The 57,671-nt window shown below is 70.4% G+C and carries 49 protein-coding genes and 2 pseudogenes (1 of these 51 running past the window's edge); 22 read left to right on the top strand and 29 right to left on the bottom strand.

Annotated features, from left to right (window positions below; all coding sequences use genetic code 11):
- From ABFX45_RS27290 to ABFX45_RS27280, 3 genes are all read right to left on the bottom strand, one after another.
- On the bottom strand, positions 1-78 hold the start of the coding sequence (locus ABFX45_RS27290; protein ID WP_346132818.1) for a zinc-binding dehydrogenase. The gene continues 888 nt to the left of window position 1, outside the view; 78 of the gene's 966 nt are visible here — the first part of the coding sequence; the start codon lies at positions 76-78; its stop codon lies off the left edge, out of view.
- Between the two features lie 79 nt (positions 79-157).
- Entirely contained in the window at positions 158-934 is a 777-nt protein-coding gene (trpC, locus tag ABFX45_RS27285) for an indole-3-glycerol phosphate synthase TrpC (RefSeq protein WP_346132997.1), read from the bottom strand.
- A gap of 31 nt (positions 935-965) precedes the next feature.
- The gene (locus tag ABFX45_RS27280; protein WP_109638170.1) at positions 966-1,973 is read right to left on the bottom strand and encodes a class I SAM-dependent methyltransferase; all 1,008 of its coding nucleotides are present in this window, start codon (positions 1,971-1,973) and stop codon (positions 966-968) included.
- Positions 1,974-2,151: 178 nt separating this feature from the next.
- On the opposite strand from ABFX45_RS27280, the gene ABFX45_RS27275 reads away from it, so the two are divergent.
- Positions 2,152-2,736 carry a superoxide dismutase family protein gene (locus ABFX45_RS27275; RefSeq protein ID WP_146231623.1) on the top strand — a complete coding sequence of 195 codons (585 nt, stop codon included), beginning with the start codon at positions 2,152-2,154 and terminating at the stop codon, positions 2,734-2,736.
- Positions 2,737-2,834: 98 nt separating this feature from the next.
- Here ABFX45_RS27275 and ABFX45_RS27270 read toward each other — a convergent pair whose 3' ends face one another.
- From ABFX45_RS27270 to ABFX45_RS27230, 9 genes are all read right to left on the bottom strand, one after another.
- On the bottom strand, positions 2,835-3,524 hold the full coding sequence (locus ABFX45_RS27270) for a glycoside hydrolase family 12 protein (RefSeq protein ID WP_346132815.1): 690 nt from the start codon (positions 3,522-3,524) through the stop codon (positions 2,835-2,837).
- A 101-nt stretch (positions 3,525-3,625) separates the two neighbouring features.
- Complete coding sequence (locus ABFX45_RS27265; RefSeq protein ID WP_109638167.1) at positions 3,626-4,648, bottom strand: LacI family DNA-binding transcriptional regulator; 1,023 nt, start codon at positions 4,646-4,648, stop codon at positions 3,626-3,628.
- 222 nt (positions 4,649-4,870) lie between these two features.
- Positions 4,871-5,821, bottom strand: coding sequence for a PucR family transcriptional regulator (locus ABFX45_RS27260; RefSeq protein WP_109638166.1), 951 nt, complete (start codon positions 5,819-5,821; stop codon positions 4,871-4,873).
- Positions 5,822-6,187: 366 nt separating this feature from the next.
- The gene (locus ABFX45_RS27255; RefSeq protein WP_346132812.1) at positions 6,188-8,983 is read right to left on the bottom strand and encodes an ATP-binding protein; all 2,796 of its coding nucleotides are present in this window, start codon (positions 8,981-8,983) and stop codon (positions 6,188-6,190) included.
- Complete coding sequence (locus tag ABFX45_RS27250; protein ID WP_346132810.1) at positions 8,980-10,947, bottom strand: ATP-binding protein; 1,968 nt, start codon at positions 10,945-10,947, stop codon at positions 8,980-8,982. Before ABFX45_RS27250 ends, ABFX45_RS27255 begins: the two co-directional genes overlap by 4 nt.
- Positions 10,881-12,596 carry a hypothetical protein gene (locus ABFX45_RS27245; protein WP_346132808.1) on the bottom strand — a complete coding sequence of 572 codons (1,716 nt, stop codon included), beginning with the start codon at positions 12,594-12,596 and terminating at the stop codon, positions 10,881-10,883. Before ABFX45_RS27245 ends, ABFX45_RS27250 begins: the two co-directional genes overlap by 67 nt.
- Positions 12,597-12,809: 213 nt before the next feature.
- Positions 12,810-14,681: a right-handed parallel beta-helix repeat-containing protein gene (locus tag ABFX45_RS27240; protein ID WP_346132806.1), complete on the bottom strand. Its 1,872-nt coding sequence runs from the start codon at positions 14,679-14,681 to the stop codon at positions 12,810-12,812.
- Positions 14,678-15,052: an ATP-binding cassette domain-containing protein gene (locus ABFX45_RS27235; RefSeq protein ID WP_346132804.1), complete on the bottom strand. Its 375-nt coding sequence runs from the start codon at positions 15,050-15,052 to the stop codon at positions 14,678-14,680. The genes ABFX45_RS27240 and ABFX45_RS27235 overlap by 4 nt, the downstream gene beginning before the upstream one ends.
- Positions 15,052-15,999, bottom strand: a complete 948-nt coding sequence (locus tag ABFX45_RS27230; RefSeq protein WP_346132802.1) for an SMP-30/gluconolactonase/LRE family protein — start codon at positions 15,997-15,999, stop codon at positions 15,052-15,054. The genes ABFX45_RS27235 and ABFX45_RS27230 overlap by 1 nt, the downstream gene beginning before the upstream one ends.
- Before the next feature lie 194 nt (positions 16,000-16,193).
- On the opposite strand from ABFX45_RS27230, the gene ABFX45_RS27225 reads away from it, so the two are divergent.
- From ABFX45_RS27225 to ABFX45_RS27200, 6 genes are all read left to right on the top strand, one after another.
- The gene (locus tag ABFX45_RS27225; RefSeq protein ID WP_346132800.1) at positions 16,194-17,120 is read left to right on the top strand and encodes a hypothetical protein; all 927 of its coding nucleotides are present in this window, start codon (positions 16,194-16,196) and stop codon (positions 17,118-17,120) included.
- A gap of 157 nt (positions 17,121-17,277) precedes the next feature.
- The gene (locus ABFX45_RS27220) at positions 17,278-17,598 is read left to right on the top strand and encodes a hypothetical protein (RefSeq protein ID WP_146231618.1); all 321 of its coding nucleotides are present in this window, start codon (positions 17,278-17,280) and stop codon (positions 17,596-17,598) included.
- A gap of 309 nt (positions 17,599-17,907) precedes the next feature.
- Entirely contained in the window at positions 17,908-18,522 is a 615-nt protein-coding gene (locus ABFX45_RS27215; RefSeq protein WP_109638133.1) for a pyridoxal 5'-phosphate synthase, read from the top strand.
- A 102-nt stretch (positions 18,523-18,624) separates the two neighbouring features.
- On the top strand, positions 18,625-18,936 hold the full coding sequence (locus ABFX45_RS27210; RefSeq protein ID WP_146231617.1) for a hypothetical protein: 312 nt from the start codon (positions 18,625-18,627) through the stop codon (positions 18,934-18,936).
- Between the two features lie 62 nt (positions 18,937-18,998).
- Positions 18,999-20,015 (top strand): LacI family DNA-binding transcriptional regulator, encoded by a 1,017-nt coding sequence (locus tag ABFX45_RS27205; protein WP_267900074.1) that lies wholly within the window; start codon positions 18,999-19,001, stop codon positions 20,013-20,015.
- Between the two features lie 183 nt (positions 20,016-20,198).
- On the top strand, positions 20,199-21,083 hold the full coding sequence (locus tag ABFX45_RS27200; protein ID WP_346132797.1) for a cellulose binding domain-containing protein: 885 nt from the start codon (positions 20,199-20,201) through the stop codon (positions 21,081-21,083).
- A 13-nt stretch (positions 21,084-21,096) separates the two neighbouring features.
- Here ABFX45_RS27200 and ABFX45_RS27195 read toward each other — a convergent pair whose 3' ends face one another.
- Positions 21,097-23,304, bottom strand: a complete 2,208-nt coding sequence (locus ABFX45_RS27195) for a glycoside hydrolase family 95 protein (RefSeq protein WP_346132795.1) — start codon at positions 23,302-23,304, stop codon at positions 21,097-21,099.
- Positions 23,294-24,295, bottom strand: coding sequence for a LacI family DNA-binding transcriptional regulator (locus ABFX45_RS27190; protein WP_346132793.1), 1,002 nt, complete (start codon positions 24,293-24,295; stop codon positions 23,294-23,296). Before ABFX45_RS27190 ends, ABFX45_RS27195 begins: the two co-directional genes overlap by 11 nt.
- 237 nt (positions 24,296-24,532) lie before the next feature.
- Between ABFX45_RS27190 and mrf the strand changes: the two genes are divergently transcribed.
- From mrf to ABFX45_RS27170, 4 genes are read left to right on the top strand one after another with little or no spacing between them, the layout of a single operon-like run.
- Positions 24,533-25,615 carry a ribosome hibernation factor-recruiting GTPase MRF gene (gene mrf, locus ABFX45_RS27185; RefSeq protein ID WP_112227686.1) on the top strand — a complete coding sequence of 361 codons (1,083 nt, stop codon included), beginning with the start codon at positions 24,533-24,535 and terminating at the stop codon, positions 25,613-25,615.
- The gene (locus ABFX45_RS27180) at positions 25,615-26,742 is read left to right on the top strand and encodes a GTP-binding protein (RefSeq protein ID WP_346132790.1); all 1,128 of its coding nucleotides are present in this window, start codon (positions 25,615-25,617) and stop codon (positions 26,740-26,742) included. Before mrf ends, ABFX45_RS27180 begins: the two co-directional genes overlap by 1 nt.
- The gene (locus ABFX45_RS27175) at positions 26,742-27,557 is read left to right on the top strand and encodes a class I SAM-dependent methyltransferase (RefSeq protein ID WP_346132788.1); all 816 of its coding nucleotides are present in this window, start codon (positions 26,742-26,744) and stop codon (positions 27,555-27,557) included. Before ABFX45_RS27180 ends, ABFX45_RS27175 begins: the two co-directional genes overlap by 1 nt.
- Positions 27,550-28,353 (top strand): class I SAM-dependent methyltransferase, encoded by an 804-nt coding sequence (locus tag ABFX45_RS27170; RefSeq protein WP_109638126.1) that lies wholly within the window; start codon positions 27,550-27,552, stop codon positions 28,351-28,353. The genes ABFX45_RS27175 and ABFX45_RS27170 overlap by 8 nt, the downstream gene beginning before the upstream one ends.
- Here the strand turns inward: ABFX45_RS27170 and ABFX45_RS27165 are convergent.
- Positions 28,350-28,703 (bottom strand): ArsR/SmtB family transcription factor, encoded by a 354-nt coding sequence (locus tag ABFX45_RS27165; protein ID WP_109638125.1) that lies wholly within the window; start codon positions 28,701-28,703, stop codon positions 28,350-28,352. The two genes, ABFX45_RS27170 and ABFX45_RS27165, sit on opposite strands and share 4 nt — an antisense overlap.
- A gap of 62 nt (positions 28,704-28,765) precedes the next feature.
- On the opposite strand from ABFX45_RS27165, the gene ABFX45_RS27160 reads away from it, so the two are divergent.
- Positions 28,766-30,607 carry a heavy metal translocating P-type ATPase gene (locus ABFX45_RS27160; RefSeq protein ID WP_325051059.1) on the top strand — a complete coding sequence of 614 codons (1,842 nt, stop codon included), beginning with the start codon at positions 28,766-28,768 and terminating at the stop codon, positions 30,605-30,607.
- On the opposite strand, the gene ABFX45_RS27155 is transcribed toward ABFX45_RS27160, so the two are convergent.
- A complete protein-coding gene (locus ABFX45_RS27155; protein WP_109638123.1) occupies positions 30,582-31,829 on the bottom strand; it encodes an MFS transporter in 1,248 nt (415 codons plus the stop codon). The two genes, ABFX45_RS27160 and ABFX45_RS27155, sit on opposite strands and share 26 nt — an antisense overlap.
- 72 nt (positions 31,830-31,901) lie before the next feature.
- On the opposite strand from ABFX45_RS27155, the pseudogene ABFX45_RS27150 reads away from it, so the two are divergent.
- Positions 31,902-32,200 (top strand): annotated as a pseudogene (locus ABFX45_RS27150) (rhodanese-like domain-containing protein); the annotation flags it as partial.
- Positions 32,201-32,600: 400 nt separating this feature from the next.
- Here the strand turns inward: ABFX45_RS27150 and ABFX45_RS27145 are convergent.
- The 5 genes from ABFX45_RS27145 to ABFX45_RS27125 all read right to left on the bottom strand — a co-directional run bounded on the left by ABFX45_RS27145 (position 32,601) and on the right by ABFX45_RS27125 (position 36,789).
- Positions 32,601-33,224: a class I SAM-dependent methyltransferase gene (locus ABFX45_RS27145; RefSeq protein WP_109638122.1), complete on the bottom strand. Its 624-nt coding sequence runs from the start codon at positions 33,222-33,224 to the stop codon at positions 32,601-32,603.
- Complete coding sequence (locus ABFX45_RS27140; protein WP_346132784.1) at positions 33,221-34,390, bottom strand: glycosyltransferase; 1,170 nt, start codon at positions 34,388-34,390, stop codon at positions 33,221-33,223. Before ABFX45_RS27140 ends, ABFX45_RS27145 begins: the two co-directional genes overlap by 4 nt.
- 19 nt (positions 34,391-34,409) lie before the next feature.
- Positions 34,410-34,832: a GNAT family N-acetyltransferase gene (locus ABFX45_RS27135; RefSeq protein WP_233439688.1), complete on the bottom strand. Its 423-nt coding sequence runs from the start codon at positions 34,830-34,832 to the stop codon at positions 34,410-34,412.
- 85 nt (positions 34,833-34,917) lie between these two features.
- On the bottom strand, positions 34,918-35,784 hold the full coding sequence (locus ABFX45_RS27130) for a DUF4394 domain-containing protein (RefSeq protein WP_346132782.1): 867 nt from the start codon (positions 35,782-35,784) through the stop codon (positions 34,918-34,920).
- A 138-nt stretch (positions 35,785-35,922) separates the two neighbouring features.
- On the bottom strand, positions 35,923-36,789 hold the full coding sequence (locus ABFX45_RS27125; protein WP_346132780.1) for a DUF4394 domain-containing protein: 867 nt from the start codon (positions 36,787-36,789) through the stop codon (positions 35,923-35,925).
- A 141-nt stretch (positions 36,790-36,930) separates the two neighbouring features.
- Between ABFX45_RS27125 and ABFX45_RS27120 the strand changes: the two genes are divergently transcribed.
- Positions 36,931-37,365 (top strand): hypothetical protein, encoded by a 435-nt coding sequence (locus tag ABFX45_RS27120; protein WP_109638119.1) that lies wholly within the window; start codon positions 36,931-36,933, stop codon positions 37,363-37,365.
- Here the strand turns inward: ABFX45_RS27120 and ABFX45_RS27115 are convergent, their stop codons facing one another.
- On the bottom strand, positions 37,366-40,488 hold the full coding sequence (locus ABFX45_RS27115; protein ID WP_233439685.1) for an AfsR/SARP family transcriptional regulator: 3,123 nt from the start codon (positions 40,486-40,488) through the stop codon (positions 37,366-37,368).
- A 420-nt stretch (positions 40,489-40,908) separates the two neighbouring features.
- Between ABFX45_RS27115 and ABFX45_RS27110 the strand changes: the two genes are divergently transcribed.
- The gene (locus ABFX45_RS27110; RefSeq protein WP_346132778.1) at positions 40,909-42,696 is read left to right on the top strand and encodes an AfsR/SARP family transcriptional regulator; all 1,788 of its coding nucleotides are present in this window, start codon (positions 40,909-40,911) and stop codon (positions 42,694-42,696) included.
- Between the two features lie 7 nt (positions 42,697-42,703).
- Here ABFX45_RS27110 and ABFX45_RS27105 read toward each other — a convergent pair whose 3' ends face one another.
- From ABFX45_RS27105 to ABFX45_RS27095, 3 genes are all read right to left on the bottom strand, one after another.
- Positions 42,704-43,060 carry a peptidase inhibitor family I36 protein gene (locus tag ABFX45_RS27105; RefSeq protein ID WP_346132776.1) on the bottom strand — a complete coding sequence of 119 codons (357 nt, stop codon included), beginning with the start codon at positions 43,058-43,060 and terminating at the stop codon, positions 42,704-42,706.
- 14 nt (positions 43,061-43,074) lie between these two features.
- Entirely contained in the window at positions 43,075-43,476 is a 402-nt protein-coding gene (locus tag ABFX45_RS27100) for a peptidase inhibitor family I36 protein (RefSeq protein ID WP_146231615.1), read from the bottom strand.
- A 70-nt stretch (positions 43,477-43,546) separates the two neighbouring features.
- Positions 43,547-44,518: a helix-turn-helix transcriptional regulator gene (locus ABFX45_RS27095; RefSeq protein ID WP_346132773.1), complete on the bottom strand. Its 972-nt coding sequence runs from the start codon at positions 44,516-44,518 to the stop codon at positions 43,547-43,549.
- A gap of 76 nt (positions 44,519-44,594) precedes the next feature.
- On the opposite strand from ABFX45_RS27095, the gene ABFX45_RS27090 reads away from it, so the two are divergent.
- Positions 44,595-44,933 carry a YybH family protein gene (locus ABFX45_RS27090; RefSeq protein ID WP_109638113.1) on the top strand — a complete coding sequence of 113 codons (339 nt, stop codon included), beginning with the start codon at positions 44,595-44,597 and terminating at the stop codon, positions 44,931-44,933.
- A gap of 61 nt (positions 44,934-44,994) precedes the next feature.
- Complete coding sequence (locus tag ABFX45_RS27085; protein ID WP_346132771.1) at positions 44,995-45,498, top strand: DUF488 family protein, N3 subclade; 504 nt, start codon at positions 44,995-44,997, stop codon at positions 45,496-45,498.
- Here ABFX45_RS27085 and ABFX45_RS27080 read toward each other — a convergent pair.
- Both ABFX45_RS27080 and ABFX45_RS27075 read right to left on the bottom strand, forming a co-directional pair.
- Positions 45,489-46,553, bottom strand: a complete 1,065-nt coding sequence (locus ABFX45_RS27080) for a family 2 encapsulin nanocompartment cargo protein terpene cyclase (RefSeq protein WP_346132769.1) — start codon at positions 46,551-46,553, stop codon at positions 45,489-45,491. The two genes, ABFX45_RS27085 and ABFX45_RS27080, sit on opposite strands and share 10 nt — an antisense overlap.
- Positions 46,553-47,405: pseudogene (locus ABFX45_RS27075) on the bottom strand (geranyl diphosphate 2-C-methyltransferase). Before ABFX45_RS27075 ends, ABFX45_RS27080 begins: the two are co-directional and overlap by 1 nt.
- Before the next feature lie 643 nt (positions 47,406-48,048).
- Between ABFX45_RS27075 and ABFX45_RS27070 the strand changes: the two are divergent.
- Positions 48,049-50,736: a right-handed parallel beta-helix repeat-containing protein gene (locus ABFX45_RS27070; protein WP_346132767.1), complete on the top strand. Its 2,688-nt coding sequence runs from the start codon at positions 48,049-48,051 to the stop codon at positions 50,734-50,736.
- Positions 50,737-50,797: 61 nt separating this feature from the next.
- Here the strand turns inward: ABFX45_RS27070 and ABFX45_RS27065 are convergent, their stop codons facing one another.
- Together ABFX45_RS27065 and zapE are read right to left on the bottom strand one after the other, a co-directional pair.
- Positions 50,798-51,571: an ion transporter gene (locus ABFX45_RS27065; RefSeq protein ID WP_346132995.1), complete on the bottom strand. Its 774-nt coding sequence runs from the start codon at positions 51,569-51,571 to the stop codon at positions 50,798-50,800.
- 64 nt (positions 51,572-51,635) lie between these two features.
- On the bottom strand, positions 51,636-52,589 hold the full coding sequence (zapE, locus tag ABFX45_RS27060; RefSeq protein WP_211337425.1) for a cell division protein ZapE: 954 nt from the start codon (positions 52,587-52,589) through the stop codon (positions 51,636-51,638).
- A gap of 175 nt (positions 52,590-52,764) precedes the next feature.
- Between zapE and ABFX45_RS27055 the strand changes: the two genes are divergently transcribed.
- From ABFX45_RS27055 to ABFX45_RS27040, 4 genes are all read left to right on the top strand, one after another.
- The gene (locus ABFX45_RS27055) at positions 52,765-54,273 is read left to right on the top strand and encodes an ABC transporter substrate-binding protein (protein ID WP_346132765.1); all 1,509 of its coding nucleotides are present in this window, start codon (positions 52,765-52,767) and stop codon (positions 54,271-54,273) included.
- Positions 54,273-56,009, top strand: coding sequence for an ABC transporter permease subunit (locus ABFX45_RS27050; protein ID WP_346132763.1), 1,737 nt, complete (start codon positions 54,273-54,275; stop codon positions 56,007-56,009). The genes ABFX45_RS27055 and ABFX45_RS27050 overlap by 1 nt, the downstream gene beginning before the upstream one ends.
- A complete protein-coding gene (locus ABFX45_RS27045) occupies positions 56,006-56,947 on the top strand; it encodes a pirin family protein (protein ID WP_346132761.1) in 942 nt (313 codons plus the stop codon). The genes ABFX45_RS27050 and ABFX45_RS27045 overlap by 4 nt, the downstream gene beginning before the upstream one ends.
- A 99-nt stretch (positions 56,948-57,046) precedes the next feature.
- Positions 57,047-57,448: an SsgA family sporulation/cell division regulator gene (locus ABFX45_RS27040; protein ID WP_109638107.1), complete on the top strand. Its 402-nt coding sequence runs from the start codon at positions 57,047-57,049 to the stop codon at positions 57,446-57,448.
- Positions 57,449-57,671: the final 223 nt, after the last annotated feature.

Here is a 57,671-nt window from a genome sequence, read left to right as displayed (position 1 = left end):
ACCGGCGACCGGGTCCGGAACCTCCTCCGCTACCAGCACCTCGGGTCCACCGAACTCGTGCACACGGACAGCACGCACCACAACCACATCCCCGTCTCGATCACCTTGACGGGGACCACGCTAAGAGCTCCACCAAAGTGGAGATCAAGACCTGGTTCTACGAGCCGATGAACTCGCGGATCGACGACCGCGGATCACCCGAGCGCACCAGCGCCTCTCCCACCAGCACGACGTCCGCGCCCCAGCGGCGGTACTCGGCGACGTCCTCAGGGCCTGCCACCCCGGACTCCGCGATGCGCACGGAGCTCTCCGGCAGGTGCGGCGCCAGCTTCTGGAAGACCGCCCGGTCGACCTCCAGCGTGGTCAGGTCGCGGGCGTTGATCCCGATGACCTCGGCACCCAGCTCGGCCGCACGAGCGATCTCGTCCTCGGTGTGCGTCTCGACGAGCGGCGTCAGCCCGAGCTCGAGCGCGAGCCCGTGCAGCTCGTCCAGCAACCCGCCCGGCAGCGAGACGACCATCAACAACGCCAGGTCCGCGCCCCACGCCCGCGCCTCCCACAGCTGGTACGGCGTGACGATGAAGTCCTTGCGCAGCACCGGAACGTCCACTTCCGCGCGGACCGCGGCCAGGTCCTGCAGCGAACCGCCGAACCGGCGCTGCTCGGTGAGGACGCTGATCGCCGCCGCACCGCCCGCCGCGTAGGCCGCGGCCAGCGCCGCCGGGTCCGGGATCGCGGCGAGCTCGCCCTTGCTCGGGCTCTTCCGCTTGACTTCGGCGATGATCGACACGCCCGGCGCGCGGAAGCCCGGCAGCGGGTCCAGCGGGGGCGGCGCGTCCGACACGCGTGCCTTCAGTTCGGCGAGCGAAACCTCGCTCTGCCGTTGTGCCAGGTCCTCCCGGACTCCCGCCAGGATCCCGTCCAGCACCGTCACTGTCATTCCCCTTCGTCGTGAGCATTCGCGCTCACATTGCCTCACGGGCCGCGTGGAAGAGGTGAAGCCGCGCCCAGGACGAGACGCCGACCGACATCTCCTCCAGCGGCGTGAATCCTGCGGCCCGCAACGCGGTGCGCCACATGTGCGCGCCCGGGAAGATCGTCCCACCGCGCACGACCTCGCCGCCAGGCGCCGGCGAGTGCAGGAAGTGCGTGGACGTGAGCGCCATCGGGTCGTCTTCGACCGGTGTGATGAGCACGAGCTCGCCGTCGGGCACCAGGAGATCGCGGATCCGGCACAACGCCCTGCCGATGTTGACGGCGTGGTGCAGCGTGTGCCCGGCGACGACCATGTCGGCGGTGCCGTCCGCGAAGCCCTGCGCGGCGAAGTCCTCGTTGATGTCGAGGCCCTCCGCGCGCAGGGGTTGCGCACCGATGTCGGTGAACCGGTAGTGGTCGATGAGGCCGGGTGACTCCCTCAGCACCGCGGCCGTCAGGCGTCCCGCCCCGCACCCGAGCTCCACCACCCGGACCAGGTCCTGCCTGGCACGCGCGGCCCGTCGCACGTACTCGGCGCAGGCCTCGTCGAGCTCACCGCTGAGCGAGGAAAGCCCTTCCCCGGCCAGCGCGCCGAGCACCGTGCTGTCCGGTGCGAGCAGGTGGGCCGCAGTGAGCTCGTCGGAGAGCAGCTCCGGCAGGTACACCAGTGCGCGGCGGTGCAGGCGCGCGACCTCGGCCGGAATCCGGAGTCGTGCGTGCAGGAGGACCAGCTCGTCCGGATCGGCGGCGGGCGCCTCACCGAGCACGCGGTAGACGTCGCCGTCCAGCTCGACCACGGCGTGTGCGGACAACGCCCGCAGCCACCGCCGGACGAGCCACTCGTGCCGCCCGGCGACGCGCAGCGCCCGCACCGTGTCGCCGATAGATCTCACCGCGCCGGGCTCCAGCTCCAGCGCCGCGGCCATCGCGGCGAGGCTGATGGAGCCGAGCCGGTCGGAAGTGGCCGGGCTCCGCCCGGAAACTCGCGGGTACGCCATCGGACGGTCCTCTCCGCGGACGCCGTTGATGTGCGGATGGTTCCACGCGAGTTACGCACCGGTGGCGGATTCCGGAATCGGCGGAACTTCTTCCGCCGAGACGGTTTGTCCTTTTCGGACGTCCGGCCGGAAACGATATCGTCCACTGCGGACACTCGACCAAGGAGAGAAAATGCGCATGACCGCGACGGTTCTGGCCGGAGCCGTCCTCTTCGCGGGCGGTCTCACCGCCTGCTCCTCCGGCGATGCGGCCAAGCCGTCCCCCACGTCGACGCCGGTCACCTCGGTCGCGGGCACCGCCGTCGCCGAACCGGCCGCCGGCGGCGAGCAGCCGAAGGCCATCACGTACGACGCGAAGCGGGTTCCGGTCGGCGCGCAGCTCGCCACGTCGGCGAAGATCGAGAACGGCAAGACCGCGGTCACCCTGACCGTGTCGGGTCTGCTGCCGAACACCCAGTACGGCTCACACGTGCACACCAAGCCGTGCGGCGCGAAGCCCGCCGACTCCGGCCCGCACTACCAGAACGAGAAGGACCCGGTGTCGCCGAGCGTCGACTCGAAGTACGCCAACCGGGACAACGAGATCTGGCTGGACTTCACCACCGACGACAAGGGCGCGGCGACGTCCTCGGCGACGGTTGCCTGGGAGTTCCGCAAGGGCGAGGCGAACGCGGTCGTCGTGCACGCCACGGCCACCCACACCGAGCACGGCAAGGCCGGCACCGCCGGTGACCGCCTGGCCTGCCTGACCAACGCCTACTGAAATGGTCTGCCCGAGCTGATCCTCCCGCTCAGATCGAGCAGACGTGGCGCCGCCCGCCGGAGATCCGGCGGGCGGCGCTTTTGTCGACGGGACTCCGATCAGCCCCCGGAGACGGAGAAGCTGTTGGTGGTGAAGTTCAGACCACCGCTGGACGACGTGATCTCGTAGCCGAACTGCACGGCACCGACCGTGACGTCACCGAACCAGCCGCGGTTGCGGATCCAGTTCATCACCGCCTTGATGTCCACCGTGCCGGATCCGGTGTTGGACGTGCGGACGAACGAGAACACCTCGTTGTGACCGTTGGAACCCCGGTAGACGTTCCAGCTGTGGCCGCCGACCGACACCGACGCCTGCCAGGAACCGAGCGGGCCGACCGCACCGACCTTGTTCATCCACAGCATGATTTCGTAGGCGTTGTTGTTGGCCCAGATGTCGTAGGCCGTGGTGTAGGCACCGGAGTTCGGGTACGACACGTTGAAGCTGCTCGACAGGCTCCCGATCGAGCTGAGCCTGCGGTTCACCATCTTCTCCGAGTGCGGGTAGGACTTGATGCCACCCGTGTTGGGGTGGTTCGCCCAGACACCCCAGTTGCTGTAGGAGTTCGCCCAGACGGTCTGCGGACCGTAGCCGCTGCCCCAGATGTTGTTGCGCACCGTGTATCCGCCGTTCGACCAGGTTCCCCACCTGTCGGAGGAACTCCAGGTCGCCGCCTGCGCGGCGGGAGCCCCCAGGGAAACCGTCAGGACGGCCGCCATCGCCACCACGAACGCACGCATGATCTTCATTCGATTCCTTTCCGCACGCCATTGAACGGAATTGATGCCCGTGGCCGGGCATTTCCTGCGGTCGAACCTGACATCGAACGCGTCGGACACGACCGCACGGATTATGGGATTAATTTTCCGGGAATGCCCGAAGGAAAAGCACGACCGGTGCGACTCGACAACTCCGGCGGCAACAACGTGAGCGCAGGCGTTTGCTGCCCGTTCAGCTTGGCCACGAGCAGCTCGACCGCACACCGGCCGAGCACGTCGGCCGGCAACCGCACACACGTGAGCCGCATGCGCTCGGCGAGCTCGTCCGGGCAGATCGCCATCAGCGTCACGTCGTCGGGCACCCGCCGCCCTTCGGCGCGCAGGCACTCGACCACCCAGCCCAGCACTGCCTCGTTGTGCACGACCAGTGCCGACATCTGCGGGAGCTCGCGCAGCAACGTTCGGACGACGGCGTGCACCGAGGCGTACCGCGGCTCGGCCGGCAGCGCGGTCGACACGACGCCGCGGCGCATGGCCGCCGTGCTGAACCCGGCCAGCGTCCGTTGCGCGTATCCGGTGTTCCGCGCGTAGACCACGCCCGGCGCACCGAGAAAGCCGATGCTGCGATGCCCGAGCCCGGCGAGGTGCTCCACGCACCGCGCTCCCGCCGCCTCGAAGTCCAGGTCGACGCAGGTGAGCCCGGCGGCAGCCGCGGGATGACCGATGAGGACGGCCGGGCGGTCGAGCTCACGCACCACCTGCACGCGCTCGTCGTCCAGACCCACGTCCATCAGCAGGAAGCCGTCGGCCCCGGCTCCGCCGGCCACGCGACGCAGGCCGTCCGCACCTTGGGCCGCGGTCATCAGCAGCACATCCATGTCCTGCTCACGCGCCGTGGACACCACGGACGTGACGAACCGCATCACCACCGGCAGCTGCACACCCTCGCGCAGCGGCAGAACCAGTGCCAGCACGTTCGTCCGGCTGCTCGCCAGCGCTCTCGCTCCGGCGTGCGGGTGGTAGCCCAGCGATTGGATGCTTTCCCGCACCCGCACACTCGTCTGGGCCGAAATGGGACGTTTGCCGGTCAGCACGTACGAAACCGTGCTGGGTGCGACACCCGCATGTTTTGCCACGTCCACGATGGTGACCACGCCGACACCTCCGAAGGGGAATCGAAGCGCTTCGAATATGAACGCGAATGTGACACGAACACAACACGACCGTCAAGAGAATCCATCGCGTTCGACGGTTTCGTCGAAATTCTCGTCGATGTTCGACCTTCGTTCGACGATGCGCCGATGACGGAAGTCGTTTCGTGTCACCAAACGTGATCGAGGCCAGGGGGAGGTGCCGGCGCCTCCGGGACGTCCCGGTCAGCGCACCGCGTCGGCGATCAGGGCGGCGGTCAGGAGCTGCACGCCGCGTCCGCTCGTCGGGTCGCACCCGGTGACGCTGGCGATCCGCTGCAGCCGGTAGTCGAGCGTGCTGCGGTGGATGAAGAGGTTCTTCGCCGCCTTGTTGCGGTTGTAGTCGGCGTCGATCAGCGCCGTGAGCGTCTCCCACAGCACCGCATGGGCGCGCAGCGGCTTGATCACCGCGACGAGGTTGTCCGCAACCCCCTGGTGACGGATCACCGCGTACTCGACGAGGACGTCGCTGATGCTGTACATCCCGCTCTGACGCCTGCCCGCCGCGACGAGGCGCAGGACGTCGCCCGCCTCGCGGAAGCCGTCCGAGAGCTGCGCCCGGCCCCGCTTCGCGACCGCGAGCCAGCCGTTGCCGTTCAGCCACTGGGTGAGATGCCCCGTGATGCGGGTGGTACGACCGGCGTCGATGTCCGGGATCAGCAGGACGAGGTCACCTTCGTGGCGGGTGGTGAGCACGCCGGGGCCCGCGATCTCGGCCGGCACCGCCTTGCCGCGCCCGTTGGCGCAGCTGCGGGCGACGACGACGAGGTAGCGCGCGGCCAGGCTGTCCAGCACGGCCTGCGGCACCGAGCGGCCGGCGATCAGCTCCGCGGCCAGGTCCCGCGGCACGCTCCCACCCGCACCGGTGCCCGCGTTGCGCCGGAAACCTTCGAGGAACTGCTCGAGGATCGACCCGCTGCTGCGCACGAGGTTCGCGAGCTCGGGGTTGTCACCGGCCGCCTGCAACAGGACGTCCACGAGCTCGCCGTGGCGGTCGCCGTCCCACTTCTCGCCGACAGCCCGCACTCTGGCCAGGAAGTCCGCCGGTTCCGGCGAGGAGTCGCTCACCGGCCGCAGGCCCGAAAACGGGGCTCTGACATCCACCGAGGGTTCCCACTCGACCACGGTTTCCGTCATTGTCGATCCACCTTCCCGAAGGACACGGTCGTGTCGACGAAACACGATTCCTGGACTACCCGATCGCGTGACCGCGATCACTCGACCGAGTCGAGATCGCGCTTTCTCCGAACTTTCTGCGGAATGGTTCCGAGTTCGTTGAACTTCCACGGATCTACGAAAATGTTAGGGAGGTGCAGGAGTCCGGGTCAACGTCGCGTACCAAATACTGTGGTGCCGTTCCACCTATGGTTCGGTACGGGGTCTACAGAGGGTGACGGTACGGTCAGACGTATGACGTGTACCGGGTCGGAGATACGCTGTTCAGGTGATTGCATTAGCCGTAATGCATGGATTGCACTACCCCGAACCGGTGACAGTTGGTCATCAGGCCGGTGATGCCGAACCTACGCTCCGGAGTGCCTCGGCCAGCTCCGAGCGCCGCCGCACCCCGAGCTTGCGATAGGTGTTCGTGAGGTGCTTCTCGACCGCCCTCGAAGTGACGTCGAGCATCTCCGCGATTTCCTGGTTCGATCGGCCGCTCACCGCCAGCATCGCGACTTTCTGCTCCGACCGAGTCAGTTTCCCGCCGGTGTTCACAGGCGCGGTGAAACCGAGTGCGACGCGAGCGCGGTGCGCAATCCGCTGCGCGCCGATTTCCTCGGCGAGTTCGAGACAGGAACGCCACGAGTCGGGGAGTTCCGTGAGTTCGGCGCGCTGCCTCAACGCGTGGAGGAGCTCGAGCCGGTGCGCCGAGGTCCGGAGCACGTCGATCGCCCGGCCGGTGAGGTCCAGACCGCGGTCACCTCCGACGATCCGCCCGAGCACCCGCAGGGTCCGCCCGATGCCCGACGCCGCGCCCCACTCCTCCGCGATCAGCCGCTCCTCCTCGGCGAGCGCGATCGCGTCGCACGTGGCACCGAGCTTGAGCTTGACCAGCGCGAGCGCCGACCGCCAGGGAAACAGCACGGGATTGCGCCAGCCCAACCGGTCCAGGTGCGCGCCGCAGTCGGCCAGCGTCAGCGCCGCCACGGCGTGCTCTCCCCGCGCGACGGCCGCGTGTCCGCGCAGCAGCCCGGTCATCGTGGCCAGGCACGGGTTCGCCGGCTCCGCCTCGACCGAGGTGAGCAGCCGGCCGATGAGGACCGGATCACCGAGCTGCAGTGCGACGGCGCCCGACACGACAGCGGCGGACGTGCCGACCGAACCCCAGTTCCACGCACCGAGGTCGAGCGCATCGGTCGCGGCGAGCGTCGCGTCGCCGACCCGTCCGGTGAGCAGGTGGATCAGCGACTGCTCGGTGCGGATCATCGCCTGTTCGACGACGTCACCCCGCTGCTGTGCGGCAACGAGCGCCCGTTCGAGCCAGCCGGCCACCACCCCCGGCGAGTCCGCCGCGCCCAGTGCCGTCACCAGCAGTGGCGCCGCGCTGGCCGAGTGGGCCGATGACGCGGGCTCGCGCGCCAGCAGCTGCTCGGCCAGCACCGCCACCCGGCGCGCGGGCACCCCCACGGTCAAGGCGGCCGAGTTGACCAGCACCGACACCAGCTCACGGGCCGCTCCGCTGTCGGTCCACTCGCCTTCCTGCAGCTCGTCCAGCCTCGTGCAGGTGCCGGCGAGTCCCCACGACTCCGTCCGGCAGATGAAACGCAGCCTGGCCTCGAGCCGCAGGGCGAGATCCCGATCGACACCGCTGAGCTGCTCCGGCCGCCCGAACTCCTCGAAGACCCCGCGCAGGATGGACACCACAGCGTCCGGCGCGTCCCCCATGACCGCGGGCGTGAGCCTGATCAACGCGGCCGCCCGCTGACGGGGACCGGGCAGCAGCGCGACCGCGTACGAGAGCGTGCGCACCGCCGCGTTCACGTCCAGCAGGCGTTCCGCGCTCGCCAGGTCGACGAGGACGGTCGCCCGGTCCGGACCGTCGACGGACGTGTCCAGCAGAGCGCGCCGCAGGTAGGCGACCGCGGTCTGGGGTGCGCCACGCCGCAGTGCGACGTGCGCGGCGTCCCGCAGCGCCTCCACCGCCCACAGCCCCTGAGGCGTCGAGGTGGCGAGCAGCTGCCCGGCGACCGTCTCCACGGGTTTGCCCAGGTCGTACAGCAGCCGCACGGCCCGGAGGTGGAACTGTTCCCGTTCACCGGCGGACATCAGGTCGTCGACCGCCTCCCGCGCGCCCGGATGGGCGAAGCCTGCACCGCGGAACAGCCCGAGCCTGCCCAGAGCGCGCACGATCTCCGCGGTCGACGGCTCGTCGAGACCGGCGAGCACGCTCACCACGTCCAGCTCGGCGGACTCCCCCAGCACCGCCGCCGCCTTCAGCAACCGCCGCACCGGCTCCGGTTGCGCCCGCATGCAGGCGACCAGCCGCTCCCTGGCCTGCGCCGGGCGCACCGCACGCACCAACTCGGCGTTCGCCTCCGTCGGCGGCTCACCTCCCACCGCCCACGCCAGCGCGAGCCCGGTGAGCAGCAGCGGGTTGCCGCCGGTCGTCTCGTGGCAGGCCAGCCCGAACGCCTCGTCGCACTCGCGCCCAAGTTTGGCGCGAACGAGCTTGGCGGCCCCGGCCGGACTCAGCGGCCGCGGCCGCAGCCGCCGGGTGGCCGCCGCGAGCACCGACGCCGCCGCGGGGCGCTCGGCGAGCGGGTCTCCCTCGCGCACCGTCACCACCAGCACCACCCGCAGGTGCCGGATGCGGCCGGCCAGCAGCTCGAGCGTGGCGAGCGACGGCTCGTCGACCCACTGCAGGTCGTCCACGAGCACGAAGAGCGGCTTGATCGCGCTGAGGTTGCGGCCGAGGCTGAGCAGACCGAGCTGGACGGGCTGCGCGGCGTCGTCGAGGCGGCCGGTGCCGTCCCGGTCGAACACCGGACCGGCGAGTGCCGCGGGCCCGGACCACACCTGCGCCGGCGCACCCGCCAGCACCGGCTCGAGCAGTTGCCGGACCACCCCGAAGGCGTGATCGCGTTCCATCAGGGTCGCGGAGGCGTGCAGCACGGAGAAGGACGCGGCGCCGGGATGCCGGGACAGCGCCCGGAGCAACGCGGTCTTGCCGTTGCCCAGCGGGCCTGCCAGCACCACGACACTGCCGATGCCGTCCAGGGCCTGCTCGAGAGCCCGCGCCACCAGGCTCGTCTCGTCATCGCGTTCGAGCAGCACTCCGGTCGCGCATCCTCTCGTCATGCGGTGGGCTCCCAGCCGAGCCCGCGGGCCCGCTGGACGAGCGGGGCCGATCGGCACAGCACGGCGATCTCCGCCGCCTCCGTGATCATCGGCGCGGCGGACGCCGGGTCCACGACCTGGGCGAGTTCCAGCAGTGCGGTCGCGCGCAGCAGCCGGAACGGTGAATCGGCGAGCAGGCGGACGGCTTCCCGCAGGTGGGCTTCCCCGCCGATGACCGCCGCGCAGCTCAGGTGGGCCCTGGCGATGGTGCTGGGCGCGCCCCAGCGCTGGGCGAGCTCGAGGTCGCGCGTGCACACGCGGGCCGCGCGCTCGTGGTCGCCGGTCGCGGCCAGTGCCGCCGCGGCGACCGAACGCCATGGCGGGACTGCCGGGTTCACCCACTGCCGGGACAGCATCCAGCGGCCGCACTCGTCCGCCCGTGCCACGGCCTCTGACAGGTCGCCGGTCACGAGGGCGAGCACGGCGCGGGCGAAGGTGAAGAAGGTCCGCGCGTAGCCGAAGCCGATCCGTTCGTCCGGCTGCGTCGCGGACAGTTCGATCGCGCGGTCGAGGCGGCCGCGTTCGATGTTCACGAGCATGTCCGCCGCGATCATGATCGGGCGCGCGTCCGGGTGCAGGTTCTCCAGCGGGTACGCCGACTGCGCCTGCTCCATGTCGGCGGCGGCGTTGTCCAGGTCGCCCGTCATCGCGCGCACCTTCGCCCGCATCATCAGCGCCTGCGGCACGACTGTGGTCAGCCGCCTCCTGCGGGCCTCGGCGATCACCTGGTCCAGCCCGGCGACGGCGTCGGCGGCGTCGTCGAGCGCGGCCAGCGAGAGGCAGCCGAACAGGCGGGACGTGAGCAGCTTGGCCGGTGCCTCGAGCGCGATCCTCGCCGTCGCCCTGGTGTGCTCGGCGTCGACACCCTGGCACGTCCACATCCACGCGGCGACACCGGCGTGGTCCGGGTTCCCGCACGCGACGGGCAGCTCCGCCGTGTCGAGGATGCCCAGCTCCGGGGTCTCGACCGGGGCATCGTCGGCAATCCAGTACAACGACGTGACGGCGTCGCGATCGCCCTGGCCGCTCCGCACGGCGGTGAGCGTGCGGCGCAGCAGGGCGGCGTCACCGCGTCCCCACAGCTGGTCCGCCGCCGCCAGCCGCACGTCCCCGCACTCCGGTGGCTGGGCTTCCAGCAGCATCCTGGCGAGCCTGCGGTCCGCGGCGGCCGGTGCGACCGCGCACTCCGCGACCGCCAGGTCCAGCACGAGCTCCGCCCGCACGACCGGCTCGACCGGTTCGGCCAGTGCCCGGCGCAGGTGACCGACGGCCTCGGCCGGACGGTCGCCGTCCACCTCGTCGCGTGCCACCGCCCTCAGCAGGGGCACCACCCACGGCTCGCCGAGCGGTGAGGCTGCGGCCAGCAGCCGCGCCACCTCCGACGGGGGCACGGCACACTGGTGTCCCAGCCGGGCCGCCCTCGTGTGCAGGTCCTCGCGCTCCTGCGCCGGCATGCCCTCCAGCACCCGCGACACCCTGATGCCCGCGGTCAGCTCCGGCTTGCTCTGATCCGTCACCAGCCCGGCGCCGGCCAGCAGTTCCAGCGCACGGCCGAGCGAGATCGTCCGCAGCCTGGCCAGCACCCCCATCAGGTCGACGGGGAACGACGGACCGCAGACCGCGATCACCCGCAGCAGGTCGACGACCTCCGCGGGCAGCGAGCGGATGGCCCGCGTGGTGTAGTCGGCGAGCACCTCGGCGGCGATGCCCGCCACCGCGTCGGTGCTGGCGCCGACGGGCTCCAGGTCGTCCTCGGCGCACCGGTCGAGCAGCGGCCACAACGTCGCGGGACGACCGCCGGTGTGGTGGTGCAGCGCCCCGGCGAACTCGTCGTCGCCCGGCCTGCCGAACCTGCTGGTCACCAGCACCGAGACGCCGTCGTGCCCGAGCGGGCGCAACGGCACCGTCGTGGCGCCGGGCAGCACCGGCAGACGGCCATGCTCGCACCGCAGCGGACCGCGATGTCCATCGCCGCACGCAGGTGCTTGCGGGCCGTTTTCTCGTCGTTCGCGTGCATCAGCGCGTTGCCCAGCGTGCGCAGCGCCTGCGCTTCGCACAGCCGGGACTCGGCCGCTCCCAGCTCGACGACGGCTTGCTCCAGCGTCTCCACGTCTCCCGTGCTCATCCCCTCGGCGAGAAGGGCGTAGCCGCGGGCGGCCGGTGTGTTCCAGTTGCGCGCGGCGTCGGCGCCGCGCTCGGCGATCTCGGCGGCCGCGCTCAGTCTGCCCAGCCGCACGGTCACCGCGACGGCGTCGATCCACCACGGCACGAGCACCGGGTTCTGCACTCCCATCGCGTCGAACTCCCGGCCGCACCGCTGGAGCATGTCCAGCGCCGCGTCGTGGTCGCCGCAGTTCCACAACCAGTGCGCCTTGGCGTCCAGTGCCCAGCCGTACTCGACCGCGTCGCGTGGCGTCCGCATGCGGTGCAGGAGTTGCTCGGTCCGGTCGGTGTCTCCGCGTCGCACCAGCACCGCGGCCAGCACCGTCAGTGCGCAGAAGTCCTCGGGACCGGCCATCTCCAGTGCGGCGCCGGCGTCCTGCTCCGCCTGCAGCAGGTCGCCGGAGTCGAACGCCAGGCCGGCCCGCGTCGCGAGGGCGAGCTTGCGGGTGTGCGCGTCACCGGACGCCGACGCGGCCACGACGATCTCGTCCACCAGCGTCATGGCGGCGGCCCGTTCGCCGCAGAAGTGCAGCGACGGGACGGTGAAGACGTCCCAGTACTCACGGACACCGCCGGGCGCGGGCAGCGCGGACCACAGGTGACCCAGTGCCGCCGGCAGCGACTCGCCGCGCAGCACCTCGGCCCTCGCGAGCTGCTGCGCGAGCCGGCGGCCGCCCTCCGCCCTGCCTTCCGGCGACGTGATCACGCGCGCCCGGTCCATCGCCTGGCTGATGGTGGCCGAACCGCCGAACCCGTTGGCCAGGGCCATGCCCTCGGCCTGGGCTCGCAGCTCGGGGCCGATCGCGGCGAGCCGGCCGGCGCGCCCCTCCTCGGCCAGATAGCCGGTGAGCAGACGGAACCCCTCGGGGCCACGGCCCGCCCGCAGCGCCACCGCACCGCAGCTGATCGCGACCGAAGCGCGCACCGCCGGGTCGGTGACGTCGGCGAGCAGCTCCGCGTAGACGTCCATCGCCGCCGACGGGTCGATCTCGGTCAACCGGGCCGCCAGTTCCTGCCGCGTGTCGAGGTGTCCGGGCACCGCGTCCAGCACCCGCCTCAGGTAGCTGACCGCCAGCTCCGCGGCCAGCGTGCCCCCTCGTGCCGCGCCGCGCAGCGCGCAGAACATCCACACCTCGGTCAGCGCTGGCAGCAGCATGACCAGTTCGGCGATCTCCTCCTGTGGCCGCCCCTCGTCCGTGAGCAGCCGCGCCGCCCTCGTCCGGACCTCCGCGAGCTTCTCCGTGCCGAGCGCGCCGAGCAGCCGCTCGCGCAACACCGGCGACCGGAAGCGCCCGTCCGGGGTGAGCACGCCGAGAGGCACCAGTTCCCTGCGCTTCCACTCGGCCTCCGCAGGGGAGATCCCGGCGAGGATCGCGGCGCTCGCGGGCTCGGTGCTGCCGAGCACCGCCACGGAGGTGAGGTACCGGCGCGTCGACTCCGGCTGGTCCTCGAGCCAGGCGTGCTGCCACGCGGCGAGCTCCGCCTCGACATCGGGCGTGGTGTTGCGGGCACAGGCCTTCGCGGCCCAGGCCAGCGTGACCTCCGGGACGCCGGCGGTGCACTCCAGCGCGGTGAGGACGGTCTCGCGCTCGGGGATGAACGCACTCGCGGGCGATCAGCTCCGTCACTGCCGGTCGGCCATGACCTCGAAGACCTTGCGCGAGGTGCGGCCGTTGCAGAACGTGCCGTCCTTCGGGATCCGCTCGAAGTAGTCGGTGAGCACCTCGGCCGCACTCTCGTCGAGCCGGTAGTCGTGCCGCTTGCAGTGCGACCGCACGATCGTGACCAGCTCGTCGGCGCTGTAGTTCTCGAACTCGACCGTGCGGCTGAAGCGCGACTCCATGCCGGGGTTCGCGCGAAGGAACTCGGCCATCTCGCGCGAGTATCCGGCGGCGATCACCACCACGTCCTCGCGGTGGTCCTCCATCAGCTTGAGCAGCGTGTCGATCGCCTCGCGGCCGAAGTCGGGACCGGTGCCACCGCCCTGCCCGGCGGCGAGCGTGTACGCCTCGTCGATGAACAGGACACCGCCGAGCGCGGTGTTGAACACCTCGGTGGTCTTGATCGCCGTGCCGCCGATGACCTGGGCGACCAGGTCCGCGCGCGCGACCTCCACCAGGTGACCGGAACGCAGCACGCCGAGGTCGGCGAGAACGGTGCCGTAGAGCCGCGCGACGGTGGTCTTGCCGGTGCCAGGCGCTCCGGCGAACACGAGGTGCCTCGCCATCGGCGGCGCCGAGAGTCCGGCCTCGACCCGGCGCTTGGCCATCAGGTTGAGGTTGACCAGCGAGTTGACCTCGCGCTTGACCCCTTCCAGGCCGACCAGAGCGTTGAGCTCGCTGATCGGGTCGTTGGCCGCGCCGCGTTCCTGCTGTTGCTGCGGGGCTGGTGCTGCAGCGGCCGGTGCCGCGGTCGTGGCCGTCGTGGCCGTCGTGGCGCCGCTCGCCGACACCGATCCGTAGGCGTCCCGCGTCGCGTTGCCCGTGCTGCGCAGGTCCAGCACCTGCAGTGCGGTGCTGCCCCTGGTCTGCCGCAGGCCGGACCCGTGGTTGTCGCGCACGAGGCAGTCGGCGATCCGGATGCTCAGCTCGCTCTGCACGCCGATGCCGTCGGCGTTGTTCGCGGTGAACTCGGACTCCTCCAGCGTGCCGGAGGACCCCACGCCGAACAGGAAGCCGCTGCCCTTGCCGTTGCGCACCAGGCAGCGGACGGCGGCGATCTCACCGGCGCTGTCGACGAGCACGCCGTCGCCACCGGACTCGGCGATCTCGCAGTCGGTCAGGCTGAGCGTCGCCTCCCGCACGAGCACGCCCGCGCCCGCGGTGCCGCGGACGCTCGCCCCCGTGATCGACGTGCGGGCACCGGTGAGCACCGCGACGCCGTTGCGGCCACACCGTTCGAGCTCGACGTTCTCGAACCTGCCGAGCGCACCGTCGGCCGCCTCGATCGCCGCGCCGTCGCAGCCGACGACGTGCAGCCTGCGGAAGAAGGGGTCGGCCGAGGTGCTGAGCCGCACACCGGCGCCCGTGCACGCCGACACCGCGGCACGGGTGATCTCGGTGGTGCCGCGGTCGGCCACCCCGATGCCCACGCCGACGACGTCGCGGGCCTCGCAGTCCTCCGCAGTGCCGGCGGCCTGGCCGGTGAACAGGTAGCCGTGCTCCCTGGTGCGGCGCAACTGGAACCGGCGCAGCACGGGCGCGCACGACTCGGCGGTGAACACGCCCTCGGCGCCCGCGCCGGTCACCGAGCTGTCCTCCAGCAGGATGTTGCCGGAGGAGGCCAGGTAGAAGCCGATGCCGGCGACGTCGCTCACCGCGAGGCGGGTGGCCACCGCGCCGGCGTGCTGTTCGACCGCCACGGCCGGCTTCGCCGTGCCGGTGACGGTCGAGTCGGTGACCGTGATCCGGCCGTGCCCGTTGAGGCAGATGCCGTTGCCGCCCGCGTCGCGCACCGCGCACGCGCGCATGACGAGCTCGCCGTGCTCGGCGATCACCACGCCGACGTGCCGAGGCCGCTGCCGACGAGCTCCAGGGTCCGCTCCGCCTGCTTGCGCACGGCGCGCCAGGAGATGAACCCGTTGCGACGCGGGAAACCCGTCGCCATCGCGATGTTCTCCGCGACGGTCATCCACTCCACGAGCCCGAGGTCCTGGTGCACGAACGCGATGTCGCCGTCGACCACCACCGCGCCGGAGTCCTTGCGGTGCACCCCGGCGAGCACCTTGATCACCGTGGACTTGCCCGCGCCGTTCTCGCCGAGCAGCGCGACGATCTCGCCGCGGTTCACCTGGAAGGAGACGTCGTCCACGGCTCTGTTGCCGTGGAACGACTTCACCAGGTGCTGGACGCTCAGCACCGCGGTCATCAGACCGCTCCCCTGGTTCTGGTGCGGACGCGGTAGAGGCTCGTGGTGGCGGCGATGAACAGCTCGCTGCCGTCCGGTCCGCCGAAGCACACGTTGCCGACCTTCTCCGGCACCGGAATCCTGCCGAGACGCGTGCCGTCCGGTGCGTAGACCTGGACCGAGTCGGCGCTCGAGGTCCACACGTTGCCGTGCTCGTCGACCCGGAAGCCGTCCGCCACACCAGGATCGATCTCGGCGAACACCCTGCCGTCGCCGCAGTTCCAGTCGCCGTCGACGTCGTAGACGCGGATGCAGTGCTGCCCACCGCCGTCGGTGCGCAACGCGGACGAGGTGTCCGAGACGTGGAGCCGCCGTTCGTCCGGGGAAAAGGCCAGGCCGTTCGGCTCCTCCATGTCGACGATCGCCGCGGTCAGCTCGCCGGTGTCCGGAACGAACCGGAACACGTAGTGGCCGCCGTACTCCCGCTCGCCGGGATGTCCCTCGTGCGGCTGGACGATCCCGTACGGCGGATCGGTGAACCAGATCGCGCCGTCGGACGCGACGATGACATCGTTGGGAGAGTTGAGCCGGGCCTCACCGAACCGGTCGACCAGGACCGCTGTCGTGCCGTCCGGTTCGGTGCGCTCGACCGCGCGCCTGCCGTGCGAACACGTCACGACGCGTCCCTGGCGATCGAGTGTCCGGCCGTTGGTGAACTCGACGTCCGCGCGATCCACCGTCACCTCGCCGGTCGTCGCCGACCAGCGCAGGATCCTGTTGCCGGGGATGTCCGACCAGATGACAGCGTTCTCCCCTGGCAGCCACAGCGGCCCCTCGCTCCACGTGGCCCCGCCGCCGAGCCGCTCGAGCCCGCGACGCCGATCGATCAACTCGGTGAACCTGGGATCCTCGCTGAGGACCTCCAGTGCCTCCCGCACCGGCACATCACCACCCTTCGTTCGACCCATGGAACCCCGTTCAGCATTTCGAACGCAATGCGTGGATTTCGCACTTTGTTCGGAGTTCTGCGCAAGGGCCTGACCACGCCCGGACGCTAGTGCAGCACCACGGTCGCGGCGGGCCACGACAGAGTGATTCCGACTCTTTCGGGAAACCTTGACGACCGCGGGGTCACCAGCTCGTGACGTGCCAGGCTGACCGCGTGATCACCCCAGCAACGCGGCTGGTCGACGAGCAGACGCACGCGCTGCGTGACGCGTTGACCACCGCACTCCGTTCGATCACCACCGATCTGCCCCACCTCGCGGCCAAGGTCACGACCCGGGCGGCGCGCTTTCGGAACACGATCTCCGAACGGGTGTTCGCCGCGGTCGTCGCGGCGGCGAGAGGTGAGAACCCGAAGAAGGCGTTGCCGTTGTGCGTCGCCTCCGCACTGTGGTGGATCTCGGCAGAGTCGGACGCCGCCGGAGCGCAGTGCGGCGCGGTGCTCGCGATGCGGCACCTGAAGTCGGTTCGCGCGCCGGACAACTGCATGCTCGGGTGGTTCGACGAGATCGCCCGTTCGACCACCTCGGCGATCGAGACCAGGCTGGCCGAGCACGGCCGCACCGGCAGCGACATCAGCCGCAAGGCCGTGCTGGCGAACAATCTGGGTATCGCGGGAGCGGCCTACGCCAGGGACGCGGCGATGGCGACCCACCTCACCGACGGCGATGCGATCGACGAGTGGCGCAGGTTCGGCGCGCTCTACGGCGCGATGCGGCAACTGCACGCCGACCACGTCTGGTCCACTGTGGACCTGGACGACCATCCGCGGCTCGTCGTACCGCCGCTGCTGCTCGCACACGCCTTCCAGCAGGGCAACACCGGTCTGCGTCAGGAACTCGCCCGGCTGCTGCGGTCCGCACCGTCCGGTGCCCCCGGCTGTCACGCCGTGCTGCGCGACCTCCTGCGCTCACCGCGAAGCGTCGCGGCCTACGCGCGCGACCTGCGCCGGTTGCACGGCAAGGCCTGTGACCTGCTCGACGGACTCAGTGCTGCGGCCGAGGCCCGTGCGGCCCTCAGATCCATTTTGGACTCGACGCTCGCGCTGCCGATGCCAGGCACCCGCGAGCTCATCGGCGTGTGACCTGGTTCCACCCATGGCACTGCTACAGCAACCGACCCTTCCGGTTCCGAAGATTTCAGAAGAGTTCCTCAAAGCTCGGAATGCGTGGCGTGAGAGTTGTTGAAACCTCCACCACTCGGCGATGGTTGACGACACATTCACGACCCACTCATTGGAGATGGCTGTGCACAGGAACTTCGGCACGACCTTGCGGAAGACCGCAGTCGCGCTCGTGCTGGCGGTGAGCGCCGGAGCCGCGCTCGGCACGGTGCCCGCGAGCGCCGCCACCGTTCAGTACGACGTCGAGCTGAGCTCGCGGTCCCCGCAGAGGCCCGCGTGGAATGCAGCGGTGGCGGAATCGAAGCCCCGGGCCGACAGGCGGTGCGTGGAAATCTACGGATTCCGGGCCCGCGAGACCCAGCCTGTGCAGATCGGTGGCTTCCCCCGAGGCGACGGCAGCTGGGCCTGGTTCATGCAGTGGCGGTGCATCAGCAACTAGCCGGCAGACGGGCAGAGGGTGCCGGAAGTCCGCGAGGACCGGCCTGGCACCCCCTGACCGCACTGAGCCCGCGGTTTCTGCCCCGGCATCAGCCGGGGCTTTTTCTTCTCTGCCACCAGAGCTTCCACACCTTCCGAACACTGCGTGGAACCCGGAAATCGCTCCGCCCCGAGACGCACCGCGCCCCACCGCAGCGGCATCCGGGCCTGAGCTTCCAGTGACTTTCGGACGTACCTCACGAGTCTGCGGATTGTGCCGGCGGTGCCGGCCTTTCGAACATGGACGCCCGTACGACGAGAGGGGCACAGCATGACCGTGAACGTCCGGCACACCTGCATCGGGCCGGAGTTCACCGTTCCTCCTGGCGACCCGATCCCGTTGCTGCGGGACTGGTTCGCGCTCGCGATCGCGCGTGACGTCGACGAGCCCAACGCGATCGCGCTGAGCACCGTCGCGGCGAACGGCCGTCCGTCCAGCCGCATGGTGCACGTGCACCGCATCACCCACCGCGGCCTGGTCGTCACCAGCCACACGAACAGCCGCAAGGGGCAGGAGATCGACCAGACGCGGCAGTGGTCCGGCGTGACCTACTGGCGCGAGACCAACCAGCAGATCACCTTCGGCGGTCACGTCGAGCCCGCCGACAGCGGGCTCTCGGACGTGCTGTGGCGGCAAGGGCCCGCCCCGGTGCGGGCGATGGCGGTGACGACCGCGCAGAGCGAGCCGCTGGCCGACCAGAAGTCGTTGCTGTTTCGTGCCCGCACCCGGCAGCGGCTGCCGCTGCCCCGGCCGCGCACCTGGGTCGCGCAGCACCTGGTGATCACCGAGGTCGAGTTCTGGCAGAGCAGCCCGGACGCGCTGCACCGGCGGCTGCGGTACGACCTCACCGACGGCGGCTGGAAGTCGGTGCGGCTACAACCCTGATCGATTCCAGACGACCCGCCGCAGAATTGAATGTCGGCTGACATGAACCAGAGTGCGGCAGCAACCGTACTACCGGATGAGCACAAGGGGGTGATGTTGGCAATGAGAGAAGAATGCGCCGCACGACATTCGCTGAACGAGATCCCGGCACAGTCGGAAACGGCACTTCTGCGCGTGCTCTGGATGATCGCCCAGGGCATGGTGTGGCCGTGGCTGCTCGACAGCCTCTGTCACCGGGACGCGATCCGGCAGGCACTGGAGTCCCACCTCATCTGGCCTCCGGTGGGTGAGCAGCTCGGGTACCACATCACCGACGCCGGGCGGCGGCGCATCGTGGACTGGTACCGGGAAACCGGGCCCGATCAGAACGCCCACGACGACGCACGGCAATGGCGTGCCGTCACCATGCGCTGAAAATACCGGTCATACTCCAAAACGCCCTCCTCGCACTACGATGATCGCCACCAGCCGACGCGATCCGAAGGGCGGGCATGATCACAATCAAAGAGGTCGCCCGTCACGCCGGTGTGTCGATGAGCACGGTGTCGTACGTGCTCAGCGGAAAACGGAGCATCTCGGAGGAGACCAAACGCCGCGTCGAGCAGAGCATCGTCGCGCTCGGCTACCACCCGAACGCCGGTGCGCGGGCGCTGGCGTCGAACCGGTCGCAGGTGCTGGGCCTGGTCGTGCCGCTGCGCTCGGGTGTGAACATGCCGGTCATCATGCAGTTCGTGGCGTCGATCGTCAGTTCCGCGCGCGACTACGACTACGACGTGCTGCTGCTGACCAAGGAGGCCGGTCCCGGTGAGGCCCACCGGGTCACCGCCAGGTCCATGGCGGACGCGATCGTGCTGATGGACGTGGAGAGCGACGATCTGCGCATCCCGGAACTGCGCACGGTCGACGCGCCGGTGGTCCTGCTCGGCATGCCGGACGACCACGAGGGACTCAGCTGCGTCGATCTCGACTTCGCCACCGCCGGCAGACAGATGGCGGGTCACCTGGCCGATCGCGGGCACCGTTCGATCGCGTTGATCGGCTCGCCGCCCGCCGTGTACGAACGCGGCACCAGCTACGCCACGAGGTTGCTGGAGGGGTTCCGCAGCGAGACCGCCAGACGGAACGTGCGCGCCTCGGTGCACCCGTGCGCTCCCGGCTACGAGTCGGTCGCGGCGTGCCTGGACGAGGTACTGGCTCCCGAACACGGCACCACCGGGCTGGTCGTGCACAACGAGGCGATCCTCGGCATGCTGCTGCTCGAACTGCGGCGCCGGTCGCTGGACGTGCCCGGTGACCTGTCGGTGATCACGCTGTGCCCCGACGACGTGGCGGAGAGCCTGCCCGTTCCGCTCACCTCGATCGCCGTTCCCGCGGAGGAGCTCGGGGCGATCGCGGTCGAGATGGTGATGGCCCGCCTGACCGAGGAACACCCGCCGGAGGTGCGCCTGCTCCAACCGCGACTCACCGATCGCGGCAGCACGTCCACCCTCTGACAACGATTTCCCCTCCCCGTTCGATGAAATTCGATTCGAATGGCGTCGAACGCCACGGGTGACGATTAGCGGAAAGTCCTTCCGCATTCATCGGAAGCGTCGTAACCTGCCGAACCAAGATCAGCCGTTCGGGCGAACGCCTTGGTTCGATCGCCGACATCACCGTGCCGTGGGGAAAAGACGATGAGACGACTGCCGGGTACCGCAAGATCAAGACCCGCCAGCCGGTTGGTGGCCGCGGTCATCCTGCTGGGCAGCGCCGCCGGCTCGTGCGCGGGCGACGACCGTCCAGCACCGGCGCTTCCGACGACGACCCAGGACACCCCGGCGGTCATCGAGCCTCCCGCCAAGGCGGCGGTGTCGGTCACCGTCCAACGCGTCATCGACGTGCGAACGGTGCAGCTCTCCGACGGCGCGGAGGTCACGGTGAAGGGGCTCGCCGCGCCGGACGGGTGCTGGACCGAAGCCTCCACCACGTTCGCCAAGGCCATGCTGCTGGACAAACTCGTCGATCCCACCCCGGCGGGATCGCTGCGGCTGGCGGACGGCACCGACTACGCGCTGCTCGCCGTCGAGCTCGGCATGGTGCGCAGCGAGGCGTCCGGCGACCGCGCGATGCAGGAGGCGGAGCAGACCGCCTCGGCCAAGCGGCTCGGCCGGTGGGGCCCGCCCTGCGTGCAGCCGACCGGCGCCACCCCGCCACCTGCCAAGCCCACCACCACCGCCCCACCGGCACCGCAGCCGGTCACCGGCTGCTCGGTCGAGTACCGCGTCACGCACAGCTGGCCCGGCGGGTTCCGCACCGACGTGACCATCCGCAACACCGGCAACACCGAGATCACCGGCTGGACGTTGCAGTGGAAGTTCGCCAACGGCCAGAAGGTGTCGGAGATGTGGAACGCGACGCTCACGCAGTCCGGTCAGGACATTTCCGCGACCGCGATGCCGTACAACCAGGCGATCGGCAAGGGCGAGTCGCTGCTGATGGGGTTCAACGGCATCAGCGGTGGCACCAACACCGCCCCGAACGCCTTCAGCCTCAACGGGCACGCGTGCAAGCTCGGCTGAGCGCCGTGGCCGATCAGGTGGACGCCAACCCGCCGTCGAACACGTACCGGGCACCCGGCCTCGTGTCGACGTCCACGCGAAGGCTCCCGTAGCGGACCACGACGGTGCGCGGCGATCGGGCGCCGTACAACGCCACCGCGGTCAGCTCGCCGTCGTCCCAGGTCAGGTCGGCTATGAGACCACCGCGGGCACGCAGGCCGCGCACCGACCCGCGCCGCCACTCCGGCGGCAGCGCGGGCAACAGCCGCAGTTCGCCGGTGTGGCTCTGCAGCAGCATTTCCGCCATCGCCGCCGTGATGCCGAAGTTGCCGTCGATCTGGAACGGCGGGTGTGAGCAGAAGAGGTTCCGGTACACGCCGCCACTGTGCGCGCCGTCCGCCGTGACGTCGGTGAGGAACATGGCGAGCAGTTCCCCGGCCCGGTCGCCGTCGCCCAGCCGGGCCCACAGCGCCGTCTTCCAAGCGAGCGACCAGCCCGTGCCCGCGTCGCCCCGGTCCAGCAGCGCCTGCCTGGCCGCGGCGGCCAGCTCCGGTGTGCGTTCCGGGTCGATCCGGCGGCCGGGGTGCAGGCCGACGAGGTGGGAGACGTGCCGGTGGCCCGGCTCGGCGTCGGGCACGTCCTGCGCCCACTCCAGCAGCACGCCGCGGCTGCCGATCGGCGGAGAAGGCAGCCGGGACAACAGTTCCCGCGCCCGCGACACCACGTCGTCGTGCTCCAGATCGAGCTCGTCCGCGGCGGCCACGACGCAGCGGAGGAGCTCCCAGGTGAGCGTCAGGTCCATTGTGGACCCGACGCCGACCGCGACCGGATGGCCGTCGCCCCCGACGTAGTGGTTCTCGGGCGACGTCGACGGCGCCGTGGTCAACGCTCCTTCGTGCTCGACGAGCCAGGCGGCGCAGAACTCGGCGGCGCCGCGCAGCACCGGCCACGCGCGCTCGCGCAACCAACGGACGTCGCCGCCGAACTCGAAGTGCTCCCACAGGTGCAGGCTGAGCCAGGCCCCCGCCATCGGCCAGTTCGCCCACGCCGGATCGCCCGTTCCCGCGCCGACCGGGGTGGCGAGGCACCACGGGTCGCTGTTGTGGTGGGCCACCCAGCCGGGCGCCGCGTAGAGGTTCCGCGCGACGTGCGTGCCTCGGGCGGCGAGCCGTTCGACGAACTCCAGCAGCGGCTCGTGACACTCGGGCAGGCCGGTGACCTCGGCGGGCCAGTAGTTCATCTGCAGGTTGATGTTGAGGGTGTAGTTGCCCCGCCACGGCGGGTCCACGTGCGGGTTCCACACGCCCTGCAGGTTCGCCGGCAGCGTTCCCGGCCGTGAGCTGGTGATCAGCAGGTACCGTCCGAAGTGGAACAGCAGCGCGGCGAGCGAGGCGTCCGGTGCCGCGATCCGTTCGTCGGTCGGGCGGTCCGGCACCGGGCCGAGGTCGAAGCGGACGCGGTCGAACAGGTCGCGGTGCGCGGCGACGGCCTCCTCCCGCACCCGCCACCAGCCGAGTGCCCGCGCCCGTTCGACGCGTGCGGTGGCGAGCAGGGCGCACGCGGCGGGATCGCGCTCGGGTTCGGTGTCCGGGCCGCGGTAGCCCGCCTCGGTCGCCACGTAGACCGTCAGCGCGTCCGGGCCTTCCCGTTCGATCGCGGTCGCCACCGCGTAGGCCATCCCGGCGGTGCCGGACAGGCCCGTGACGTCACCGGCGGTGAACTCGGTGCCGCCCAAGGCGTTCTCCAGCCGCACGGCGACGTCCGCCGCAGCGCCGTGCTCGGTCTGCAGCCGCCAGGCCAGCACGTGCAGGCCGGGGTGGCACACGGCTTCCCGCAGCACGCTGACGCCGCCGGCGCGGTAGGTGACCGCGTACACCCCGGTGCGCAGGTCGAGCCGGCGCCGGTAGGACTCCGCCGCCACGTCCGCCCGCAGGTCCAGTCGCAGGTCGGCGAGGGGGAGGTAGCGGGCGGTGTCGGGGCCCTGCACGGTTTTCAGCAGGGTCTCCGCTCCCGCCGCGTCACCGGTCAGTGCGAGGTGACGCGCCCGGTCCACGACAGCCGGATCGCCCTGCGCCGGTGGCATCGGCTGACCCGACCACAACCTGTCGTCGTTGAGCTGCAGCAGTTCGCCGCCCACGCCGCCGAACGCCATCGCGCCGAGCCGCCCGGTGCCGAGCGGCAGCGCCTCCTCCCACACCGAGGCGGGCGCGCGGAACCACAGCACGGTGTCGTCATCGGTCATGTCGTCCTCCCCCGAAACGAGCGGTGCTCACCACTGCGGTCCGCCGTCCGGGAAGCGAGCAGCTCTCCCGTTGCACGAGGCGCGGCGGTACCAGCGTGAGCGAAGGCGGCACGGCACCGCCGGTCAGCGCCACGAGGAGGTCGACCGCCCGCCTGCCGAGGTCGCTCTCGGACAGTTGCACCGACGTGAAGGGCGACGTCTGCCCGGCAGCCTCGTCCGGGCGGATGGCCACCACCGCGATGTCCCCGGGCACCTGCTCGGCAGCGGAGTCGTCGTGCACCACCAGCGCCGTCACCACCGGGTGCGCGCGCAGCAGTGCGGTGGTCGGGTGGACCAGCGACTCCCGGCCCAGCGCGGTGCCGACCACGCCCCGGCGCATGGCCGCCGCGGTGAACCCCGCGAGCGTCCGCCGCGCGACACCACTGCTGTGGCCGGCGGCCGGCGCACCGAGGAAGCCGATGCTGCGATGACCGAGATCCGCGAGATGGTCCACGCACCGAGCGCCCGCCGCCTCGAAGTCCAGGTCGACGCACGTCACGCCGTTGCCGGCGCCCGACTGTCCGATGAGGACCGCCGGCCGGCCGACCTCACCCAGCAGCCGCAGCCGTTCACCGGCGTCCTCGCTGTCCAGCACCAGGAAGCCGCCGACCCTGTCGCTGCCCGCCGCCCTGCGCAGGCCCGCGAGGTCCCGGTCGGCCGTCACCAGCAGCAGGTCCAGCTCGTGCTCGCGCGCGGCGACCGCGATCGAGGTGACGAGCCGTGCGACGACAGGCAGGTGCACGTCGCGCAGGGGCAGCACGAGCGCCATGACGTCCGGCGGGTCGAGCCGCAACGACCGCACGCCCGCGGGTAGCCGGTAACCCAGCTCGACGATGCTGTCGCGCACCCTCGACCTCGTCTCGGCCGAGATGGGGCGTTTGCCGGTCACCACGTAGAAGACGGTGCTGGGAGCGACTCCCGCGTGCCGGGCCACATCGGCGATCGTGACCAATCCCCACCTGCCTCCGGTCAAATCGAAGCGCTTCGACACAGCCCTGGTGAGGCAAGTTCGCACAGCACCTCACAAGGGGTCAAGACGCGAGCCCTGCAGTCGTCCGATCCTGCTGTGCGAATGCCGCCTCTCGCGATCAACTCCGAAGATTGCGGAAATCTCTCCGCGTCCCCAGCAGTGCCAGGAGGTGTGAGCCTCTATGTGGAACGATAACCATTGTCATGTAGGGTGCTGGCCATGGCAGCACAGGTCGTATTGGTAGCCGGACTCACCCACCACGACGTCGCGGACGAGCTCTGGCGCGCGTCACCGGAGTCGGTGCTGGTACGTCACGACCTCAGCGGCCTGGCCGACGGCGTGGTCAGGCGGTGGGTCGACGGCCGGCTGACGGTGCTCGAGCTCGCGCACGGGTGCGTGTCCTGCACCCTGCGTCTCGACCTCATCCCCCTGCTCGAAGGCCTCGACGGCCGCGTGATCGTGCACCTCGACCCCGTACTGGAGCCGGAAGCCGTCTGCTTCGCCCTCAGCGAGACCGAGGTCGACGTCGAGGCCGTGATCACCGTGGTCGACAGCGCGACCTGGCTGAGCGACGCGACCGGCGGCGACACGCTCGCCGACCGGGGCATGCGCGCCGCCGAGGGAGACGAGCGCACCGTGGCCCAGGTGGTGGTCGGCCAGGCCGAGTTCGCCGACGCGCTCGTGCTCACCGGCGACGACCCGGTGCTGAACGCCGTGCTCGACCGGCTGACCCCGCTCGCCCCGCGGCAGCGGCTCGACGATCTGGACGTGACGGCGTTGCTCGCCGCCGTCCCGGACAACGCGCGACGCGGCGGCTTCGACGACGGCTTCGGGTCGCTGCTCTACGGGCAACCGCCGCTGGAGCCGGCGCACGGCGTGTCCGTCGTCCACTTCACCGAGCGGCGCCCGTTCCACCCCATGCGCCTGCACAACGCCCTCGACGTGCTGCTCGAAGACGTCGTGCGCACCCGCGGCCGGGTGTGGGTGGCGAGCCAGCCGGACCAGGCGCTGTGGCTCGAGTCCGCGGGTGGAGGCCTGCGCGTGGGCAATCTCGGGCCGTGGCTCGCGGCGATGGACGACTGGGCAGAGGCCGACGCGGAACGCCGTGCCGCCGCGGACCTCCAGTGGGACCCCTACTACGGCGACCGCTCTCAGGAGCTGTTCGTGATCACCAGGTCCGACCCCGGCGAGATCGTCGCGGCGCTGCGGGCCGCGCTGGTGACCGACGAGGAACTGGCGCTCGTGAGCGAGCTCGACTTCGCCGACCCGTTCGCCGACTGGCACGAGGAGATGGAAATCTGATGCGCACGCCCGTGACCGTCCTGTCGGGCTTTCTCGGCTCCGGCAAGACGACACTGCTCAACCACGTGCTGGCCAACCGCGAGGGCAGGCGGGTCGCGGTCATCGTCAACGACATGAGCGAGGTCAACATCGACGCCGCCCTGGTCGCGGGGCAGGGCACGCTCGACCGCACCACCGAGCGGCTGGTCGAGCTCACCAACGGCTGCATCTGCTGCACCCTGCGGGAGGACCTCCTCGACAGCGTCGGCGAGCTCGCGAGGTCCGGCCGGTTCGACACGATCCTCATCGAGTCCACCGGCATCTCCGAGCCCATGCCCGTGGCGGCGACGTTCGACTGGACCTTCGAGGACGGCACGAGCCTGTCCGACCACGCGCGTCTCGACACGATGGTGACGCTCGTCGACGCGGCGGGATTCCTGCGCGAACTGACCGCGGGCGAACGCCTCGACGAACGCGACCTGGCCGCCGCGGAGGAAGACGAGCGCACGATCTCGGACCTGCTCGTGGACCAGGTGGAGTTCGCCGACCTGCTGGTGGTGAACAAGACCGACCTCGTCACCGCCGAGGAGCTGGCCACGCTCGAAGCCGTGCTGCGGCGGCTCAACCCCACCGCGCGGCTGCTGCGCACGCGACACGGCGTCGTCGATCTGGCCGAGGTCCTCGACACGGGCCGGTACGACCCGATCACCGCCGCGCAGGCACCCGGCTGGGCCCAGGAACTCGCGGGCACCCACACCCCGGAGACCGAGGAGTACGGGATCAGGTCGGTCACCTACCGCGCCTCCCGCCCGTTCCACCCCGCCCGGCTCGTGGTGGCGCTGGCCGACTGGGAAGGTGTGTTGCGCAGCAAGGGTTTCTGCCACATCGCCAGCCGGCCGGACGTGCTCGCCGTCTGGTCGCAGGCGGGTCCGAACCTGACGTTCGAGCCCGGTCAGCTGCTCACCACACCGCTGGCCAGGCAGGAACTGGTGTTCATCGGCGTGGATCTCGACGTCGCGGAACCGGGCCGCCGCCTGGATCCCGCGCTGCTCACCGACGAGGAACTGGCGGCAGGTCCTGGCCTCTGGCGGACGTTCGACGATCCGCTGCCGGGGTGGGACACCACCGAACTGCACGAGCACGCCTGATGACGGGCCCGTCGACAGCGGATCCCGCCGCGGCCGAAGCGGTGTTCGCGCCCGCCGAGCAGGCGCTGGTGGACGCGTTGCCGGCCGGCGACGTGGTGGCGGACATCGGGCCGGGCTCCGGGACCACGACGGTGCGCCTCGCCGAGCGAGCGAACCGCGTCTACGCGGTGGACAACGACGAAGCCATGCTCGCCATGGTCCGCGAACGGGCCGAGCGCGCGGGGTTCGGCGACCGGGTGATCACCTTGCGGCACGACCTCGACGACGGCCCGGTTCCGTTGCCGGAGCCGGTGTCGCTGATCTGGTCCGGCGCCTGCGTGCACCACGCGTTGTCGTGGCAGGACGCGGTGAACGGACTCGCCGGGCTGCTCGCACCCGGCGGCGTGCTGGCACTCGGCGAGGGCGGCCTGCCGGCGCGGTGCCTGCCGTGGGACGTGGGCGTGGGCAGGCCCGGCCTCGAAGCGCGCCTGGACGCCGCGCACAACGAGTGGTTCCTGGCGTGGTTCGAGAGCAGGCCCGGCGTCGTGCGGGACGGGCGCGGCTGGCCGGAGCTGTTGCGGTCGGCGGGACTGGGAGACGTCACCAGCCGCAGCGTCCTGCTCGACCTGCCCGCTCCGCTCAGCCCGCCCGCCCGGCAGGTCGCGCTCGCCGAGCTCGCCGCACGGGTCGGCAGGGCGCGGGCGTTCCTCACCGAGACCGATCGCGACACGTGGGATGCTCTGCTCGACCACACCTCGTCCACGTGGCTGGGGCACCGCGACGACCTGGCGCTGCTCACCGCGCGGACCGTCCATATCGGAAGGAAGCATGGCTGACGACCGGCAGACCGAGATCCGCGGCGCTTTCGACGCCGCCGCGGCGGACTTCACCGCCCTGGGCGAGCACCTGTGGGAGCCCATCGGGGCCGCCGCGGTCGCGGTCGCCGATCTCCAGCCGGGAGACCGCGTCCTCGACGCCTGTTGCGGCACCGGGGCTTCCGCGATCCCTGCCGCGCGATCGGTCGGCCCGAGCGGACACGTCGACGCCGTGGACCTGTCCGGCCCGATGATCGACGAGCTGCGACGCCGCTCCGGCGACCTGCCCCAGCTCCAGGCACACCAGGCGGACGTGACCACGTGGGCCACCGGCGGCTACGACGTGGTGCAGTCGGCGCTCGGCATCTTCTTCTTCCCCGACATGACCGCCGGCACCGACCACCTGATCAGCCGGACGCGTCCCGGCGGCCGGGTGGTGTTCACGATCTGGCGGGGCGACTCGATGGCCGCCGCCCGCCGGCACCTGCGCCCTGCCATCGCCGAGGTCACGAACGCCCCACCGGTTCCCCCGCGCCCGCCGCACCTGATCGACCAGATCAACCAGCCGGATCCCTACGCGGCCTGGCTGACCGAACGCGGCCTCACCGACGTCGAGGTCACGGTCCACGAACACGCGTTGACGATGACGCCCGAAGTGGCGTGGCTCGTGATCATCGGCTCCGGCTTCCGCGGCGAGCTGGCCAAGGTGCCCGCCGAACTGCACGACGCCGTGCGCGAGCGCTACCTCGCCTCGCTGGCGAACGAGGGCATGTCGCGGCTCGACGCCACCACGTTGATCGGCACCGGGCGCCGCTAGACGACGTCGTCGGTGACGCCCAGCCCCAGGTGCTCGATGTGGTAGACGGCCTCGTCGAGCAGCATCGCGACGTGGTTGTCGTAGAGGTTGTAGACGATGCTGCGCCCTTGCCGCGTGCCGGTGACCAGCCCCAGCGCGCGCAGCAGCCGCAGCTGGTGCGACACGGCTGACTGTTCCATCTCGACGGCGTCGGCGAGCTCACCGACCGAGCAGGCGCCGTGCCGCAGGCGGGTGAGAATCCGCAGGCGGCTCGGCGTCGCGAGCGCCTGGAGGGTCGCCGCGACCGTCGCCGCCGACTCGGCGTCCAGCTGCGCAGGAGGAGTGCTCCTGCCGTCGATCCCGTGACCCATGTGAGCATCCTACTCACTGAACATATGAAGACCTCTTCAGATGTTCCTGTATGGTTCCCGGCGTGACTTCCACCCTGCTGCCCGACGCGGCGCACCCGACACCCGTCGTCAAGCGCTCGCCGCTCGCGATCACCGAGGTCCGGTGGGCGATCGCGGCGACAGCCCTCTTCCTGCTCGGATTCGCGGTGAAACTCGCTGGCGCTCCGCCGTGGACGTGGTGGGCCCTGCTGCTCGCCTGTTACGCCGCCGGCGGCTGGGAACCCGCACTCTCCGGGCTCAAGGCACTGCGCGAACGCACGCTCGACGTCGACCTGCTGATGATCGTTGCGGCGATCGGCGCGGCATCCATCGGACAGGTCGTCGACGGCGGGTTGCTGATCGTGATCTTCGCGACGTCCGGCGCGCTCGAAGCCGTGCTGACCCAGCGCACCGCCGACTCCGTGCGCGGACTGCTCGACCTGGCGCCGCAACGGGCCTGCCTGCTCACAGACGACGGTGAACGCGAGGTCGACGCGGCGACGCTGCGGATCGGCGACGAGATCCTGGTGCGACCGGGCGAACGGATCGGCGCGGACGGCGAGGTGACGGACGGGCACAGCGATGCGGACGAGGCCTCGATCACCGGCGAACCGCTGCCCGCGCCGAAGCGCCCCGGCAACGAGGTGTTCGCCGGCTCCCTCAACGGCACCGGGGCGCTGCGCGTGCGGGTCACCCGTGATCCTCAGGACTCCGTGATCGCCAGGATCGTCGCGATGGTCGAGGAAGCCTCGGCCACGAAGGCGAAGACCCAGCTGTTCATCGAGAAGATCGAGCAGCGCTACTCGGTCGCGATGGTCGCCGTGACGGTCGCGCTGTTCGCGGTGCCGTTGCTGTTCGGAGCCGCGCTCGAACCCACGCTGCTGCGCGCGATGACGTTCATGATCGTCGCCTCCCCCTGCGCCCTGGTGCTCGCCACGATGCCCCCGCTGCTGGCGGCCATCGCCAACGCCGGCAAACGCGGCGTGCTGGTGAAGTCCGCGGTCGCGATGGAACAACTCGGCACCGTCGACGCGGTGGCGCTCGACAAGACGGGCACCCTCACCGAGGGCACGCCCCACGTCGTCACCGGCCAGGACGAGGTGCTCTCCCTGGCCGCCGCGGCCGAGCAGTACAGCGAGCACCCGATCGGCCGTGCGATCGTCGCCGCCGCACGCGAGCGCGGGCTGCCGATCCCGTCAGCCGCGGACTTCCAGGCCACGCCCGGCGTCGGCGTGACCGCGAGGGTGTCCGGACAGGTGGTCGTGGTGCGCCGACACGACTCTTCCGACAACACCGCCGTCGAGGTCGTCGTCGACGACCGCCGGGCAGGCGTGATCGAGCTCGCGGACCGGGTGCGCCCGTCCAGCGAGGCCGCCGTCGGTGAGCTCGCCGTCCTCACCGGACGGAGCCCGGTCCTGCTGACCGGCGACAACCAGGCTGCGGCGCAACGGGTCGCCGCGAACGTCGGCATCACCGACGTGCGGGCCGGGTTGTTGCCGCAGGACAAGGTCCGCGCCGTGCAGGAGATGAACCACAAGGTGCTCTTCGTCGGCGACGGCGTGAACGACGCGCCCGCGCTCGCCACCGCACACGCGGGCATCGCGTTGGGGCGCAAGGGTTCCGACCTCACCGTGGACACCGCCGACGCGGTGGTGATCGGCGACGACCTCACCGTGGTGCCCGCGGTGGTCGCGCTGGCCCGTCGCGCACGGCGTGTGGTGATCGCCAACCTCGCGATCGCGGGTGCGTTCATCGTCGTGCTGTCGATCTGGGACCTGGTCGGGACGCTGCCGCTGCCCCTGGGTGTCGCGGGTCACGAGGGGTCCACGGTTCTGGTGGCGCTGAACGGGATGCGGCTGCTCAGCGGCCGCTGGTGGAAGCGCTAGCGCGCCGCAGCACCGGCGTCACCCACGCCAGCACCACCCCGGACGCGACCACCGCCACCCCGGCCGCGAGCCCGGCACGCGGATTCCCCACCGCGACCGACACGGTGCCCGCGAGCGCCGCGCCGAGCGGCTGGCCGATGCCCCACGCGATCATCCTGGCCGTCGTGTTCACCCGCGACTGCATCTCCTCCGGCGACACCTGCTGCCGGTAGGTGATCCCGTTGATGACCACGACGGCCTGGGCGGCGCCCCAGTACACCATCGCCGCGCACGTGAGCAGCCAATGTCCGCTCGCGAGCACGAACAGGCCTCCGAGCAGCGAAAGAGGCAACGCCGTCAGCGCCAGCCGGGCGCTACCCCAGCGCTCGGTGAGGCGTGGCAGCAGCCGGGACGCGATGATCGCACCCACACCCCAGCAGCTGAACAACGCGGCCAGCCGCACGTCACCACGCGGCGCGACCCCCAGCACCCGGTCGGCGTACGGCACCAGCAACGCCATCCAGGCACCGCTGCCGACCGAGTGCGTCGCACCGACGAGGGTCAGCGTGCGGACGATCGGCTCGCGCCACAGGAACTTCAGTCCCTCCCGCACGTCGGTGACGATCTCACCGGCTCCCCGCATCGGGCGCGGGTTCGCCATGCTGCTGGCGATTCCCCGCAACAACAACGCCGAGCCCACCGCCGTCAGCGCGTTCACCGCCAGCAACGCGGCCGGCGCGACGACCGCCACCAGCAGTCCCGTCAGACCCGGCACCACGAGTTCCACGACGGTCGTGCGCCCGAAGAGCGTCGAGTAGGCAGCGGTCAGCTTTTCCTTGCCCACCAACGCCGGCAGAGCACCGAAGTTTGCCGCGTCGAAGAACACGAACGCCGTCTGCGTCGCGAACGCCACCACCACGACGTGCGGCGCGCTCAACCCTCCCGCCGCCCACGCGAGCGGCACGCTCAGCAGCACACCGGCGACCGCGAAGTCCAGCGCCACCATCATCTTCCGGCGGTCCAGCCGATCCGCCAGCGCACCGGCCAGCAGGCCGAACACCAGGTACGGCAACGCTTCCGCCGCCGTGACCGCCGCCGTCCAGCCTGCCGACCCGGTCAGCTGGTACACGAGAACCGGCAGCGCCACGGCCGAGACCACGGCGCCGGCGACCGACAACACCCTCGCGGTCAGGTAACGGCTGAAGTCGCGTTTCGACGCGTCGATGCTTTCGGTGATCCCCACGCGAGAAGCATATGACTATCGTGTTCATCTAGGTATGTGTTTGGTCAACACTGAAGCAATGGGGACGATTTCACCCGCGAAGAGCTGCTCGCCCGTGTCCGCTCCGGCCGCGCCACCGTGATCGACGTGCGACCGGCCGAGGAGTACGCCGCCGGCCACATCCCGGCGCCGTGTCCATCCCGCTGGCCGAACTCACCCACCGGCTCGCCGAGCTCCCGGCCGACCAGGAGATCGTCGCGTACTGCCGAGGCGCCTACTGCGTGCTTTCCCACGAGGCCGTCCGGCTGCTCACCGCGCGGGGACGAACCGCCAGCCGCCTCACCGATGGCATGCTCGAGTGGAGGCTCGCGGAGCTGCCGGTGGCGCCCTGAGTCCTGGGGCGCGGGTGGACCTTCTCGCAGCGATCTCAGCTCAGAACAGCCGACCCCTCCACCCAGCACGCCAGCCAAGCAGTGCCCCGACGACCACATCCGCCGCAACCTGAGCCCGGAACGGACACAGCGGGCACCCCGATCACCCGCCACCCAGCCCAGCGCCGCATCCTCACCGTCCTGGTAGCCGCCCAAATCCTCAGCGGCGCGCTGATCACCGACGCCGTGCCGGCTCGAGTCCCGCGCCACCGTGCAGAGGCGCATCGACATGGCGATCGCGGTCGCCGGTGCGACCGGTGGCATGGCTTCCGGTTTCGTCGTCGCGAGTGCCGGCTACCCGCCCTGTCGCTCGCTGGCGGTGTTCTCGTGCTCGCGCTGCTGCCGTTGGTCGCGATCCGAATCAGGGCTTGACCGCGGCCACCCGCTCGACCGTGCCAAGCTTGAGCCGTTCCTGCCGGTGCACCACGAAACCGGTCTGCTCCAGCAACAGGAGCGGCCTGCGGGTCTGGTAGTCGCCGCACATCCGCACGCTCAGCTTCTCCAGCAGCGACTGTCCGAAGTGGACGAGCCGGTGGTGGCTGCCGACGTGGTCGAGGAGCAGAAGCTTCCCGCCGGAACGCAGCACGCGGTGCATCTCGGCGATCGCCTTGCACTCGTCTGGCACACCGCACAGGCCGAGAGTGCAGACGACGGTGTCGAACGAGGCGTCGGCGAACGGCAAGGCCTGCGCGTCGCCCTCGTGCAGTGAGACCTCACGGCCGAGCGAGGCGGCGCGCTCACGGGCGATACCGAGCATCACCGGGCTGAGGTCGAGGCCGGTGACCTCCACGCCCGCCGGATAGTGCTCAAGGTTGCGGCCCGTGCCGATGGCCACCTCCAGCACGGCGCCCGAGGCCTGCGAGCACACCCATTCGCGGCCGCCGCCGAACTGGACGCGTTCGAAGAAGCCGATGTCGCGGTCGTAACGCGGAGCGTAGCGATCCCACACCTCGCGGAGACCGTCGATGCCGGGCTTCCTGCTCATGTCGATGCCCCTTCCGGCAGAGCGTCCACGGCGGCACGGCACACCTCGACGGGATCGCGCACGTCGGCCACATCGGCCGCGGCGGACGCGGCAGCGGCGAATCCGGGATCGTCCAGCACACGACGGACCGCCTCACGCAAACCGTCCACAGTGGCCGGACGGACGATCAGGCCGCTTCCCTGCCGCGCCACCCGGTTGGCCATCTCCCACTGGTCGCCCCCGCCCGGCACCACCACGACGGGAACCGCTGCCCGCAGCGCCTTGACCAGCATCCCGTGCCCGCCGCCGCACACCAGCACCGACGACTCGCGCAGCAGCTCGTCCTGCCTGCCCGGCCCCGACCGCGCCCACTCCGGCAGGCAGGCAGGTGGCGGCGCGAACGTCGACACCACGGCCCGCACTCCCATGTCCCGCAACGCCTCCAGCGTCATCTCGGCCATGCCGGTGGCGCCCGTCCACGCCGTCGACGGGGCGATCATCACCAGCGGGGCGGTCCCCGGTGGTGGCGTCATCCTCGACCGGCTCGCCTCCCACAGCAGCGGACCGACGACGTGGGCGTTGTCCGGCCAGTCCTGGCGCGGCACCTCCAGAGCGGGCAGCGTCGCGATCAACCGCACCACGGGCCCCGGCCCTCGCGGGGGAAGGCCGACCCGCTGCCGCACGACGGCGCGTTGCCGCTCGCCCTGGCGGATCGACCTGGCGGTCATCGCGCGGAGCACCGCGTCCCGCAGCCGGCCGCGCACCCCGGTTCCCGGAGCCAGGCCGCTGCCCATGGGCGGGAGCCAGCGAGACGGTTCGTAGAGCGGATGTGGCGACAGCTGCGCCCACGGCACACCGAGCAACTCCGCGGCCATGCTCGCGCCCAGCGCCAGAACGTCGCACACCACCAGATCCGGCGCGAGAGCGGCCAGCTGCGGGGTGAGTGCCGTCGCCAGGACCGCGGCCTGGTCGTGCAGCGCACGGCCGATGTCCGGCGCGTCCCGCAGGTCGGCCAGCGACAGGCCGGTGACCCGGGACGCCGTGATCCCCTCGCCCACGGCGGCGTCGACCCACCGGCCTCCGGTGAGCAGGACCGGAGTGTCCCCGGCCTCGGCGAACCTCAGGCACAACGCCATCGCCGGGACGACGTGGCCCGGATCGCCCCCTGAGACGACAGCTACCCGCACGCCCGCCAGTCTGCCCGCCTCAGAACGTTTTGCTGAAGTGCAGCGCCGGGATGACGTAACCCGAACTCAGGTAGAGCCGGTGGGCGTCGTGCCGTGGCGTTCCGGAGTCCAGGTGCACTCCCGCGCAACCGAGCCGGCGGGCCTCCTCGTCGACCCAGCTCAGCAACGCGCTCGCGTGGCCCTGCTTGCGCGCGGACGGGAGAGTGCTCAGGTCGTCGATGTAGAGGTGCGATCCGGCGTAGAGGTTCGTCATGTGGCGGAATCCCGCCACCGCGGCGACCCTGCCGGCCGGATCGAAGGAGGCGACGAGCCGGTAGCCCTCCTTGCGCTGGATCCGCACCGCCGAGACGAAGGCGTCCTCGAACGTGAGATGCGGGCGGAGTGCACGCATCGCGTCGTACGCCAGCGCGGTGTTCTCGTCGTTCAGCTCGCTGATGGTCACACCGCTGATCGTCCGCGACGAAGTGGCCTCTCGGGATACCCAGTCGGCGAGTATCCTGAAAGGCCACTTGGTCACCTGCGCGGCGTCAGCTTCCGGTCAGCGAGATCGCCAGGTCCGCGATCGGCAGCGGGAACTGCCCGAGGTTGGTCGCGGTCCCGTTGAGCAGGTTGACGCTGTACAACGACGACGTGCCGTTCGATGCCATCAGGGCGGCGAAGCCGACCGATGAAACCGCTTTCCCGTTGCTCAGCGTGCTGTAGATGTCGAAGCCCGCGTTGCTGGCCGCGTCGACGGTGAGCTTGCCGGTCGCGCTCAGCAGCCCGTTGTTGGCCGGCGCCTGGATGAGCACCTCGTCGGTCGCCGTGCCGATGCCGAACAACGTGGTCGCGGTCTCCGGGTTCAGGTCGTTGTTCGTGTAGGCGGAGGCGGTGACGCCCCTGGTCGGCCCGAGTGCCGGCGGGGTGGACAGGATCGCGTCCTCCGTCGTGGTGTGGTCACCGAGGTTGTGCCGCAGGTTCTGGCCCATGTCGCTGGTCACCCGGAGCCGGTCGGCCGCCGGGTTGAAGTCGACCCCGAAGTTCGTGCCCCACAGCGGAACCGACAGTTGCGAGACCTTCGTGATGATCGGGTTCGGCTGCGAGGGCAGGTTCGGGAGCTTGACCGTGTAGATGCCTCCCTTGTTGCCCACCAGGTACAGCAGACCGTCCTGTACGCGCTGGTCGAGGCCGATCGCCGCGGTGTCGCCCGAGAAGCCCTGGATCTGCCGCACCCAGTTCAGCTCCTGCGGCAGATCGGTGGTGAACGTGACCATCAGCGTGCCGTCCGCCGAAATCCCGAACGCTCTCAGTCCCGACGGCTGCGCGACACTGCTGTTCCCGCCGGCGACCACGGCCGCCGCCACCGACACCGCCACGGCCGCCGCGGCGGCAACCTTCTTGATCCGTGCCCTCATCAGCCCACTCCCCTGTGCCAAATTCCTTGGGGCACAAGCTATTCCAGGGGACTGGACGTCGACTGGACGGCAGCGGCCCGCGCCCGTCCCGGAACACGGGCGGGTTCCGGGACGGGGCTCGCTGCCGGCCGGGAGTGTTCAGCTTCCGGTCAGCGAGATCGCCAGGTCCGTGATCGGCAGCGGGAACTGCCCGAGGCTGGTCGCGGTCCCGTTGAGCAGGTTGATGCTGTAGAGCGACGACGTGCCGTTCGGTGCGACGAGAGTGGCGAAGCCCGCCACGGACACCGCCTTCCCGCCGGACAGAGTGCTGAAGATGTCGAAGCCCGCGTTGCTGCCGGCGTCCACCGTGAGGCTGCCGGTCGGAGCCAGCGTGCCGTTGTTCGCCGGCGACTGGATCAGCACCTGGTCGGTCATCGTGCCGATGTCGAACAGCGTGGTCGCGGTGCCGGGGTCCAGGTCGTTGTTCGTGTAGGCCGCCGCGGTGACGCCCTTGGTGGCTCCCGGCGTCGGCGGGGTGGACAGCATCGTGTCCGCGACCGTGCTGTGCGCGTTGAGGTCGTGGCGCAGGTTCTGCCCGGTGTCGCTGGTCACCCGGAGCCGGTCGGCCGCCGGGTTGAAGTCGATGCCGAAGTTCGTGCCGTGCAACGCGACGGTCAGCTGCGACACCTTCGTGATGATCGGGTTCGGCTGCGAGGGCAGGTTCGGGAGCCTCACCGTGTAGATGCCTCCCTTGTTGCCCACCAGGTACAACAGGCCGTCCTGCACGCGCTGGTCGAGGCCGATCGCCGCGGTGTCACCCGAGAAACCCTGGATCTGCCGCACCCAGTTCAGCTCCTGCGGCAGGTTCGTCGTGAACGTCACCATCAGCGTGCCGTCCGCCGAGATCCCGAACGCTCTCAGGCCGGACGGCTGAGCAGCGCTGCTCCCGCCGCCACCGATCACGGCCGCCGCCACCGAGGCGACGACGGCCGCCGCGGCGACACCCCTCTTGGTTCGCGCCTTCATCAGTTCCTCCCCTGTTGGAAAACCCTGCGGCACAAGCTATTCGGCACGACTGGACGTCGATTGGACGCGGGTTGGACCTCCCTTGCGGACATCCGGCTGCAGGCACCACATTGGAAGCACACGATTTCGAGGGGGAACACGATGAAAGCGACGATCATCGGATGTGCGGTCGTCCTCTTCGCCGGGCTGCCGACCACCACTGCCCAGGCGGCCGAGGAGAAGTGCGAGACGCCGCTGCTGACCTCCGAGACGGTGCGGCTCGCCGAACCCGGCAAATGGAGCTACACCTACCAGGTCTCCTGGTGCGTGGACGAAGGACGGATCACCTTCATCACGCCGCACGTCACACACGAGGCAGACGGCACCACGTGCGTCTGGGTGACCAACGCCGAGGAGTACGAGAAGCCCGTGCCGAACGGCGACGGAGCCTGGGAGACGTTCAACATGTCCGAGTTCTCCTGCAAGAACTCCGCCGGCAGGCCGGCGAGCGTGACCCCGTGGGCCAAGATCATCATCCAGCCGAACGGTGCCAGTCACATCCCGGAGAAGGGAATCGGCGACCGGATCGTGGAGTAGTCACCCGCCCGCCCGCTCCAGCACGGCGAGCGTGAACGCTTCGGCCTGGCGATGGCCGGTCTCCCGGTGGATCTCGAGCGCGCGCGACGCGTGGCTCGCGCTGTCGCGCGGTTTCCCGGACGCCAGCAGGATGCCGGCGAGAGCGGCCATCGCCTGACCTTGCAACGCGCGGTAGCCCCCGCGTTCAGCGAGGTCGAGCGCATGCCTCGCACGCTCGACGTCCGAGGTGACCGTCGCCAGGCCGATGAGGATCTCGATCTCCGGGTACCGGTCTCCGGTGTTGCGCACGAGGTCGAGTGCCTGGCGGTAGTGGCGGATCGCGTCCGCCCGGTGCCCGAGCCGGTGGTCCGCGGTGGCCAGCACGGCGAGTGCCTCCACCTCGATCCGGGGATCACCGGTCTCCTGCGCCTGGACGAGGCCGGTGCGGGCGAACTCCAGTGCCTCCCGGCCACGGCCGAGGTCGAGGTACGTCGCGGCGAGCCTGCTGCGCGTCTGGGCCTCGCTGCTGCGGTTGCCGCCCTCGCGGTGCAGGGCGAGCGCGCGGATCAGCAGCTGGGCCGCTTCACCCGGCAAACCGCGGAGGCGCTGCACGTGACCGAGATTGCCGAGGTTGATCGCCTCGCCGTAGCGGGACCTGATCTGCCGGTGCCGGTTCAACGCCAGGGTGTAGTGCTCCGCCGCCTGCGCCAGCCGGCCCATCTCCCAGTGGACGAGGCCGAGGTTGCCGAGTGCGACGGCCTCGCCCGCCGACTGGCCGATGCTCCTGCTCACCTCCAGGCAGCGGCCGAACCTGGCCGCGGCGGCTTCGAGCCGGCCGGACTGCCAGTAGACGCAGCCGAGGTTGCCGAGCACCGCGGCCTGCGCCTCGACCCAGCCCGCCTGCCGCGCCAGCAGTTGCGCGTGCGTGTAGTGCCGCACGGCCTCGCGGTACCTGCCCTGCCGGAAGTACAGGTCGGCGAGGCTGAGCCGGCCGGCGGCCCGTGCCCTGGGGTCGCCCGCCTCCTCGGCGGCAGCGAGCCCGGCTTCCGCCGTGGCGAGCCACTCGACCCGGCGAGTGGACAACCAGAAGTAGCCGCGCAGGGCGTCCGCGAGCAACCACGTCGTGGGACGGGGTCCCGACCGGACCGCGGCGACGAGGTTGCCGCGTTCGGCGTCCAGCCAGCTCGTCGCCTCCGCTGGTCCGGTGACGCCGGCGGGTGTCCTGGCGTCGAGTTCGGGTACCGGCAGGCGCAGCATGTGCGGGTAGAGGTGCCGGGCCGCGGTGTCGACGGCGTGCAGGTACCAGTCGTACAACCGCCGCAGGGCCGACTCGCGGTCCGCCGGTGTCTCCTGGCTCGACGCCTGTTCGGCGGCGTAACGCCGGAGCAGGTCGTGGAAGCTGTAGCGACCGGGTGCGCTGGGCTCGACGAGGTGCGCCCCGGCGAGGCGGTCCAGCAATGGTCCGGGGTCCGTGCCGTTGAGCGCCGCGATCGCCTCCGTGCTGGCGTCGAGTCCGGGGATGAGGCTCAACAGGCGGAACAACCGCTGCGCCGCCGCGGGCAGTGCCGCGCAGGAGAGGTCGAACGCCGCTCGCACCGCGGCCTGCTCGTCGCCGGGCACCGCGAGGGCGGTCAGCACGTTGCCCTCCCTCAGCTCCAGGACGTAGTCGTCGATCCCGTAGCCGGGACGGTCGGAGAGGTTGGCGGCCGCGATCCGCAACGCGAGCGGCAGGTAGGCACACAGCTTGGCGAAGTCCGCTGCCGCCGCCGGCTCGGCTCTGACCCGGCCGGGCCCGAGCACGGAGGCCAGCAGTTCCAGCGCGTCATCGGGGTTGAGCACGTCGAGCGTGAGCTGACGGGCGCCGTGCATCGCGACCAGGCCGGTCATCCGGTCGCGGCCGGTCACCACCACGAGGCAGCCGGGACCGGCGGGCAGCAGCGGCCGGACCTGGTCCGGCCCCGCGGCGTTGTCCAGCAGCACCAGCATCTTCCGGTCCGTCGTCAGGGTGCGGAACATCGCCGACGCCGCCTCCACGTCGACCGGCACGCGCTCGGCGGGAACGTCCAGCGCGGACAGGAACTGGGCGAGCACCTCGATCGGCCGCGCCGCACCGCCTCTGGTGTGCCCGCGCAGGTTCGCGTAGAGCTGCCCGTCGGGGAACCGGTCGCTGACGCGGTGTCCCCAGTGCACGGCGAGCGCCGTCTTGCCGACGCCCGCGGTGCCGGAGATCGCGGCGATCGCCAGCGCGCCGCCGGGGCTCGCGGGCACCAGATCGTCCAATGTGGACAGCTGTGCCGTCCGCCCGGTGAAGCCCGCCGGCCGCGCCGGCAGCTGCCGCGGCACCCGCGGCACCGGACGCGACTGTGCCGCGGCCGTCCTGCCGTCGTCGTGCAGCAGCGTCGCGTGGGCGGCGCGGAGCTCCGGACCCGGGTCGATGCCGAGCTCTTCGACGAGCCGGTCCCGCACCTCGTGGTAGGTCTGGAAAGCCTTGGCCCGGTGTCCTGCGGCGTGGTACGCGCGGATCAGCCGGGCCTGCGCGGATTCGTCCAGCGGCTGTTCGGCGGCGGCCTCCGCCATCTCGGGCAGCACCTCCGCCGCCGCACCGATCGCGATCATCGCGTCGCCGTGCCTCGCCACCACCTCACGGTGCTTCGCGATCAGCGACACGACCTTCGGATGCGTGGCGAGCAACGGGATGTCCGCGACCGGCCGCCCGCGCCACAACGCCAGCGCCTCGCCCAGCCCTGCTGCGACGTGGTCCCACCGGTCGTTGCGATAGGCCTCGTTCGCCTCGGCGACCAGGCTGCGGAACGTGGTCAGGTCGACGGTCACGACGGCCTGGTTGACCGCGTAACCGCCGTTGACGTAGGGCAGGACCTCGCTGCTCGACCGGGACGACCGGCCCGGCTCCAGCAACCGCCGCAGGTGTTTGACGTGGGTCTGCAGGACGTTCACGGCGCTGCGCGGTGGTCGCTCACCCCACAGGGCGTCGATCAGGCTCCCGGCGGCCACCGGCTCGCCCTCCGCGAGCACGAGCAGTCCCAGCACAGCTCGCCGGGCGGGTGGGCCGAGCTCGAGTTCCGCACCGTCTTTCCACGCCCGCATCGAACCCAGCACCTGGATTCGCACAGACCTCGTTGCCACTGTCCTGAACGTAATTAACGGACAGCTGTGCCACAAGGACAACAGTCCAACGCCCTCCGCTGGGACCCGATATTGGGTCCGCTCAGCCCATTCCCCGCACAGCCAACCGGTGGTGCCCCCGGCCCCGGCCGCCGATCCGGTGGGTGACCCGGGACCTAGCTGCACCGTCAGCGCCGAACGACCGCTGCACCGAGCTTTCCGCGACAACCATTTGGCGCACCGTTTCCCAGAAACCGGGGCGTGCGTGCGGAAATCATTGATCGCGACATATTCGCGGCGAATGGGGTCACGGCTGCGCACACCCGGACCTGGGCGGGAATTGACTGGACGAATCCTCGGGTTCGGCCGAAGTGCTCGCGCCGGCCCCGGACCCTGTGCCACTCTTGTCGTGGGGGGCAGTACTGGGGGAGGTACTGGGGCATGTGGTTTTTCCGATTGCTCGGACCATTTCGGCTGGAAAGCGGCGGTACGGAGATCGCGGTCGGCACACCGCAGACGCGCACCGTGCTGGCCTTGCTCGTGTGGCACGCCAACGAGGTCGTCCCGCTCAGCCGGATGATCGACGAACTGTGGGGTGCCAGGCCGCCGTCGTCGGCGAAGGTGCAGCTGCAGGGCATCATCTCGCGGCTGAGGAGACTGCTCGGCCGCGAGCGGATCACGACCGCGCCGACGGGATACGTCCTGCACGCCACCACGGCGGAGCTCGACGTCGAACTGGTCCGCGCCGATCTTGCGAGAGCGCGCTCACTCATCGCGGACGGTGAGGTGGCGCTCGGCGCGAGCACGCTGCGTGCGGCGCTCGGGCGATGGGACGGGCCGGTCGACCCGCCACTCGTCGAGTCCGTCGCCTGCCGGCTCGACGAACTGCGGATGACCGTGCTGGAGGAGCGCATCGACGCCGAACTCCTGCTGGGCGGCAACGCCGACCTGATCGGCGAGCTGACGGCGGTGGTCGCGGGACACCCGCTGCGGGAACGGTTTCGCGCCCAGCTGATGACCGCGCTGGCCCGGCGCGGCAGGGTGTCGGAGGCCCTCGACGTGTTCCACTCGTTCCGCCGCACGATGGTGGCCGAGCTCGGCGTCGAACCGTCCGCACGACTGTGCTCGCTGCACACGCGGATCCTGCGCGGCGAGCAGGACACGCGGCCTGCGTTTCCGATGCCGCGCAAGGCACATCGGCCGCGGCAGCTACCACCGGCACTGCCCGACTTCGTCAGCCGTGCCGATCTGCTGACCGAGCTCTCGGACGTGCTGACCGGCGCCTGGACGCGGCCTCCGCTCGTGGTGGTGTCCGGCACGGCAGGGCTCGGCAAGACGTCGTTCGTCGTGCAGCTCGCCCACCAGGTGCGCGAGCGCTTCCCGGACGGCCAGCTCTTCGCCTCGCTGCGCGGTGACGACACGATGGCCGCGTTGCGGCAGTTCGTGCGCGCGCTGGGCGTTCCCGCGGATCTCGTGCCATCCGCCGAAGACGAGTGCTCGGCCCTGTTGCGGGACCTGCTGGCCGGACGCGAGGTGCTGCTCGTCGTCGACAACGCGGGCGACGCCGGTCAGGTGCGGCCGTTCGTGCCCGCCGAACCCGGCTGCGCGGTCCTGGTGACGAGCAGGCGTTCGCTCACCGAACTCGAAGGCGCCCGGCTGGTCCGGCTCTGCTTGTTCGACGCGGCCGAGTCCGCCGAGCTGCTCACCAGGATCACCGGCGCACCACCGGGAGAAGCGCTGGTGGCCAGGTGCGGTGGCCTGCCGCTCGCGCTGCGGATAGCGGGAGCACTGCTACTCGACCGTCCACACTGGACCAGCGACGACCTGGCCGCGCGGCTGTCGGACGAACGCACGAGGCTCGACTGGCTGGAGGCGGGCGACCTCGACGTGCGGGCCAGCTTCAACGCGAGCTACCGGCAGCTGCCCGCGCCGCACCAGACGTTGTTCCGGCGCATGGGGCTGCTGCCCGCAGCACCGGTACCCGGCTGGCTCGCGGCCGCTCTGCTCGACACCGGGCAGGACCACGCCGAACGGGTGCTGGAGGACCTCGTCAGCTGGCACCTGGTGAGCGCGGTCGACCGCGGCCCGACGATCCGTTACGGCATGCATGACCTGGTGCGGTGCTTTTCGGTGGAGCAGGCCGAAACCGAGCAGGAACGGGACGCGGTGATCACCCGGGCACGGGCGGCCATCGCCAGGGTTGTCGCCTTTTCGACAGCCGCCCGATGACCAGGCCCTAACAGACGCGGAGGGACGAGACCTTGTTCCGCGCGGGCGCGGGCAGGTCTCCTTCCTCACCGGCTTCCACGACGTCCAGGAGGCCCCGGAAGCCGCGCAGGTCGTACAGGCACCACCGCGAGCTGGTGCGGTTCCGCACGCTCTCGATGTTGTTGTCGGCCTGGCCGCCCAGTTCGAACGCACCGGTCGCGAACGTGGCGGACGTACCGGTGTGGCCGGGATCGGTCCACGCGCAGAACCGGTTTGCGGGACACTGAGCTGCGGCAGCGGTGGAGGCGAAGGCCGGGGCCGCCGCGAACAGCGACCCCGCCATCACCGCACCGGCCACCAGCGCTGTTGCTCTGCCGGTAACCACGGTTCCGTCTCCCGTCAGCAGGTCTTCAGCGACGAGATCCGGTTGCGGTACTCCGGCTTGATGTTCCCCTGCTCACCCGGCAGCACGTCACCGAGGAAGCCCGAGTAGTTCGCCCCGTCGTAGAAGCAGAACCGCGAACCGCTGCGGTTCCACGCGCTCTCGGCGGTGTTGTTCAGTCCGCTCGGGCCGGGAGCCGCACCGAGGTTCGCGTCCCCGTTGGCGAAGTAGCCGATCCCGCCGTTGCCGTCGAGGCCGGTCCAGATGCACATCCTGGCGGCGGGACAGTCGCTCCACGCCGCGGCGGACACGTCGTTGGCCTCGATGAGCGACGGCGAGGGCGCGGCGCTCGCGGGCAGCGACACCAGTGACGCGGCGAACGCCGCACCGGCCAGCACCATCATCGTTTTGCGGATCAAGAGAATTCCCCCTTCTCTGCGAGGCGATCTCGCCTCGGCACCAAGACTGGGGAACCGCGCTATCCGAACACTAACCACCACTAACCGTGAGCAGGGCGGCGAGTGCGGCGGCACGGTCGCGCAGGGAGGCGCGCAACCACTGCGGGGCCAGGACTTCCGCGTTCGTGGACAGCTGCCACACCGCCCATTCGGCGTGCCTCGCGTCCTGGAAGGTCACCTCCAGCCGCAGCCAGCCGTCCGCGCCGGTCTCCTCGGTCAGGACGGCCACCGCCATCAGGTCGCCCCGCCTCGCCGGGTCCAGCCGGAGCAGCACGGTCACCTGGTCGTCGCCGGCACGGAACCGCGCGCTGCGTTCCTGCCACGCCCGGTCCAGGTCGACCCGGTCCGGTCGCTCCGCCGGCTCGGGCAGTTCCTCCGCGGCCACGATCCGGGACAGCCGGTAGGTGCGGTCCTCCCCCGACCTCGTGGCCAGCAGGTAACCCTGCTCCCGCACGGTGACCAGGCCGATCGGGTCCACCGTGCGCCACTTCGGCTGCTGACCGGCGGCCGCGTAGTGGATGCGGAGCTTGTGGCCCGCGAAAACCGCGCGCCGGACCTCGGCCACAACGGCGTCGGGCACCTCGTCGGTGATCTGCCGGCGGGCGAGGAGGTCGGTCTCCGGGTCGATGAGCAGCCGCTGGGCGGCGTCGGCGGCGGTGGCCCGATAACTCTCGGGCAGCGCGTCCACCACCTTGCGCATCGCCGAGGCGAGTGCCGTGCCGAGGCCGAAGGCCTGTGCGCCGCGCCGTGATCCGGCGACCAGCAGTGCGAGTGCCTCGTCGTGGTTCAGCCCGGTGAGCTCGGTCTGGAAACCCGGCAGCAGGGCGAAACCGCCGTGCCGGCCGCGTTCGGCGTAGACGGGGACGCCGGCCGCGGACAGCGCGTCGATGTCGCGCAGCACGGTGCGGGTGGACACCTCCAGCTCGCGGGCGAGGGCGGTCGCGGACATCCGGCCGTGCCGGCGCAGCAGCAGAACCAGCGAGACCAACCGGTCGGCACGCATGGGAAAACCCTACGGGAATACACGACACAGGATGTCGTGATTCATTGGCAGGGTGATCCACATGACGAGCAGGACAGTGGCCACCGAGCCGAACGATCTGGGCAGGTTCTTCATCGAACGCGGCAACGCGGGCGACGTCGACGGACTGGTGGCGTTGTACGAACCGGACGCCGTGCTGGCGTTCCCGCCCGGCAACATCGCCACCGGGCACGCGGAGATCCGCAAGGTGTACGAGCAGTTCGTCGCCGCCGCACCGGAGCTGCTGCCGGGCAGGCAGCACCCGGCGCTGGTGAGCGGCGACCTGGCGCTCACGGCGTCCACGCTGACCACCGGTGAGATGACGGTCGAGGTCGCCCGCCGTCAGCCGGACGGGTCGTGGTTGTGGGTCCTGGACCAGCCGGTGCTGGTGCCGTGACAGGGTGGCGGTGGGCCCGGCGCGACCAGGCCCACCGCCGTCCACAATGGAGGTTGTGACGATGAGGCGCATCGCGACGATCGGTGTCTACGGCTTCACGGCGGAAACCTTCGCCGAGAAGCTCACCAGCGCGGGCGTGGGGTTGCTGCTCGACGTCCGCCAGCGCCGCGGTGTCCGCGGCTCTGAGTACGCCTGGGCGAACTCGGCGCAGCTCCAGCGCCTGCTCGCCGCGGCGGACATCGGTTATCGGCACGTGAAGGAGCTCGCGCCGACGACGGAGATGCGTCAGCTCCAGTACCGCGAGGACGACCGGCAGGGCGTGGGCAAGCGCGACCGGGTCGCCCTGGCGCCCGAGTACACCGAGCACTACACCCGCGAGATCCTCGACCCGTTCGACCTCGGTGCACTTGTGGCCGAGCTGCCGAGCTCGACCACGACCGGGTTGCTCTGCGTCGAGCGCGACCCGGAGGCGTGCCACCGCTCACTCGTGGCCGCACGCCTGCACACCGATCACCGCCTGCCGGTCACCGACCTCCGTCCCGACCAGGGCCTGAACTACTTGTAGCGCGGGTGGGTGGTGTGCCATTCGAAGCCGCCGCCCATCCAGGCCTTGGTGCCCTTCAGGAACCGGTGCAGCTCCACCGATGGCACCGCGAGCAGCGCCCTGTGGCCCGCCTCGAAGTCGCGCACCAGCTGGTTGTGCAGCTTCACGGTCCGTGCGGTGGCCTCGGCGATCGAGCACTCCCGGTCCGCCGCGATCTGCAGCACCATGTTGCAGACCGGCTTCTCGTCGGCGGCGTCCTTCTCCACCGACACCAGGTCGTTGACGATCACCGACGCCGTGCCCGCGGCGGTCAGCAGCTGCCGCACGCGCGGGTCGTAGTACAGCGGCGCGGGCAGCTCGTAGCCGCCGACCGCGTCGATCAGGGTCATCGACGTGTAGAACGTGTCGTGCTGGCGCGTCGCGAGGTACTGCCACGCCGGCGGGTAGTTGCCGGTGTGCCGCCAGGCCGCGTAGGCGCTCCACGACACGAACATCGCGAACGTCGAGTAGCAGACCCGTTGCACCACAGTGGGTGTGCTGCGGGACGACAGGTGCGCGATGCCCGAGCGCAGGCCGACGAGCACCGGGTCCGCCGCCAGCACCTCCTCCAGCTCCTCGGTGAACTCGGCGGCGGGCGCCACCGGGTCCATCGCGGCCATCGCCAGCGCCAGCCTGGGCGGTAGCTCTGCCGGGATCGCTCCCATCTCGGTGCTGTCGGCGTACAGGTCGTCGGCGGCCCACCACGCCGCGTTCAGCCTGGCGGCGATCAGCAGCTGCTCGACGTCGTCGGTGTCCACGTGGGTCAGCACGGCGAGCCTGCCGAACATGCCGCCCAGGAACCGTTCGGGCTTCTCGAAGCCGCAGTCCCCCGCCCACGCGACGAGCCGCTCGTCGACGGCGGCGGCCAGCAGGTCGTCCTCGCGTTCGACCACCGGCACGTACAACGGCGGCGCCGTGCCGTCACCCCACGGTCGTTCCGCATAACCGGGCTCCGGCGGCAGGTCGACGGCCTCTGGCCGCCCGAGCCGGGCCGCGGAGGTGCCCAGCCCGGACGGCCCGGAGAGGAGATCCCGCATCAGACGCGGTCCGCGGCGATCAGCAGGTAGTGGAAGCTGCCCTCCCTGTACGCGGTGAGGAACGGGTCCTCGATGCCGGTCGCGACCGACGACTTCGCGCGCAGCTCCCAGTACGGGATGGTCTCCGGCGTCAGGTCGACCACGCTGATCGGCACGAAACCGTTGTCCGCCAACGCCTTGAAGTACTCGCTGCGCGGGTGGATGTTGCAGATGTAGTGCTGGTCGATCTGGCTGACCGCACGCGAGCGGCCGCCCGTCAGGTCGTTGTAGCAGCCGGTGATGCAGACGTACCGGCCGCCGGGCGCGATCAGCCGCGCGAACTCGCCGTACAGCTGCTGCAGGTCCACGTACATCGTGGTCTCGTTGGTCCAGATGCCGTTGAACGCGCCGGTCTCGAAGCCGGTGTCGAGCATGTTCTTGAAGTGGAACCGGACCCGGTCGGCGACACCGCGTTGCACGGCCTGGTCGTTCGCGAACGCCACCTGCTGCTCGGAGATGCTGACGCCGTCGACCTCGCAGCCGAACCGGCCGTTGGCCATGAAGCTCGTGCCGCCGCGGCCGGAGCCGCCGTCCATCAGCCTGCCACCGAGCGGGATGTCGCCGAAGTGGTTCAGCAGCACCTCGGCCTGCGCGGTCTCGAGCCTGTGCATCTCGGCGATGATCGCCTCGTCGCGAACCTCCGCCGGCGCTTCCAGCACGGCCGGGTCGTACGCGCCGAGCCCGTAGTGGTGGTGGTAGAGACCGTCCACCTCACCGAGCTATGTTGACCGGGTCCTTCTCCCGGTTCCAGTAATCCGCGACGGAACGCTGGTAATCGGTGCGCAGAACCGGCTTCACAGTGGGGCTCGCCATGACCTGTGGTGCTCCTGTTCGTTGGAACGCTCGCTGCCGAACAGCCATCGACCTTTGCAGCTGTCGGCCCAGGCGGCGATCCGCCGTTCAGGGTTGGTTCGGTCACGAACGGGTGCGCGGAAAAGCGTGCTGCGGTGGGCCTCCCAACCCGCACAACCCCGCCGGTACCCCCACCTCCGTGGGCTCCTTTCGCCATCCGGATGACTGTAAGGGCAAGATTCCACGCCATCACGACAGAAATCCTGGCGCGAGGCCACCGGTCGGCCGCGGCGCCCTCGGCTCGCAATCAGCCCAATCGGCTCGCACGATTCAGAACCGTGAGCTGCTCCGAGAACTCTCCGAACAGGCAGAAAACCGTCATTGAAAACCGTTTCAGGATTACCTGATTCAGGAATGTGAATGTTTGACACATATGCAACCATCGTCTACAAAGAAATAGCCCCCGCCCTGCCGAAGAGGGTTATCAATGACGCGAACCTCCATACCCCTGCTAACACTGCTCTTAATCGGTTCACTCGCGGTTCCGGCAACCACGGCGACCGCCGTACCTGCACTGACGGGCCTGGATGTCTCGTCAGCCAACCGACGTTCCCCCATTTCCGGCCTGTACGACTGGTCGAAGGCGGGGTATCGCGGCAATGGCGTGCTGCCCGGAAACAATGAGCTGAACCCGAGCGCGAGTTGTCAGATCACCGAGGCGGAACTCGCCACTCAGTTCAACGTCCGTCCGAACGACTCCGCCGACGACAGTGCCGGGCTGCAGGCCGCGATCGACTCCATCAGGACGCAGTGCTCGCCGACCGCGAGCTATTCGAAGCTCAGCCTCATCACGCTGCCCCCCGGCGAGCTGAGGGTCTCGAAGGAACTGCACGTCGACGCCGACTACCTGATCATCAGAGGTGCCGGCGCGACCACCACGAAGGTGGTCTACACACCCGACGCCAACACCCGCTACGACGCGCTCACCCCGGACGGCTCGGACTGGGACGAGGACGGGATGACGTTCGGGCAGGGCAAGGGCGGCTGGCTGTGGCCGGGCCGCGGCCTGTTCCGGGTCCAGTCGCGCGGCGTGCACACCGCCTACGCGAGCGACTACGCGGCGGCTCCCGAGAACCGCAAGGACATCTTCGAAGGCACGATCAACGTGCACTGGAAGGCCGGCACGAAGGTGCGCGCCGCAGCGAAGGCCGGTGACCGGTCCATCCAGGTCCAGTCGGTCACGAACATCAAGCCGGGGGCGCTGGTCAACGTCCGCGCCGCGAACTCGGTGAAGTTCTACGAGCAGCAGTTCGCCACCGGGACGCCGTACCCGATGCTGAACATGCACATGCGCCAGCAGATCTTCACCGTGGTGTCGGTGTCGTCGAACACCGTCACGCTCGACAAGCCGCTGGAGTTCGACGTCCCGGTCAACTCCACCTCGGACGGTTCACCGGCGATCGACGGGACGACCTACGACTCCAAGGTGTCGCCGCTCGTGGACCCGGTTGTCGGCATCGGGTTCGAGAACTTCGGCTTCACGCAGGCGATGCCGAGCCTCAATCCCGCCGAGGCCGTCAACAACTACGGCAACATGGCGCCGGCCGACGCGATGCACGGCATCGTCTTCAAATGGGCGGCGAACTCGTGGGTGAAGGGCATCCGCGCGGAGATGACCGGGTCGCACCCGATCGTCACCGAGGAGGCCAAGAACCTGCAGATCGTCGACAACCACCTCGACGGCTCGTGGAACAAGGGCAAGGGCGGCAACGGCTACTTCCGCGGTTCGCGGGTGTGGGACTCGCTCTACGCCGGCAACACCTCGCGCAACCTGCGGCACTTCACGTTCCAGTGGTCCGCGTCGGGCAACGTCGTGGTGGGCAACGACTTCGACTCCGACCTGAACCTGCACGGCGGGTGGGAGCGCAACAACCTGTTCGAGCTCAACACGGTCCGCGTCTCCTACGCCCACCGCTCCGGCAACTGCCGCGCGAACTGCGGTGAGGAAGGCGGCGGCGGTCCCGACGACTCGAACTGGTTCCCGATCTGGTGGGGCGCCGGCAAGAAGGCGGTGAGGTGGTCGGGTGCCACCGGGCCGCGCAACGTGTTCTTCAACAACGAGATGACCAAGCAGCTGGCCGCGGACGGCGCCTACCAGCCGTACTACCCCGACCGGCAGCGGATCTACCAGTTCGGCTGGAACGGCAGCGCCTACAAGCACCTCGACATCGGTGGCACTCCGATCGCGGACTGGGCGAAGAACGAGCAGCGCGACTACACCGGCGGTCACGGCGTGGACAACTCCAGGACCGACTCGGCGAAGTCGTTGTTCCTCAGGAACGTTCCGGGTTCCACCGAGCCACCACCCGGTGAGGAGACGCCCGGCACGGTGACCACCGCCGAGCAGCTGAAGGCCGCGCTGGCCAACGCGAAACCCGGCGAGACCATCACGCTCGCACCCGGCACCTACCGAGGCTCGTTCGTGACGACGAAGGCCGGCACGGCGAGCGCGCCGATCACGCTCACCGGCCCGTCGACCGCCGTGCTGGTCAACGACGGCCCGTCCGGCACCGCACCGACCCCCTGCCCGGTGCCGACCGCGGGCTGGGACTCGGGCTACGGCCTGTGGCTGTACAACGCGCCGTACTGGAACATCAAGGGAATCACCGTCGCGGAGTCCAAGAAGGGCATCATCCTCGACAACTCCCACCACGTCACGATCGACGGCGTCACCGTCCGCAGGACCGACGAGGAAGGCGTGCACTTCCGGCGCTCCTCCGCGGACGGTGTCATCAAGAACTCGACGATCACCGACGCCGGCGTCGTGACGAAGGACTACGGAGAGGGCGTCTACATCGGATCGGCGAACTCCAACTGGAAGTGCCACGGCAACTCCGGCGGCGTCGACAGGTCCGACCGCGTCCAGGTGCTCAACAACAAGATCGGCCCGAACGTCTCCGCCGAGCACATCGACGTCAAGGAAGGCACGCAGGGCGGCGTCATCCGCGGCAACACGTTCAACGGCACCGGGATCAGCGGAGCGAACTCCGCCGACTCGTGGGTGGACGTGAAGGGCACCGGCTACCTCATCGAGGGCAACACCGGCACCTTCGCCTCGCCCGGCACGTTCAGGAACGGCTACGAGACGCACAACCCGAGCACCACGCCGTCGTTCCTGAACGGCTGCGGCAACGTGTGGCGCGACAACAGGTCCGACCTCGGCAACGTCGGTGAGTACGGCGTCTACGTCGTGTCCACGTCCAAGTGCAAGGAGAAGCCGAACGTCGTCCACGCCTCGAACACGGTCACCCGTGCGAAGAAGGGCCTGACGAACGTCCCGGTCACCCCGTAACAGTCGGGGGTTGCAGGGGTCCCGATCGGTGTACGGCGGCGTCGCCGATCGGGATCTCCTGCTAGACAGCCGATCGCAGTGCCCGCACCTCGTCGCGCAACGCCCGGACCTCCTGCAGCAGCAGGTCGTCGTGCGATGCGGTCCTGGGTGCGGGCAGGGTGATCTCCTCCTGCATCGCGCTGCACACCACCGCGATGAACAGGTTGAGCATCGTGAACGTCCCGACCAGCAGGTAGACCAGGAAGAAGACCCACGCGAACGGCTTCTGCCCCATCAGGTCGCGCATCACGTCCGACCAGCCGTCGCCGGTGGTGATCTGGAACAGCGTCAGCAACGTCGGGCCCAGGCCGGAGAACCGCGGGTCACCGGTGTCGCCGAACAGGTTGCTCGCGATCACGCCGCCGACGTAGACGAGCAGCACCAGCAGTCCGGACAACGACACCAGGCCGGGAATCGACCTCACCAGCGCCGTCACCACGCGCCGCATGCTCGGCACCATCGCGACGAGCCGCAGAGCCCGCAGGATGCGCAGCGAGCGCAGCACCGACAGCGGCCCCGCGGTGGGGATCAGCGCGATGGCCACGATCACGAAGTCGAAGACGTTCCACGGGTCCTTGAAGAACTTCCAGCCGGACGCGTAGAGCCGCGCGGCCAGTTCGAACGTGAAGATCACGAGTGCGAGATGGTCGATCGTCGTCAGCACGGGACCGAACTCCGCGTGCAGGAACGTCGACGTCTCTGCGCCCAGCGTGATCGCGTTGACCACGATCACGCCGATGATGAACAGCTGGAACCGGTTGCTCTCCACAACCGAGCCGACGCGGGCGCGCAGCATCTTCACTCACCGCTCCTAGCACAGGGGTTTTGGAACCTATCGGCGGTGGAAGCGGTCCAACTGTTCACCCGGTCGTGTTGATCAGCTCCAGACGGCTGGCGGTGCGCACGAGGTCGAGGGAGTCGCCGCCGACGATCTCGCTCAACGGGTGATCGCTCACCAGCGTCAGCCGGACGTCGCGGTCGACCAGAACGTCCACGACGTTCGAGAACCGTTGCTGCGCCTCACGATCGCAGGTCTCCAGCCGCGGCACTGCGGTGATCACCCAGTCGTCGTAACGATCCGCGAGCACGAGGTAGTCCTGCGTGGACGTCGGTTTCTCGCACAGATCACCGAAGTCGAACCAGATGCGGCCGCCGTCGATCCCGAGTGCGGTGACGTCCCGGCCGTTGATCTCCAGAACGACCGGCGCGGCCGGAGGTTCGGCGTCGGTGACGATCGAGCCGGTCTCGAACCGGGAGCGCGGGCGGCCGTGCAGGTGCCGGTAGTCGGTGGCGCCGTTGAGCTCGACCGCGTCCATCAGTTCCTTCACCAGCGCGATGCCGGGCAGGAAGTGGTCGTGGTACAGCGGGTTGGGCAGCAGGCCGTCCGGCGGGTAGTTGGACGTGGCGACGACCATGACACCGCGCGCCTTCAGGACTTCCAGCAGGCGGGTCATCAGCATCGCGTCGCCGACGTCGTGCAGGTGGAACTCGTCGAACGCCAGCACGTCGCAACGGCCGATCAGCTCGTCGACGGCCTTCTTCACCGCGCCCGGTGAATGCAGACGGGCTGAGATGCGTGCGTGCAGCTCCTGGAAGAAGGAGTGGAAGTGCACGCGGCGTTTGCGTCTCACGGGCAGCACGTCGAAGAAGGCGTCCGCGAGGAAGCTCTTGCCCCGGCCGACCGGCCCGTGCAGGTAGACGCCCCGGCGGCGCTCCCCCAGCTCCGCCAGCCGGTCGACGGCGACCAGCTGAGCGGCGTCCAGTTCGTAGCCGCTGCCCGACACGTGTGCGAGCAGCGCGTCGCGAAGATCCACAAGTACCCCCCGCGCCACCCTACGATCACACGCCCCGGCGCCACCGGCGACCCACCTCATCGTTGAGATTTCAATCACCTTAGAATCATTGGTAAGGCTTGCCTTATAAGCTGACCCGGCCTCGATTCCACCGATCAGAGGCGTGACCGACTTCTCCGCCCCGACAGGACCCACCGTGCGCTCACCGCTCCACCGCCTCTTCGCCGCGCTCGCCCTCACCCCGCTGCTGGCCGGTTGTTTCGCCGCGGGCGGTGACGCGAACACCGCGGCGAGCGGCCGGTTGAAGGTCGCGCTCGCCGTGCCGCCGGTGCAGGCGCTGTCGCCGTACAGCAACGACGCCACCGTGCTGGGCAAGCTGTCCGTGGCCGAAGGGCTCACCGCGCTGGGCAAGGACGGCGCCGCCGCGCCGGCACTGGCGAAGTCGTGGACCCGCAAGGACGACACCACCTGGGTCTTCGAGCTGCGCCAGGCGAAGTTCCAGGACGGCACGGAGTTCACCGCCGAGTCGGTCGTCAACGCGCTCGACCACGCCGGCGCGGCCAAGTCCAAGCCCCGCGTCCTCAGCGACGTGACGCTGACCGTGAAGGCAGACGACGCCGACACCGTCACGATCACCACCAAGACCGCCGACCCGGTGCTCCCCCTGCGGCTCGCCAGCCCCGCGCTCGGCATCCTCGCCGCGAAGGCGTACGCGGCGGACGGCACCGTCACCCCGATCGGCACCGGCACCGGTCCGTTCAAGATCACCAAGCTGACCGGGAAGACGGGCGCGACGCTCGACCGCTTCGACGACTACTGGGGCGGGAAGGCCAAGGCGGCCGGCATCGACGTGTCCTGGATCGCCGACGGTGCCGCTCGCACCAACGCACTGCGCTCGGGCGAGGTGGACATCGCCGAGTGGATCCCCACCGCCCAGGCGAAGCTGCTCGACGAGAACACCCGCCACGACGTGCCGTCCGTGCGGACCGACAGCCTGATCCTCAACACCGCCGCCGGCATCTTCACCGACGAGTCGCTGCGGGCCTCGGCCCACGCGGCCGTGGACGGTTCCGCACTCGTCAACTCGGTCTTCGGCGGCTACGCCGACGCCGCGCAGGGCCTCTTCGGACCCGCTGTCGGGTGGGCGTCCGGCCAGCGGGTCCCGGTGACCGGCAGGGCGACCGCCGCGACCGCCGACGAGATCAAGGCGAAGACGCAGGGCAGGACGCTGCGCCTGGCCGCCTACACCAACCGCGCCGAACTGCCCGAGGCCGCGTCCGTTCTGCAGCAGCAGCTGGAGAAGGCCGGGTTCACCGTCCAGCAGGACGTGCGCGAGTACACGCAGATGGAGGCCGACCTCCTCGCCGGCAAGTACGACGCGCTCCTGCTGTCACGGGTGACGCTGCTCGACACCGGTGACGCGGTCGCGTACCTCACGAGCGACTTCATGAGCACCGGCGTCTACAACATCGCCGACCTGAAGGACCCCGCGGTCGACCAGGCGATCGCCGCCGCTGCCGCGGAAGCAGGCACCGCGGAGCGGCAGCAGAAGATCATGCGGGCGGAGGCGGAGATCCTGCGCACCGGCGCCGTCATCCCGCTGGTCAACGAGCAGGTCGTGCAGGGCGTCAGCACGCGCGTCGAGGGAGTGCTGCTCGACCCGCGTGAGCGCTCGCTGATCACCGTCGACACCCGGCTGAAGTAGTGCGCGGTCTGGCCGGCCGCGTCGTCGCCGGAGCGGCTCTGCTGGCGACCGTCGCGATGCTGCCCTGGTTGTCCGGGACGGATCCCGCGCAGACGGTGCTGCGGGCCCGTTCCGGTGACCAGGACCCCACCCCGGAGCAACTGGCCGCCGTCCGGGACGAGCTCGGTCTGGACAACGGGCCGTTCACGCACCTCGCGCGGTGGCTGAGCGGCGACGCCGGCACCTCCTGGGTCTCGGGCGAACCCGTCCTGCCCGCGGTCTCGAACGCCTTCGCCGTCTCGCTCACGCTGATGGCCGGCGCCCTCGTGGTGACCATCGCCGTCGCCGCCCTGCTCTGCGCCCGCACCACGTACCTCGGATCGCGGCAGCTGCTGCGCGACAGCCGGGCGGGTACGGGGGCGGCGTTCCTCGCCGCACTGCCCAAGTTCCTGCTCGCCTCACTGCTCGCGACGGTGTTCGCGGTGTGGCTGGGGTGGTTTCCCTCCGGCGGCTGGCAGGGGCCCGCGTCGATGGTGCTGCCCGCGCTCGCGCTCGGCGTGCCGTCCGGGGCGGTGATCGGCGCCCTGCTCGAGCAGTCGCTGCCCGCCACGTTCGACGAGCCGTGGGTGCGGACCTGGCACGCCTGCGGGTTCACCTCCGGCCGCATCGCCTGGCACGCGCTGCGCGGCGCCCTGGCGGGAGTGCTCCCGCAGTTCCTGCCCAGCGTCGTCGGGCTGGTCGGCGGCGCGGTGGCGGTGGAGAAGATCTTCAACATCCCCGGCCTCGGCAGGCTCGCGCTGGACGCCGCACTGGCCCAGGACCTGCCACCGCTGCAGACCGCGACGCTGGGTCTCATCCTGCTCGGCTTCGCCGCGGGCCTGCTGGTCCAGCTCCTGCGCCGCGCTCTGCTCGGCCCAGCACTGCGCGACGGCGGGCTCACGGCCACGCGTCCCCCGGTCCTGCCGCCCCGTCGTTCGGCCCGCTGGGTGGCGGCGTTCTGCGCGGTCACCCTGATCACGCTGGTCGTGGCCGGGCTGCTCCGCGACCCGTTGCAGGTCGACACGGCCTCCCGCCTGCTGTCCCCGTCGCTCGCCCATCCGCTGGGCACGGACGCGCTCGGCCGCGACGTACTCGCCCGGCTCGGACACGGCGCGGTGCGCACGACGGGGGTCGCCGTCGCGGTGACGGCGGTCTGCGTGGTCCTCGGGCTGCTGCTCGCGCTGACCGGAAAGATCAGCTCGGGGCTGACCGAGATGATGTCGACTTTGCCTGCCGTCCTGGCCGGGCTGCTCACGACCGCGGTCACCGGCCCGTCCGTGTGGGGCGCCGCCGCGGCGGTCTGCCTGGTGGGCTGGACCCCGTACGCCGCACAGGCCGCTGCGCAGTTCGAGCAGGAGCGGGCGACCGATCACATCACCGCGTCGGTCGCGCTGGGCGCCTCACCGGCGCACCTGCTGCGCCACCACCTGCTCCCGGCCGTGCTGCCGCCCTTGCTGCGCAACGCACTGCTGCGCCTGCCCACCACCGTCCTCGTGCTCGCCTCACTCGGTTTCCTCGGTCTGGGCGAGCAACCGCCCACCCCTGAGTGGGGCCGGCTGCTGTCGGAGAACCAGCAGTACCTCGAGCTCGCGCCGTGGACGACGCTCGGACCGGCCTGCGCGCTCGTCCTGCTTTCGGTGCTCGCCGTGACCGGCACCGCGACGCGACGCCCGGCACGCCGATCAGCGGCAGCGTCCGGCCTACGATCGGCCACGTGAGCAATGTCGAGGCCGAGCCCGCGGAAGTGACGTGCAGCTCCACCCCAGGTGGGGCGGAGGTCCTGGAGCCGAGGGACGTACCGCTGGGTGGTCCGCGCGCCATGTCGGTGCGCCGGACGTTGCCGCAGAAGCAGCGATCGCTCATCGGCGCGTGGTGCTTCTGCGACCACTACGGGCCCGACGACGTGAAGATGGACGTCGCCCCGCACCCCCACACCGGGCTGCAGACCGTCAGCTGGCTCTTCACCGGCGAGATCGAACACCGCGACAGCCACGGCGTGCACGCGTTCGTGCGGCCGGGCGAGCTGAACCTGATGACCGGCGGACGCGGCATCGCGCACTCCGAGGTGTCGACCCCGTCGTCCACCGTCCTGCACGGCGTGCAGCTGTGGGTCGCGCTGCCGGACGCCCACCGGGACGCCCCGCGCGACTTCCAGCACTACGCGCCGCCGACGGTGACGCTGGACGGCGCCGCGGTGCGGGTGTTCCTCGGCGAACTGGCGGGTTCGACGTCTCCTGTGACCACGTTCACACCGCTGCTCGGCGCGGAGATCATCCTGCCCGCAGGGGCAACGATCGAGCTCGGCGTGGCTCCCGGGTTCGAGCACGGCGTCCTGCTCGACACCGGTGACGTCACCGTCGGCGAAACCGCTCTCACCCCCGGCGCGCTCGGCTACGTCGGCACCGGCCGCACCGCGCTGACCTTGGGAACTCGGGACGGCGCAAGGGTTGTGCTGCTCGGCGGCGAGCCGTTCGGCGAGGAGATCGTCATGTGGTGGAACTTCGTCGGCCGCACCCACGACGAGATCGTCGCCTACCGGGACGAATGGCAGGCGGAGGCCGAAAGGTTCGGCCGGGTGGACGGTTACGACGGCGTCCGTTTGCCAGCACCACCACTTCCCGGTGGCCGTCTGCGTCCGCGCGGCAACCCCGCGTGACGGTTGTCAAAAGTCATACTCCCGGACCGTTGAAAATCACGTTCCGATCGCTTTTCCTGAGCGAGGCATCCACGAAGGTTGCCGCGCGTCTAAGGGGGCATGACGAACGTGACACGAGTGGGCGCCGAGTCCGTCTTCGCCTTCATCGCCCCGTCCGGGCGCCCCATGCCCGTCGAGGTCGAGCTCGGCTACCGCGCCGACGACCCGCACGCCGTGACCATGACGTTCCGCATGGGACGCCAGGAAACGGTGTGGCTGGTCAGCCGCGACCTGCTCGCCGACGGACTGATCACCACCAGCGGTGCGGGTGACGTGCGGCTGCGGCCGTACAACTCGACGACCGCCGTGCTGGAGCTGCGGTCCGACGTGTCGGAGGCCATCTTCCACGTGCGGTCCTCCGAGCTGCAGGAGTTCCTCAACTCCACGTACGACGTAGTCGCCCCCGGTCACGAGAACGACTACGTCGACTTCGACGCCGAACTGCGCAAGCTGCTCGACTAGGTGGCGTGGCCCGGAACGTTGCCGGGCGAATTCGCGGTCAGACGCGAGGTGCCCTGCTGAGCGTGAATCACCTCGCCAACGGTCCGGGACGCGCCACTAGATGACTGATTCCGTGAAGTTCGGGTGAAGTCGGCCCGGTGCCGGGGCATGGGAGGAGGGTGTTCAAGATCAATGTGTGACGAAAGACCTGAACACCCTCCTTACCGCACTGTACGTGCTGGTC

The sequence above is a fragment of the Lentzea roselyniae genome (assembly GCF_039537795.1).
Classification (GTDB): domain Bacteria; phylum Actinomycetota; class Actinomycetes; order Mycobacteriales; family Pseudonocardiaceae; genus Lentzea; species Lentzea atacamensis.
Note: the sequence above shows the minus strand (reverse complement) of the source record. Positions and strands in the feature narration are given on the sequence as shown.

What these genes read in the sequence shown, in the direction of transcription:
- ABFX45_RS27280 (WP_109638170.1), bottom strand. Translation starts at nt 1,973, where the DNA reads ATGGCGTACCCGCGAGTTTCCGGGCGGAGCCCGGCCACTTCCGACCGG.
- ABFX45_RS27275 (WP_146231623.1), top strand. Translation starts at nt 2,152, where the DNA reads ATGACCGCGACGGTTCTGGCCGGAGCCGTCCTCTTCGCGGGCGGTCTC.
- ABFX45_RS27270 (WP_346132815.1), bottom strand. Translation starts at nt 3,524, where the DNA reads ATGAAGATCATGCGTGCGTTCGTGGTGGCGATGGCGGCCGTCCTGACG.
- ABFX45_RS27260 (WP_109638166.1), bottom strand. Translation starts at nt 5,821, where the DNA reads ATGACGGAAACCGTGGTCGAGTGGGAACCCTCGGTGGATGTCAGAGCC.
- ABFX45_RS27255 (WP_346132812.1), bottom strand. Translation starts at nt 8,983, where the DNA reads ATGACGAGAGGATGCGCGACCGGAGTGCTGCTCGAACGCGATGACGAG.
- ABFX45_RS27235 (WP_346132804.1), bottom strand. Translation starts at nt 15,052, where the DNA reads ATGACCGCGGTGCTGAGCGTCCAGCACCTGGTGAAGTCGTTCCACGGC.
- ABFX45_RS27230 (WP_346132802.1), bottom strand. Translation starts at nt 15,999, where the DNA reads ATGGGTCGAACGAAGGGTGGTGATGTGCCGGTGCGGGAGGCACTGGAG.
- ABFX45_RS27220 (WP_146231618.1), top strand. Translation starts at nt 17,278, where the DNA reads ATGGCTGTGCACAGGAACTTCGGCACGACCTTGCGGAAGACCGCAGTC.
- ABFX45_RS27215 (WP_109638133.1), top strand. Translation starts at nt 17,908, where the DNA reads ATGACCGTGAACGTCCGGCACACCTGCATCGGGCCGGAGTTCACCGTT.
- ABFX45_RS27210 (WP_146231617.1), top strand. Translation starts at nt 18,625, where the DNA reads ATGAGAGAAGAATGCGCCGCACGACATTCGCTGAACGAGATCCCGGCA.
- ABFX45_RS27200 (WP_346132797.1), top strand. Translation starts at nt 20,199, where the DNA reads ATGAGACGACTGCCGGGTACCGCAAGATCAAGACCCGCCAGCCGGTTG.
- ABFX45_RS27195 (WP_346132795.1), bottom strand. Translation starts at nt 23,304, where the DNA reads ATGACCGATGACGACACCGTGCTGTGGTTCCGCGCGCCCGCCTCGGTG.
- mrf (WP_112227686.1), top strand. Translation starts at nt 24,533, where the DNA reads ATGGCAGCACAGGTCGTATTGGTAGCCGGACTCACCCACCACGACGTC.
- ABFX45_RS27180 (WP_346132790.1), top strand. Translation starts at nt 25,615, where the DNA reads ATGCGCACGCCCGTGACCGTCCTGTCGGGCTTTCTCGGCTCCGGCAAG.
- ABFX45_RS27175 (WP_346132788.1), top strand. Translation starts at nt 26,742, where the DNA reads ATGACGGGCCCGTCGACAGCGGATCCCGCCGCGGCCGAAGCGGTGTTC.
- ABFX45_RS27170 (WP_109638126.1), top strand. Translation starts at nt 27,550, where the DNA reads ATGGCTGACGACCGGCAGACCGAGATCCGCGGCGCTTTCGACGCCGCC.
- ABFX45_RS27165 (WP_109638125.1), bottom strand. Translation starts at nt 28,703, where the DNA reads ATGGGTCACGGGATCGACGGCAGGAGCACTCCTCCTGCGCAGCTGGAC.
- ABFX45_RS27145 (WP_109638122.1), bottom strand. Translation starts at nt 33,224, where the DNA reads ATGAGCAGGAAGCCCGGCATCGACGGTCTCCGCGAGGTGTGGGATCGC.
- ABFX45_RS27130 (WP_346132782.1), bottom strand. Translation starts at nt 35,784, where the DNA reads ATGAGGGCACGGATCAAGAAGGTTGCCGCCGCGGCGGCCGTGGCGGTG.
- ABFX45_RS27125 (WP_346132780.1), bottom strand. Translation starts at nt 36,789, where the DNA reads ATGAAGGCGCGAACCAAGAGGGGTGTCGCCGCGGCGGCCGTCGTCGCC.
- ABFX45_RS27120 (WP_109638119.1), top strand. Translation starts at nt 36,931, where the DNA reads ATGAAAGCGACGATCATCGGATGTGCGGTCGTCCTCTTCGCCGGGCTG.
- ABFX45_RS27110 (WP_346132778.1), top strand. Translation starts at nt 40,909, where the DNA reads ATGTGGTTTTTCCGATTGCTCGGACCATTTCGGCTGGAAAGCGGCGGT.
- ABFX45_RS27095 (WP_346132773.1), bottom strand. Translation starts at nt 44,518, where the DNA reads ATGCGTGCCGACCGGTTGGTCTCGCTGGTTCTGCTGCTGCGCCGGCAC.
- ABFX45_RS27085 (WP_346132771.1), top strand. Translation starts at nt 44,995, where the DNA reads ATGAGGCGCATCGCGACGATCGGTGTCTACGGCTTCACGGCGGAAACC.
- ABFX45_RS27080 (WP_346132769.1), bottom strand. Translation starts at nt 46,553, where the DNA reads ATGCGGGATCTCCTCTCCGGGCCGTCCGGGCTGGGCACCTCCGCGGCC.
- ABFX45_RS27065 (WP_346132995.1), bottom strand. Translation starts at nt 51,571, where the DNA reads ATGCTGCGCGCCCGCGTCGGCTCGGTTGTGGAGAGCAACCGGTTCCAG.
- ABFX45_RS27040 (WP_109638107.1), top strand. Translation starts at nt 57,047, where the DNA reads ATGACGAACGTGACACGAGTGGGCGCCGAGTCCGTCTTCGCCTTCATC.